54 protein-coding genes and 2 pseudogenes (1 of these 56 only partly in view) are annotated in these 56,157 nt (G+C 60.7%); 31 read left to right on the top strand and 25 right to left on the bottom strand.

Features of this window, described 5'->3' with window-relative positions; translation table 11 throughout:
• Both ACRESH_RS10310 and ACRESH_RS10315 read left to right on the top strand, forming a co-directional pair.
• Window positions 1-185: pseudogene (locus ACRESH_RS10310) on the top strand (IS110 family transposase); the annotation flags it as partial.
• Window positions 186-279: 94 nt separating this feature from the next.
• On the top strand, window positions 280-507 hold the full coding sequence (locus ACRESH_RS10315; RefSeq protein WP_038611853.1) for a hypothetical protein: 228 nt from the start codon (window positions 280-282) through the stop codon (window positions 505-507).
• Here ACRESH_RS10315 and ACRESH_RS10320 read toward each other — a convergent pair whose 3' ends face one another.
• The 3 genes from ACRESH_RS10320 to ACRESH_RS10330 form a co-directional block, all read right to left on the bottom strand.
• Window positions 508-1,158 carry an RES family NAD+ phosphorylase gene (locus ACRESH_RS10320; protein WP_431741890.1) on the bottom strand — a complete coding sequence of 217 codons (651 nt, stop codon included), beginning with the start codon at window positions 1,156-1,158 and terminating at the stop codon, window positions 508-510. It abuts the gene before it with no gap.
• Window positions 1,151-1,780 (bottom strand): hypothetical protein, encoded by a 630-nt coding sequence (locus ACRESH_RS10325; RefSeq protein WP_431741891.1) that lies wholly within the window; start codon window positions 1,778-1,780, stop codon window positions 1,151-1,153. The genes ACRESH_RS10320 and ACRESH_RS10325 overlap by 8 nt, the downstream gene beginning before the upstream one ends.
• 117 nt (window positions 1,781-1,897) lie before the next feature.
• The gene (locus tag ACRESH_RS10330; protein WP_431741892.1) at window positions 1,898-2,632 is read right to left on the bottom strand and encodes a transglutaminase-like cysteine peptidase; all 735 of its coding nucleotides are present in this window, start codon (window positions 2,630-2,632) and stop codon (window positions 1,898-1,900) included.
• A gap of 205 nt (window positions 2,633-2,837) precedes the next feature.
• Between ACRESH_RS10330 and ACRESH_RS10335 the strand changes: the two genes are divergently transcribed.
• Complete coding sequence (locus ACRESH_RS10335) at window positions 2,838-3,194, top strand: hypothetical protein (RefSeq protein ID WP_431741893.1); 357 nt, start codon at window positions 2,838-2,840, stop codon at window positions 3,192-3,194.
• 104 nt (window positions 3,195-3,298) lie between these two features.
• Here ACRESH_RS10335 and ACRESH_RS10340 read toward each other — a convergent pair whose 3' ends face one another.
• Complete coding sequence (locus ACRESH_RS10340) at window positions 3,299-3,904, bottom strand: RNA polymerase sigma factor (protein ID WP_431741894.1); 606 nt, start codon at window positions 3,902-3,904, stop codon at window positions 3,299-3,301.
• 745 nt (window positions 3,905-4,649) lie between these two features.
• On the opposite strand from ACRESH_RS10340, the gene ACRESH_RS10345 reads away from it, so the two are divergent.
• Window positions 4,650-6,173 (top strand): FAD-dependent monooxygenase, encoded by a 1,524-nt coding sequence (locus ACRESH_RS10345; RefSeq protein ID WP_431741895.1) that lies wholly within the window; start codon window positions 4,650-4,652, stop codon window positions 6,171-6,173.
• A 58-nt stretch (window positions 6,174-6,231) separates the two neighbouring features.
• Here ACRESH_RS10345 and ACRESH_RS10350 read toward each other — a convergent pair whose 3' ends face one another.
• Window positions 6,232-7,407, bottom strand: a complete 1,176-nt coding sequence (locus ACRESH_RS10350; protein WP_431741896.1) for a sugar transporter — start codon at window positions 7,405-7,407, stop codon at window positions 6,232-6,234.
• A gap of 259 nt (window positions 7,408-7,666) precedes the next feature.
• Between ACRESH_RS10350 and ACRESH_RS10355 the strand changes: the two genes are divergently transcribed.
• From ACRESH_RS10355 to ACRESH_RS10365, 3 genes are all read left to right on the top strand, one after another.
• A complete protein-coding gene (locus ACRESH_RS10355; protein ID WP_431741897.1) occupies window positions 7,667-7,891 on the top strand; it encodes a hypothetical protein in 225 nt (74 codons plus the stop codon).
• 120 nt (window positions 7,892-8,011) lie between these two features.
• Window positions 8,012-8,275, top strand: coding sequence for a PepSY domain-containing protein (locus ACRESH_RS10360; protein WP_431741898.1), 264 nt, complete (start codon window positions 8,012-8,014; stop codon window positions 8,273-8,275).
• Between the two features lies 1 nt (window position 8,276).
• Window positions 8,277-8,804, top strand: coding sequence for a cytochrome b/b6 domain-containing protein (locus tag ACRESH_RS10365; protein WP_431741899.1), 528 nt, complete (start codon window positions 8,277-8,279; stop codon window positions 8,802-8,804).
• 2 nt (window positions 8,805-8,806) lie between these two features.
• Here ACRESH_RS10365 and ACRESH_RS10370 read toward each other — a convergent pair whose 3' ends face one another.
• The 3 genes from ACRESH_RS10370 to ACRESH_RS10380 form a co-directional block, all read right to left on the bottom strand.
• Complete coding sequence (locus ACRESH_RS10370) at window positions 8,807-10,921, bottom strand: TonB-dependent receptor (protein ID WP_431741900.1); 2,115 nt, start codon at window positions 10,919-10,921, stop codon at window positions 8,807-8,809.
• A gap of 160 nt (window positions 10,922-11,081) precedes the next feature.
• Complete coding sequence (locus ACRESH_RS10375) at window positions 11,082-11,561, bottom strand: copper chaperone PCu(A)C (RefSeq protein ID WP_431741901.1); 480 nt, start codon at window positions 11,559-11,561, stop codon at window positions 11,082-11,084.
• On the bottom strand, window positions 11,561-12,172 hold the full coding sequence (locus tag ACRESH_RS10380) for an SCO family protein (RefSeq protein WP_431741902.1): 612 nt from the start codon (window positions 12,170-12,172) through the stop codon (window positions 11,561-11,563). Before ACRESH_RS10380 ends, ACRESH_RS10375 begins: the two co-directional genes overlap by 1 nt.
• A 269-nt stretch (window positions 12,173-12,441) precedes the next feature.
• Between ACRESH_RS10380 and ACRESH_RS10385 the strand changes: the two genes are divergently transcribed.
• Both ACRESH_RS10385 and ACRESH_RS10390 read left to right on the top strand, forming a co-directional pair.
• Window positions 12,442-13,128 carry a TetR/AcrR family transcriptional regulator gene (locus tag ACRESH_RS10385; RefSeq protein WP_431741903.1) on the top strand — a complete coding sequence of 229 codons (687 nt, stop codon included), beginning with the start codon at window positions 12,442-12,444 and terminating at the stop codon, window positions 13,126-13,128.
• Between the two features lie 93 nt (window positions 13,129-13,221).
• Window positions 13,222-14,001 carry a TSUP family transporter gene (locus ACRESH_RS10390; RefSeq protein WP_431741904.1) on the top strand — a complete coding sequence of 260 codons (780 nt, stop codon included), beginning with the start codon at window positions 13,222-13,224 and terminating at the stop codon, window positions 13,999-14,001.
• Here ACRESH_RS10390 and nudC read toward each other — a convergent pair.
• Both nudC and ACRESH_RS10400 read right to left on the bottom strand, forming a co-directional pair.
• Window positions 13,969-14,799 carry an NAD(+) diphosphatase gene (nudC, locus tag ACRESH_RS10395; protein WP_431741905.1) on the bottom strand — a complete coding sequence of 277 codons (831 nt, stop codon included), beginning with the start codon at window positions 14,797-14,799 and terminating at the stop codon, window positions 13,969-13,971. The genes ACRESH_RS10390 and nudC overlap by 33 nt on opposite strands.
• Window positions 14,800-14,832: 33 nt before the next feature.
• Window positions 14,833-15,645 carry a crotonase/enoyl-CoA hydratase family protein gene (locus ACRESH_RS10400; RefSeq protein ID WP_431741906.1) on the bottom strand — a complete coding sequence of 271 codons (813 nt, stop codon included), beginning with the start codon at window positions 15,643-15,645 and terminating at the stop codon, window positions 14,833-14,835.
• A 158-nt stretch (window positions 15,646-15,803) separates the two neighbouring features.
• Between ACRESH_RS10400 and nhaB the strand changes: the two genes are divergently transcribed.
• Window positions 15,804-17,306 (top strand): sodium/proton antiporter NhaB, encoded by a 1,503-nt coding sequence (gene nhaB, locus ACRESH_RS10405; protein ID WP_431741907.1) that lies wholly within the window; start codon window positions 15,804-15,806, stop codon window positions 17,304-17,306.
• A 26-nt stretch (window positions 17,307-17,332) separates the two neighbouring features.
• On the opposite strand, the gene zwf is transcribed toward nhaB, so the two are convergent.
• Both zwf and gnd read right to left on the bottom strand, forming a co-directional pair.
• Window positions 17,333-18,832, bottom strand: a complete 1,500-nt coding sequence (zwf, locus tag ACRESH_RS10410) for a glucose-6-phosphate dehydrogenase (RefSeq protein WP_431741908.1) — start codon at window positions 18,830-18,832, stop codon at window positions 17,333-17,335.
• Window positions 18,829-19,812 (bottom strand): phosphogluconate dehydrogenase (NAD(+)-dependent, decarboxylating), encoded by a 984-nt coding sequence (gene gnd, locus ACRESH_RS10415; protein ID WP_431741909.1) that lies wholly within the window; start codon window positions 19,810-19,812, stop codon window positions 18,829-18,831. The genes zwf and gnd overlap by 4 nt, the downstream gene beginning before the upstream one ends.
• Before the next feature lie 199 nt (window positions 19,813-20,011).
• Here gnd and ACRESH_RS10420 point away from each other — a divergent pair, with 199 nt between their 5' ends.
• A complete protein-coding gene (locus ACRESH_RS10420; protein WP_431741910.1) occupies window positions 20,012-20,179 on the top strand; it encodes a DUF6026 family protein in 168 nt (55 codons plus the stop codon).
• Window positions 20,180-20,277: 98 nt separating this feature from the next.
• Window positions 20,278-20,730: an SgcJ/EcaC family oxidoreductase gene (locus ACRESH_RS10425; RefSeq protein WP_431741911.1), complete on the top strand. Its 453-nt coding sequence runs from the start codon at window positions 20,278-20,280 to the stop codon at window positions 20,728-20,730.
• 7 nt (window positions 20,731-20,737) lie between these two features.
• Here ACRESH_RS10425 and ACRESH_RS10430 read toward each other — a convergent pair whose 3' ends face one another.
• Complete coding sequence (locus ACRESH_RS10430) at window positions 20,738-21,229, bottom strand: GNAT family N-acetyltransferase (RefSeq protein ID WP_431741912.1); 492 nt, start codon at window positions 21,227-21,229, stop codon at window positions 20,738-20,740.
• Window positions 21,230-21,644: 415 nt separating this feature from the next.
• Between ACRESH_RS10430 and glgA the strand changes: the two genes are divergently transcribed.
• The 7 genes from glgA (at window position 21,645) to ACRESH_RS10465 (ending at window position 32,951) form a co-directional block, all read left to right on the top strand.
• A complete protein-coding gene (gene glgA / locus ACRESH_RS10435) occupies window positions 21,645-23,204 on the top strand; it encodes a glycogen synthase GlgA (RefSeq protein ID WP_431741913.1) in 1,560 nt (519 codons plus the stop codon).
• A 170-nt stretch (window positions 23,205-23,374) separates the two neighbouring features.
• Window positions 23,375-25,444, top strand: a complete 2,070-nt coding sequence (malQ, locus tag ACRESH_RS10440; protein ID WP_431741914.1) for a 4-alpha-glucanotransferase — start codon at window positions 23,375-23,377, stop codon at window positions 25,442-25,444.
• Complete coding sequence (locus ACRESH_RS10445) at window positions 25,441-28,209, top strand: malto-oligosyltrehalose synthase (RefSeq protein WP_431741915.1); 2,769 nt, start codon at window positions 25,441-25,443, stop codon at window positions 28,207-28,209. The genes malQ and ACRESH_RS10445 overlap by 4 nt, the downstream gene beginning before the upstream one ends.
• Window positions 28,210-28,227: 18 nt before the next feature.
• Window positions 28,228-28,470: a DUF2934 domain-containing protein gene (locus ACRESH_RS10450; RefSeq protein ID WP_431741916.1), complete on the top strand. Its 243-nt coding sequence runs from the start codon at window positions 28,228-28,230 to the stop codon at window positions 28,468-28,470.
• Between the two features lie 76 nt (window positions 28,471-28,546).
• Window positions 28,547-30,697, top strand: coding sequence for a glycogen debranching protein GlgX (gene glgX, locus ACRESH_RS10455; RefSeq protein ID WP_431741917.1), 2,151 nt, complete (start codon window positions 28,547-28,549; stop codon window positions 30,695-30,697).
• 64 nt (window positions 30,698-30,761) lie between these two features.
• Window positions 30,762-31,556, top strand: a complete 795-nt coding sequence (locus tag ACRESH_RS10460) for an endonuclease/exonuclease/phosphatase family protein (RefSeq protein WP_431741918.1) — start codon at window positions 30,762-30,764, stop codon at window positions 31,554-31,556.
• 312 nt (window positions 31,557-31,868) lie between these two features.
• On the top strand, window positions 31,869-32,951 hold the full coding sequence (locus ACRESH_RS10465; RefSeq protein ID WP_431741919.1) for an autotransporter domain-containing protein: 1,083 nt from the start codon (window positions 31,869-31,871) through the stop codon (window positions 32,949-32,951).
• 230 nt (window positions 32,952-33,181) lie between these two features.
• On the opposite strand, the gene glgB is transcribed toward ACRESH_RS10465, so the two are convergent.
• The 3 genes and pseudogenes from glgB to ACRESH_RS10480 form a co-directional block, all read right to left on the bottom strand.
• Window positions 33,182-35,392 (bottom strand): 1,4-alpha-glucan branching protein GlgB, encoded by a 2,211-nt coding sequence (glgB, locus tag ACRESH_RS10470; protein ID WP_431741920.1) that lies wholly within the window; start codon window positions 35,390-35,392, stop codon window positions 33,182-33,184.
• Window positions 35,393-35,774 (bottom strand): annotated as a pseudogene (locus ACRESH_RS10475) (alpha-amylase); the annotation flags it as partial.
• A 99-nt stretch (window positions 35,775-35,873) separates the two neighbouring features.
• A complete protein-coding gene (locus ACRESH_RS10480) occupies window positions 35,874-37,565 on the bottom strand; it encodes an AMP-binding protein (protein ID WP_431741921.1) in 1,692 nt (563 codons plus the stop codon).
• Between the two features lie 234 nt (window positions 37,566-37,799).
• Between ACRESH_RS10480 and ACRESH_RS10485 the strand changes: the two genes are divergently transcribed.
• Genes ACRESH_RS10485 through ACRESH_RS10500 form a run of 4 tightly spaced genes read left to right on the top strand, consistent with a single transcriptional unit; the run spans window position 37,800 to window position 43,363 of the window.
• Window positions 37,800-38,963, top strand: a complete 1,164-nt coding sequence (locus ACRESH_RS10485) for an isovaleryl-CoA dehydrogenase (RefSeq protein ID WP_431741922.1) — start codon at window positions 37,800-37,802, stop codon at window positions 38,961-38,963.
• A gap of 19 nt (window positions 38,964-38,982) precedes the next feature.
• Complete coding sequence (locus ACRESH_RS10490) at window positions 38,983-40,590, top strand: carboxyl transferase domain-containing protein (RefSeq protein ID WP_431741923.1); 1,608 nt, start codon at window positions 38,983-38,985, stop codon at window positions 40,588-40,590.
• A gap of 2 nt (window positions 40,591-40,592) precedes the next feature.
• Entirely contained in the window at window positions 40,593-41,411 is an 819-nt protein-coding gene (locus ACRESH_RS10495; RefSeq protein WP_431741924.1) for a gamma-carboxygeranoyl-CoA hydratase, read from the top strand.
• Window positions 41,408-43,363, top strand: a complete 1,956-nt coding sequence (locus ACRESH_RS10500) for an acetyl/propionyl/methylcrotonyl-CoA carboxylase subunit alpha (protein WP_431741925.1) — start codon at window positions 41,408-41,410, stop codon at window positions 43,361-43,363. The genes ACRESH_RS10495 and ACRESH_RS10500 overlap by 4 nt, the downstream gene beginning before the upstream one ends.
• A 123-nt stretch (window positions 43,364-43,486) precedes the next feature.
• Here ACRESH_RS10500 and ACRESH_RS10505 read toward each other — a convergent pair whose 3' ends face one another.
• Window positions 43,487-44,146, bottom strand: coding sequence for a LexA family protein (locus tag ACRESH_RS10505; RefSeq protein ID WP_431741977.1), 660 nt, complete (start codon window positions 44,144-44,146; stop codon window positions 43,487-43,489).
• Window positions 44,147-44,277: 131 nt separating this feature from the next.
• Here ACRESH_RS10505 and ACRESH_RS10510 point away from each other — a divergent pair, with 131 nt between their 5' ends.
• The 3 genes from ACRESH_RS10510 (at window position 44,278) to ACRESH_RS10520 (ending at window position 46,766) form a co-directional block, all read left to right on the top strand.
• Complete coding sequence (locus ACRESH_RS10510) at window positions 44,278-44,610, top strand: DUF6124 family protein (protein ID WP_431741926.1); 333 nt, start codon at window positions 44,278-44,280, stop codon at window positions 44,608-44,610.
• A 446-nt stretch (window positions 44,611-45,056) separates the two neighbouring features.
• Entirely contained in the window at window positions 45,057-45,569 is a 513-nt protein-coding gene (locus ACRESH_RS10515; RefSeq protein WP_431741927.1) for a DUF4880 domain-containing protein, read from the top strand.
• Window positions 45,570-45,617: 48 nt separating this feature from the next.
• On the top strand, window positions 45,618-46,766 hold the full coding sequence (locus ACRESH_RS10520; RefSeq protein ID WP_431741928.1) for a M14 family metallopeptidase: 1,149 nt from the start codon (window positions 45,618-45,620) through the stop codon (window positions 46,764-46,766).
• 18 nt (window positions 46,767-46,784) lie between these two features.
• Here the strand turns inward: ACRESH_RS10520 and ACRESH_RS10525 are convergent, their stop codons facing one another.
• A complete protein-coding gene (locus tag ACRESH_RS10525) occupies window positions 46,785-47,282 on the bottom strand; it encodes a PaaI family thioesterase (protein WP_431741929.1) in 498 nt (165 codons plus the stop codon).
• Between the two features lie 217 nt (window positions 47,283-47,499).
• Here ACRESH_RS10525 and ACRESH_RS10530 point away from each other — a divergent pair, with 217 nt between their 5' ends.
• Entirely contained in the window at window positions 47,500-48,750 is a 1,251-nt protein-coding gene (locus tag ACRESH_RS10530; protein ID WP_431741930.1) for a 2-aminoadipate transaminase, read from the top strand.
• Between the two features lie 79 nt (window positions 48,751-48,829).
• Here the strand turns inward: ACRESH_RS10530 and ACRESH_RS10535 are convergent, their stop codons facing one another.
• From ACRESH_RS10535 to ACRESH_RS10555, 5 genes are all read right to left on the bottom strand, one after another.
• The gene (locus ACRESH_RS10535; RefSeq protein WP_431741931.1) at window positions 48,830-49,531 is read right to left on the bottom strand and encodes an anti-sigma factor; all 702 of its coding nucleotides are present in this window, start codon (window positions 49,529-49,531) and stop codon (window positions 48,830-48,832) included.
• The gene (locus tag ACRESH_RS10540; RefSeq protein WP_431741932.1) at window positions 49,528-50,064 is read right to left on the bottom strand and encodes a sigma-70 family RNA polymerase sigma factor; all 537 of its coding nucleotides are present in this window, start codon (window positions 50,062-50,064) and stop codon (window positions 49,528-49,530) included. Before ACRESH_RS10540 ends, ACRESH_RS10535 begins: the two co-directional genes overlap by 4 nt.
• 92 nt (window positions 50,065-50,156) lie before the next feature.
• The gene (locus tag ACRESH_RS10545) at window positions 50,157-50,639 is read right to left on the bottom strand and encodes a DUF3455 domain-containing protein (RefSeq protein ID WP_431741978.1); all 483 of its coding nucleotides are present in this window, start codon (window positions 50,637-50,639) and stop codon (window positions 50,157-50,159) included.
• Window positions 50,581-50,703 (bottom strand): hypothetical protein, encoded by a 123-nt coding sequence (locus tag ACRESH_RS10550; RefSeq protein ID WP_431741982.1) that lies wholly within the window; start codon window positions 50,701-50,703, stop codon window positions 50,581-50,583. Before ACRESH_RS10550 ends, ACRESH_RS10545 begins: the two co-directional genes overlap by 59 nt.
• Before the next feature lie 111 nt (window positions 50,704-50,814).
• On the bottom strand, window positions 50,815-51,102 hold the full coding sequence (locus tag ACRESH_RS10555) for a hypothetical protein (protein WP_038609908.1): 288 nt from the start codon (window positions 51,100-51,102) through the stop codon (window positions 50,815-50,817).
• Between the two features lie 154 nt (window positions 51,103-51,256).
• Between ACRESH_RS10555 and ACRESH_RS10560 the strand changes: the two genes are divergently transcribed.
• The 3 genes from ACRESH_RS10560 (at window position 51,257) to ACRESH_RS10570 (ending at window position 53,743) form a co-directional block, all read left to right on the top strand.
• On the top strand, window positions 51,257-51,688 hold the full coding sequence (locus ACRESH_RS10560; protein WP_431741933.1) for a hypothetical protein: 432 nt from the start codon (window positions 51,257-51,259) through the stop codon (window positions 51,686-51,688).
• Between the two features lie 98 nt (window positions 51,689-51,786).
• The gene (locus ACRESH_RS10565) at window positions 51,787-52,602 is read left to right on the top strand and encodes a carbon-nitrogen hydrolase family protein (protein WP_431741934.1); all 816 of its coding nucleotides are present in this window, start codon (window positions 51,787-51,789) and stop codon (window positions 52,600-52,602) included.
• Between the two features lie 37 nt (window positions 52,603-52,639).
• Window positions 52,640-53,743 (top strand): polyamine ABC transporter substrate-binding protein, encoded by a 1,104-nt coding sequence (locus tag ACRESH_RS10570; protein ID WP_431741935.1) that lies wholly within the window; start codon window positions 52,640-52,642, stop codon window positions 53,741-53,743.
• A 6-nt stretch (window positions 53,744-53,749) separates the two neighbouring features.
• On the opposite strand, the gene ACRESH_RS10575 is transcribed toward ACRESH_RS10570, so the two are convergent.
• Entirely contained in the window at window positions 53,750-54,328 is a 579-nt protein-coding gene (locus ACRESH_RS10575) for a DUF4174 domain-containing protein (protein ID WP_431741936.1), read from the bottom strand.
• Between the two features lie 221 nt (window positions 54,329-54,549).
• Between ACRESH_RS10575 and ACRESH_RS10580 the strand changes: the two genes are divergently transcribed.
• A complete protein-coding gene (locus ACRESH_RS10580; RefSeq protein WP_431741937.1) occupies window positions 54,550-55,050 on the top strand; it encodes a DUF1772 domain-containing protein in 501 nt (166 codons plus the stop codon).
• Window positions 55,051-55,066: 16 nt separating this feature from the next.
• Here ACRESH_RS10580 and ACRESH_RS10585 read toward each other — a convergent pair whose 3' ends face one another.
• Window positions 55,067-56,157, bottom strand: partial view of a DNA polymerase II gene (locus tag ACRESH_RS10585; RefSeq protein WP_431741938.1) — the end only. The gene runs 1,270 nt beyond the window's last position; only the last 1,091 of its 2,361 coding nucleotides appear in the window; its start codon lies off the right edge, out of view; it ends in the stop codon at window positions 55,067-55,069.

The raw sequence follows: 56,157 nt of genomic DNA on the forward strand, positions 1-56,157 counted from the left end.
ACACCAGCTGTGCAATCAAGGCTACAGCGCATCAACTTGCCCGACTGGTCTACACACTCCTCACAAAGAAACAGACCTATGTTGAACAGGGCCTTGATGCATTTGAAGCCAGAAGCCAAGACCGACAACTCCGGGCTTTGCTTCGCAAAGCCCGGAAACTGGGGTATCAGCTTGTGGCAGCCTAAGAGACTTAAGAATCAGTGGCTTATATTTTGTTTGATGAGAGCGGGCTTGCCCCGCAATAGGCCCCAACTCAATACACACACCTCGGAGACCCCCATGGGCCTGAAAAAATCCTCCGCTGAACTCAAGCGTGACCTGAAAAGCGTCGCTTCCAACCTGGAACGCACTGCCGGTGAGATCAGCAAACTGGCCGAGCGTATCGACGGTGTCGATGTCGTCGCCGTGCTGCACCTGATGAACCGTCTGTACAAGGATTCGGACAAGCTCCATGCCTACGCCGACGAGATCAAGAGCGGGCGTATCGTGCGGGCCAAGGCCGAGTGATCAGTTGCTGCGCCCGGCGACGATAAGCACGCCGATCTGTTCGGCCAGTTCCAGTACCTGCAAATAAGCCACACTGTCCTGCAACAAACTGCGGGATTCCCCCAGCCCTGCAAGCGAGTTCACTGCTACCCGGTCACCAAACAACATCAACGCCCGCGCACTGTCGTCCTGACGCGAGGTCCAGCACAGGCCCTGGACATCGGCGCACTGGCGATAAATGGCCTCGGCCCATTGGCGGGTCAGCGGGTACTGGTCCTTCTCGGTATCGATCAACAGCTTGCGCGGCACCCCCAACTTGCGCAGCGCCTTGCTGCCCAGATCCACCAACAGCAGGTCCTGGCTACAGTGCAGCAACGAGTGCTGCTGGCCTGCCAGCTTGCCTTTGTCGTAGGTCTTCAAACCCGCGGCAAAGGGCACGTCATGGAACACGGTTTCCATCGCCGCACAGTCGAAACTGATGCCGCCGTAGAGGGTCGGAACTGGTTGGCCATGGGCATCGCGGATCGGACTGAAGCGCGCATTGCCATTGAGCCCTGGGTTGAACTGGACAGCACCATAGCGCTCAAGGTGCACCCGATGAATTGGCGTGCCCGCAGCCCAGGTCAAGGTCGATAACTGCAGATGGCCCGGCGGCTGCGGGGTATCAGCCATGAGCAACGGCCTGCAGCTCGTCCTCGGCGGCGGTCAGCACCCGTTGCGGATCGCTGGCCAGCAGGTCCATTGGCCGCTTGCCTGCGAGAAAGCTATTGGCCGACATGAACCAGTAGGCCAGGCCCCAGCTGTCTTTGCCCTGGCCAAACAGCGCTAGCACCGGGGCCATGGCTTTCAGTGGCCGGTAGCCGCTGGCGGCGTCCAGGCCATAGGCCGGAAAATAATCCACACCATGGTGACGCAAGGCGAAGATCGCCCCTTCGCGCTTCCATTTGTTCGGCTGGGCGCTTGGATTGCTCAGACTGAACCCGGCCAGCCCGGCGATTTGCGCAGCGGTCAACCACTCGCCGCTCTCCAGCACCGCGGTGCGTGCCTGTGCCAGCATCGCCGCCTCCTTGAGCGCTGTGGGTGTCGGCGGCACCTTGGGTACCAGGGCTTCGACGATAGATTCCAGGGTCTGCTGATGCTGACGCCCGACCAGGTCCTTGACGAACTCGGCAATGCTGGCAAAGGTTTCGGCGATGGCATCAGCCTCGCGCGGGCTGGCGTGGGCCAGCGCCAGGGCCAGCACTTTTTCAGCCTGGCGCAGGTTCAGTTGCTTTTGATTCGGCGTGCGGCTCATGGAGCCTCCGCATGATTAAATTGGATATGATGATCCAATACTAATCCAGATAACCAGCAACCGCCATCCAGGCACGCCCGAGCCAATGGCCTGCGAGAAAACCCCGGGCCACCACTGTCAGTACTCCAATCTTACAGCCGAGATCAGAAGATTGGACTGCGTGCCAGCCACAACATAATTGGTTAAGTCCGACTCTTCACGCTTTGCTCTTCGCACGAGCGACAACCAGCTGGGCAACTGGCCAACACTGCCAACCAATTGTAAATCTGCGTGATTAAACTTATATAAGTTGAGTTCATCAAATGCAAATTCTGCTTTTAAATCATCACGTTGCACAAATGGACGAATTCCGTTTTCGAGATTATCCAACAGCAATGGCTGTGCTTCAGAGTCCTCCCAGTAGCCGAGTACCATATGCGCTTGTTTGTTTGATGACTGTGTAGCGTACACAAGACGCAAGCGACTCTCAGGAATCCCTAGTAACCGCAAAGTGAAGAATTTCGCCAATGCAAAATCCTCACAATCACCCATACCCTTTTCTAGCGTCTCCAAGGGTGATGCCCAATAGTCAGCTTGCTTCCATATATCAACATCTTCGCCATAACGAATCGTACGATTGAAGAACGCATTCACACGCTGTAGCTTTTCGTGATCAGTGAGATGAGCCGATCCGGTGACCAAAGAGCGCCAGTCGCTAACGCGTTGCATTCCCTTCTGGCTCTGCTGCATATTCTGAGAAAGCGGCGTGGCGATAGCGCTCCCCCACATGACGCCCCAACCGAGCACAAAAGCAGAAAAAATCTTCAATTGCTGCTTAATACTTTTCGAAATAAGGATATACAGTTTTATCAAGCAGTACCTCACTTAATAACAATTGGTTCCTACAGAGCGACCGGCTAAACCGATCAGCACCATAAGGCATAGGCATGCCAGCAGACAAGGTGCGTCCGTCGGACAACTGGAAAGGAGCCGTCAGTCCGAACACCTGTAACAAATCCTCCTTTTTTGCGTCTATGGATAGCAAGCCTCAAGCCCTGAGCATTCTGAGGAAACCACTATGAAACAGATATTTAAGATGTCGGTAGTCGTTGCGGCTGCCATTTTGAGTAGCGCTACCTCAGCGGCGAATAACGCTGAGAAGTCAAGCACCGCTCAAACCCGCGATGAATCGTCTCCATTGTTGCTCGCCGAAGGCGGTAGCGATCGATTGACCAACTTCCATCTACAGAATGTATTGGTCAGAAGTCAGGCCGATAAAAACACCGGAGAACGCTATGTGCAAATGATCAAAGAGCAGCCTACTGCCTCTGGCGTAAATTCAACGAGCGAAGCACTTCCACAGCCTGATAAAATGGAGCCAAAATTAACCTCTCCTATCATCAGAGACAGAGAAGAATACCGGAGCGCCCATTGAGCCCTTATGCAGATTGATATCGTGACATTTACCTATCGCACAGGGACGTGCCCTGATGCCTGGGTAAGATGATCCAGAACCTAACGCCTAAGTTTCGTAGCCATTCAGCATCTACCTTCCTCTTGAAAATGACTGAGCATGACTTGCATACGCTGACGCCCGCGGTGCAACAACACGCGCACATTCACCTCTGTCAAGCCTAAGGCATTGGCAATTTCTTTGTACTCAAGCCCTCCGAAATCACGCATTATAACCACACTTCTCTGAGCGCCCGGCAAGCGATACAGCTGCTTATGAATACAGGCATGCAGTTCAACTCCGGTCAACAACTCCTCTGGGCCCTCATGATGCCATTGTTTAGGATGCGACACCCAAGAGCCATCTTCGTCAAGCCAAGGAACAAGAGATGAGCGATGATCAGAACCCCACCAATCCAATGAAATCTCTCGTCCTTTTCTCCGGTTTATTGAATGGGCTTCGTTAATCGCAATTCTCGCCAACCACGTCCGAAACGTTGAGCGTCCCTCGAACATAGCTACTGCCGCGACCGCTTTCAGCCATGTTTCCTGAGCAACATCATCTGCAGAGTCTGGGCCAACCAAGGGCGTTGCGAGAGCAATAAGAAAAGCATGGTGAGTTTTGATTAAACTCTCCAATGCATGAACATCACCGTCGTGTAGCCGCTCTATTAGAGCTCGCTCATTGTCCATAAATTTTCTCCAAAGTGCTCCGACAGATTACGAACAAGACGCTAATATCCGAGCACCTCTGACACCTCTCCACACACAAAACCAAGACACAAGGAAAGAAATTACAAATAACAGAAACCACTATTCCGATCAGAAAGATAACAAATTTTGCCAATACCCTGTAACACTGGCTTTACACTAACCTAATCACAATAAATTTCGCCAAGCAAACACAACACGCCTTAATATTGGATCCTAGATCACATCCCACGTTACGCAAGCACCGTTAAGCCCTTCAAATTACACGCAAATGATTATCATTTTTAATACAACCTTGTTTAATCAACAACATGAACGCTTTTGTAATTATTGCGACCCGCAACTAATAACATTAGTCATCTGCACACAGACCACGGCAAGTGGAGCATGCCCCTTTCCCAAGCCCTGTTAAAAATCCAACATACAACTCAACTTTATTTGGAGCCAAGGGTATCCACTTAAAACACTGTCTTTACTATTTTTCTTTTCCAGTCATTCTTCAAAACATTAAAAACAAACTTTTTAGCACCTTGCCTGCAGAATTTTGTCTTTACCAAGCTGCGGCGAGTACTATGCTTTTCTGACCGATGGACACGAGCGCACTACAATGCCGAGCCTGGATTTTCTCGTCCATTCCCTGATCGTCGTGCTGATTCCCGGCAGCGGCGTGATCTTTGCCGGCCTGGGCCTGAACCTGGCGTTCGCCCAGCGCTGAGGAGCGTTTGCGATGAAGCGCTGTGAGGTATTGATCATTGGTGCCGGCCCTACCGGGCTGGTGCTGGCCTTGTGGCTGAGCAAGCTGGGCGTCAAGGTGCGCATCATCGACAGGACCGCCAGCCCTGGCACCACCTCCCGCGCCCTGGCGGTGCAGGCGCGGACCCTGGAGCTGTATCGTCAGCTGGACCTGACGGCGGCCATCCTTGAACACGGCCACCGGGTGCCGGCGGCCAACCTCTGGGTAAAAGGCCAAGCGGCAGCGCGCTTGCCCTTCAGCACTATCGGCGCCGAGTTTACGCCCTACCCCTTCCTGCACATCTTCCCTCAGGATGAGCATGAACAACTGCTGATCGAGCGCCTGCAGGCCTTTGGTGTCGAGGTAGAACGCGAGACTGAGCTGCTGGGATTCAACCAGGATGCCCAGGGAGTCAGTGCTCAACTGCGTCGCGCCGACGGCCTGGAAGAACACTGCGAAGCGAACTACCTGGCCGGTTGCGACGGCGCCCACTCCACCGTGCGCAAGGTGTTGGGCATTGGCTTTCCCGGGGGTACCTACCAGCAAGTCTTCTATGTCGCCGACGTCCAGGCTTCGGGCCCTGCACTCAACGGCGAACTGCATGTAGACCTGGACGACGCAGACTTCCTCGCGGTCTTTCCCCTGGCTGGCAGCGGCCGGGCGCGGCTGATCGGCACCGTACGCGACGAACGTGCCGAGCACCCTGAGCAGCTGCGCTTCGAAGACGTCAGCCAGCGGGCCATCGAACACCTCAAAGTGCAGGTGCAACAGGTCAATTGGTTTTCCACCTACCGCGTGCACCACCGGGTGGCGGGACATTTCAGCCACCGGCGTGGTTTCCTGCTGGGCGACGCCGCCCACGTCCACAGCCCTGCGGGTGGCCAGGGCATGAACACGGGCATTGGTGACGCCATCAACCTGGCCTGGAAACTTGCCAGCGTGTTGCGCGGTAAAGCCCAAGCCAGCCTGCTGGCCACCTACGAAATCGAACGCAGCGCCTTTGCCCAGCGCCTGGTGTCCACCACCGACCAGGTATTCAACTTCGTCACCGCCGATGGCCGCCTGGCCGCTCTGCTGCGCACCCGCCTGACACCGCGGTTGATCCCTCGGCTAGTGGCCTTCAAATCGGCCCGCGAATTTCTCTTTCGCACCGTCTCGCAGATCACCCTCAACTATCGTTATATGCCCCTGAGCACCGGTAACGCCGGCCAGCTCCAGGGGGGCGATCGCCTGCCCTGGGTGGCGGAAGGTGGGCGCGACAATTTCAGTGGTCTTAATCGAATGTGCTGGCAAGTACAGGTATACGGCGCAGTCAGCGCCAGCCTGGTGCAATGGTGCAGCCAGCGCGGCATACCAGTAGACGTATTCATCTGGAGCGAAGCCCATGAAGCTGCGGGCCTGATGCGCGATGCCGTCTACCTCATACGACCGGACAGCTACATTGCCTTGGCCTGGAGCAATGCCGGCGCAGAAGTACTGCAAACCTATTTTGAAGAGCGTGGCCTAAACCCAAGCTGACGCCGCAAAAAACAACAGCGAAGCGAACTGTGCGCTTGATCTTGATTCGTCCGCACAGTCAACCTGCCCGGGCGAACCTATACGTCGTCACCCCACACAACACCAACCCCACCAGCGCCAGCGCTCCACCGACCAGCCCGATATTGGCCAACCCCATGTGCACACTGACCAGACTACCGATCAAAGCCCCCGCCCCGATGCCAATGTTATAGATCCCGGAAAATATCGCCATCGCCACGTCCGTCGCATCAGACGCCAGCACCAACACCTTCGACTGCAACGCCAGGCTGAAACACATGATCGCAATCCCCCAGAAAACACTCAGGGTGCCGAGCCAGCCAAAGTCACCCGACAACGGCAGCAGCAGGAGCAGACAGATCGCCAGCACCGCAATCGCAGCCACCAGGAACCCGCTGGGGAAGCGCTCACTGTAGCGGCTGAACAGCACCGAGCCGAATACCCCGGCGCCGCCAAACAGCAACAGCAGCACAGTGGTGAGCTCGCCACCAATCTGCGCGACATTCAAGGAAAACGGCTCGATGTAACTGTAAGCCGTGAACTGCGCGGCAATCACCAGCGCCACCAACACATATACCGTCACCAGCGCCGGGCGCTTGAACAACACCGGCACACTGCGCAACGAGCCCGAATTCTGACTGGGCAACAACGGCAGCGACTTGACCAGACAGATCAAAGTCGCCAGCGCCACCCCGGCAATCACCAGAAAAGTAGTGCGCCAGCCCAGCGCCTCCCCCACCACCCGGCCCAACGGAATACCCATCACCATCGCCAGCGTCGTGCCGGTCGCCAACAGCCCCAGCGCCTTGGCCTGCTGCCCTGGCGGTGCCACCCGCACCGCCAAAGACGCGGTAACAGCCCAGAACACCGCGTGCGCCAAAGCAATCCCGATCCGACTGAGCAACAGCATGGCGAAACTCTGCGCCACCCCGGACAACAAATGGCTGACGATAAACAACACAAACACAACGATCAGCAACTTGCGCCGCTCGACATTGCGCGTCAGCAGCATCATCGGCAGCGAGGCCAGGGCCACTACCCAGGCGTAAATAGTCAGCATCAGGCCGACCTGGGCGGTGGGCATCTGGAAACTGGCGCCAATGTCACTGAGCAGGGCTACCGGCACAAACTCGGTAGTGTTGAAGATAAAAGCCGCCAAGGCCAAAGCAATCACACTGAGCCAGCTGCCGGCTCGCGCATCCACGGGTGTATTCATCGGTGGGGTGTTACTCCAGATCGATTGCAGACGCCGGGCGCGAAATTGCGCCCAGCATAATGCACCCACGCCCATCGGGCCTGAGTGGAAGCGTGTGCGCTGAGGAATTGGTTATAAGTATGCGGAGTATCGCTTGCTGGCAAGGATAGTACGTCAGGCTCCCGCCTGTCACAACCGCGCCGCTGACTGCTGGTCTGCCTGGCGAGGGCAGATTCCACGGGCACTGCTACACTGAATTCGCCGAAAGGAGGATTGCACCATGTCCGAAAAAGACATCACCACGCTACTGACCCTGATCGACCACCGGCAAGCCACGCTGGCCTCGGCCTGCAAGGAAATTGCCGACTGGATCGACCGCCAGGGCGACGTACCGGTCGCCGGCAGGATTCGCGCCAGCCTCAAGGCGGTGGAAGCCGACGAAGCACTGGTCAAGAAGACCCTGACCTCGCTGAGGGTCGAGCGCCCCCTGCCGCGTTTCCGCTGAACAGCGCCTGAATGCTCGAGCGGATTGGCGAAACATTCGCGAAGTCGCCATCTCTGGCATAAGCTCAATCTGGCTTCATGGCTGTGCTGCCGCGTGTACCCACGATCACGAGGACTCGTCATGCGTAATCTTCTGCTTGTTGCTCTGCTCGTCGCCAGCCCACTGGCGCTCGCCAAAACCGAATGTTCCAAGGCCGACAAGGTCCAGTGGCAGGATCCGGACAACTTCCAGCAAGACCTGAAAAATCAGGGCTACGAGATCAAGAAGTTCAAGATCACCGATGGCAATTGCTACGAGATCTATGGCTGGGACAAGGACAAACGCAAAGTCGAGATCTACTTCGATCCAGTCACAGGCAAGAAAGTGAAAGAAGAGATCGAGTGAAGTGAACGACACCTCCCTGCGCCTCTGGGACCCTTTGGTGCGGTTCTGCCATTGGTCGCTGGTGCTGGCCTTTGTCGGTGGTTACTTCTTTACCGAAGCAGGTGATGGTTGGCACCGCTGGCTGGGCTACTACGCCGTGGCCATTGTGCTGATCCGCACGGTTTGGGGTTTTCTCGGCACGCCAGCGGCGCGCTGGAAAGACTTCTGGCCGACCCCGGCAAGGCTGAAGTGGCACCTGCATACCTTGTTCAATGGCGAAAACTACCACCGCCTGGGCCATTCCCCGCTTGGTGCGCTGGTCATGGTACTGATGCTGGTGCTGATGATCGGTCTGGGCCTGAGCGGTTTTCTGCTGGAGGAAGTGGACTACTTCTGGGGCGAAGAGTTGCCGCGGGATATCCATGAGTACATGGCCGACACCTTGCTGGTGCTGGTCTGTGTACATATCGCCGCGGCCGGGCTCGAAAGCCTGCGCCTGAAGGAAAACCTGCCGTTGTCGATGATCACCGGCAGGCGACGCAAGCGTTAGCCTCAGAAGCGGTAGCTGGTGCTCAGCTCCAAGGTGCGTGGAGCGCCCGGGGTGATCAGGTCGACAGAGCCATGGGCCGAGGCGTAGTAGTCGCGGTCAAAGACGTTGCGCAAGCGCAGCGCCGCATCCCACTTCGGCTGGTTGTACAGCAAGGCTGCGTCCACCGTGGTGTAGGACGGCATCACTACCACGTTGTCCAGGGCGGTGTAACGCTCATCCACATAGTTGGCGCCCATGCCCACCCGCCAGGTCTCGGTCAGGGAGCGAACCAGCCACAGGTTGGCGCTGGTACGTGGGGTCAGGGTCGGCGTCTGGCCTTCGTTGGCCACACCATTGGTGCGGCTGTTGGACTTGGTGATTTCCGCATCCAGGAAGGCAAAGCCACCATACACCTGCCATTTGTCCGTCAACTGGCCACTGACCGTCGCTTCGAAACCGTCGGTACGCTGCTCACCCGCCAGCACCAGACTGGCCGGGTTGGCCGGGTCGGTGGTTTTCATGTTGGTGCGTTCCAGACGGAACAGAGCTGCGGTCACCGCCAGGCGGCTGTCGAGCAGATCCCACTTGGCACCGATCTCATAGTTGGTGGTTTCTTCCGGTTCCAGGCCCTGGTTGGCGCCACTCAAGGCGAACACTTCGGAAGACGGCTGGTAGGAACGGCTCACAGACACGTAGTAGGACTGAACCTGATCCGGCTGGAACACCAGGCCGACGCGTGGGCTCCAGGTGGTGTCGGTACGCGACAGATCGGCGCCGCTGAGGTCGTCGGCGTATTCCTGGTCGAAGACGTCGTAGCGCACCCCGACCAGGGCCTTCCACTGCGGTGCCAGCTCGATCAAGTCCTGAACGTAGAAACCGGCGGTGTCCTGGGTAGTGGTGCCCTTGGCGGTCTGACGGTTGGCCTGGAACGGCACATCCACCAGGGCATCACGGAATACCGGCACCCGGGCCACATTGCTCTGGCTGAACACCGATTGGTCCTTGACCTGGCGGCCCAATTCCACACCGTACAGCAGGTTATGGTTCATCCCGGCCAGCTGTGCCTGATGCTTGAGTTCGGTCTGGTTGAACCAGCCATCTTCGGTGCGCTGCACATTGCCGCGATTCAACTTGACCAGCAGTTCGCCATTGGCGGCGGTGACAAAGCGCGTGGGGCTGGAGTCGGCCAGGGTGTTATTGCGATCCAGATCGTAGTGGTAGTAACGGCTGGTGTTGCTCAGGGTGAAGTCGTCATTCAGACGATAATCAACGCCAGCAGTAAAGGAGAATACTTCGCTACGGACGTAGTCATCGTCCGGATCGGCAGCGCCGAAACGCTTGTCGCGGTCGACATCCACCGGGCGATCGCCCAGGGCTGGAATACCGAAATCGATCAGACGCTTGTCATACAGGTAAGTGGCGCCCACGGTCAGGTCGAGGTCGTCGGACAGCTTGAAGTAGGCGGTCGGCGCGATGGCCTTGCGGTCGATGTAGCCGTCATCGCGGAACGTGTCGCTGTCTTCCAGGGCCCCAGTAATACGAAACGCTTTGTCACCTTGCTGTTGGTCGGCCCAACCGGCATCAAACTGGGTACGGCGCTTGCCTTCGCTGTCGAAGCTCACTCCGACTTCGTGCACCGGGCTGAAGTTAGGCTTCTTGCTCACGCTGTTGATCAGACCGCCCGACGATCCACGCCCATAAAGCACCGCCGCCGGGCCCTTGATCACCTCCACCCGCTCGACGTTGGAAAGATCTCGGTAGTACAGCGCGTCGTCACGCACACCATCGACATACATATCGCCAATGGCGCTGAAACCACGAATGGTGACTTGGTCGCGCTGGCCATCGCCGTTGGACAGGCCGATGCCGGGCACGTTCTTGAGCACGTCTTCCATCGACTGCGCGCCCTGGTCCTTGATCACACTTTGCGGCACGACGTTGACCGTCTGCGGTATGTCGCGCAGCGGTGCGTCGATTTTCAGCGCGCTTTTGCTTTCGCTGGCCTTGTAGCTTTGTTCTTCGTAACTGCTGTTGACCGAGGTTGCCGGAATGGCCAGGGTTTCGGCCTGCAATGCTGGAGCAACCAGCACGCTCAGCACGGAAAGGGAGGCCGGGCGAATGCGCGAAAATGCCACCATGTGTTCCTTTTTTGTAAAGATTGTAAATAAGGAAGTAAATGGTAACGATTTGTATATGAGAAATAAATGCTAATACGACGCAATATTTTTACGCCGCACACAAAAAAACCAGGTTGCCGTCCTTGACAGCAGCCTGGCTTTAGTACTTGTCAGCAAGCGGTCAATGCATATGCGCGTGACCGTGCGTGGCTTCGGCATTCAGGGCACGTACCGGCGCCTTGAGCTCAAGGGTCTGCTTCTCGCCCTTGGCGTCTTCAATTACCAGGGTCAGGGGTACCTGCTCCCCTTCCTTGATCTGCTGCTTGAGCTTCATCAGCATCACGTGATAACCGTTGGGATCGAGGCTCACCGCCTTGCCAGCAGGCAAATCGATGCTGTGCACCTGCTTCATGCCCATGACGTCGTTGTCCATGGTCATCTGGTGCACCTGGACGATCTCGGCCACCGGTGATTGCACGTCCACCAGCTTGCTGTCGCTGCTGGCGGTGAGCACCATGAAGGCACCAGTGGATTGCTGGTGCGGCACGGTGGCGCGAACCCAGGCATCTGTGACCCTGGTGTCGGCCATGGCCGGCAGCGCCAGGCCGATCAGGGCCAGGGCGGCCAGGGTGCGTTTGAACGGTTGGGCTGGGTAACGCATCAACATACCTCCATGACCGTGAGCAGGTCTTGCGTACACTCTTTGGCGGTCAGTGAATGGGACAGTCCCAGGCGCAACTGGCCACGGGAATCGAAGACGTAACTGGTCGAAGTGTGCGAGATGGTGTAGGTATCGCCACTGGGTACCTTCTCGTAGAACACACCGAATTCCTTGGCGGCCGCGGCGGTCTCTTCGAGGGTCCCGGACAGCGCCACGAACGAGGGGTCGAAGGCCTTGACGTAGGCATCGAGCACCTCGGGGGTGTCGCGCTCAGGGTCCAGGCTGATGAACACCACTTGCAGGAAACCACCGTCGCGGCCCATCAGCTTCTTGATCTGCGCCGCGCGCGCCAGGGTGGTCGGACACACCGCCGGGCACTGGGTGAAGCCGAAGAACACCATCGGCATCGAACCCCAGAAGCTGGACAGAGTGCGTTCGTTGCCTTGGGGATCCTTGAGTTTGAAAGAGCGACCAAGGATCTGGTTGCTCATGTCCTTGCCGTATTTGAAGTCGAGCGCGCCACCGGAGCGGGGGTCGCAACCTGCCAGAACGCCGAGGCTTAGCAGGCTGATCCCGGCCATGACCTGGCGCCGGGTCAGTAAATCAGTCATGTAACCATCCTTTTGGGAAGGTGTTGCGCCTCGCGCACGAGGCCTGTCGAAAAAGCGCGACATTTTGTCATGGTGCTCTGCCAAGGTTCCAGCGCCTATCGCTGCGCACGTCTGTATCCCTTTATTTTCGGGGTGCGGCCCGTTGTCGCAGAATGTGACAAGAACCTCAACCCGACCGCTGAGCGCTTCCCGCTTACGGAAAGCTTACCCCTACCGCTATATATTTTTGTATATTGCGATATACATAACGAGGCCGGGCGAGACCGCAGATGGAAAACATGCCGTATCAGGACCCTGCGGGCACGCCAGGTGGCGCATCCTATGTCAGTGACAAACGGGTGGAGAAAACGCCCAATGAACCAGGGCGTCGCAATCGCGCCCTGATTTTACGCGTCGCAGCGAAAGCCTTTGCCCGCAAAGGCTTTGCCGCCACCACCCTGAGCGAAGTGGCCGAGCTCAGCGGTTTGCCTAAGGCCAACGTCAACTATTACGTCCACTCCAAGGAAAACCTCTACCAACAGGTACTCGACAGCGTCGCCCAGCGCTATCTGGACGCCTTTGCCCATCTGCGCCCGGCAAACGACCCGCTTGAGGCCATGGATCGCATGATCCGTGCCAAACTCAGGATCATCCGGACACGGCCCTGGGCGGCCAGGGTCTTTGTCGCCGAAATGATGCATGGCGCCCGGCACCTGCCCATCGCCCACTCCCAGCGCCTGCAGGATGAGATCCAGCAGGGTGTGGCTTGCCTGCAGCAGTGGATCGACAACCGCCAGCTGGCTGCAGTCGACGCCCGGCACCTGCTGATCAGCCTGTGGGCAACCACCCAGGCTTACGCCAACTTCGGCGCACACCTGAGCACTGACGCACACAAGGGCAAGACTCGCGATGCCGAGCTGGACAGCGCCGTGGCCAGCATCACCCGGCTGGTGCTGCACGGGGTATTACCCGGTTGAGCGCAGCATGCCCTGACAGACAGCCTTGATCTCCATTACCATATCGACCTTCGGGCGCAGCCCCTTCTGCGCCCAACCGATTAAGTCCATGCCATGCCTTTCGAACTTAGCGTAGATCTGACCACCCTCGCCATTCTCGCCGCCGTTGCCTTTGTTGCCGGATTCATCGATGCCATCGCCGGTGGCGGTGGCTTGTTGACCACCCCGGCGCTACTCACCGCCGGCATGCCGCCGCACCTGGTGCTGGGCACCAACAAGCTCAGTTCGACCTTTGGCTCGGCCACCGCCGGTTTCACCTACTACCGGCGCAAGCTGTTCCACCCGGCCCAGTGGCGCCACGCCTTGGCCGGCACCTTCGTCGGTGCCCTGATCGGCGCGGTGGTCGCGCATTACCTTCCGGCGGAGTGGCTGAACAAGATGCTGCCGGTGATCGTCTTCCTCTGCGGTGTCTACCTGCTGTTCGGCGGCACGCCCAAGGCGCCGCTGGATGCCGATGTGCCGGTGAAAAAGAAGTGGCAACTGCCCCAGGGCCTGACCCTGGGTTTCTATGATGGTGTGGCAGGCCCTGGTACCGGCGCGTTCTGGACCGTCAGCACCCTGCTGCTCTACCCCATCGACCTGGTCAAGGCCAGTGGGGTGGCCCGCAGCATGAACTTCGTCAGCAACGCCGCAGCCTTGTCGGTGTTCATCTTTTCCGGTCAGGTCGACTGGCTGGTAGGCCTGTCGATGGGTTCGGCGCTGATGGTCGGCGCCTTCTTCGGCGCGCGTACCGCCATCAGCGGCGGCAGCAAGTTCATCCGCCCGGTGTTCATCACCGTGGTCCTGGCGCTGACCGTGCGCCTAGCGTGGCAGCACTGGTTCGGCCAACCCTAAGCGCCGTGCCACATAGAGATCGATCAGGTAACGGGCAATCGAGCGCCCCGCTGGCAACGGCGGCAGCGCATCGACCCGGAACCACTGCGCGTCCTCGATCTCGTCCGCCTGCATGACGATCTCGCCAGCGGCATACTCGGCATGAAAGCCGAGCATCATCGAATGGGGGAACGGCCAGCACTGGCTACCGACGTACTGGATGTTCTTCACCTCGATCGCCACCTCTTCGCGCACCTCGCGCACCAGGCAGTCCTCGGCCGACTCCCCAGGCTCGGCAAAACCTGCCAGGGTGCTGTAGACCCCGGTGACAAAGCGCGGTGAACGGGCCAGGAGAATTTCGTCGCCGCGGGTGATGAGCACGATCATGCTCGGCGAAATGCGTGGGTAACTGCGCAGGTCACAGGGCTGGCAGTGCATTGCCCGCTCCAGGTGGATCTGGGTCATGGGTTGGCCACAGCTGCCACAAAACCGGTGCTCTCGGGCCCAGGTGGCGATCTGCGCGGCGTAGCCGAGGATCTTGTAGGTATCGAAGTCACCTTCGAGCATGAACTGGCGCAGCCCGCGCCAACTGCATCCGGCCACCGATTGCGCGCTCCTGAGTTCGAGCAGGTATACCGGCTGGCCATCTAAATGGCCAATACCGTGTTCGAACAGCACGTCCAGCTCCTGACGCTTGAGCCAGTCTCGCGGGAACAGCGCGCCGTTGTCATCGACCAGGAAACCCTCGCTGCAGCGGGCGACCGCCCAGCCGCCAGCGAGGTGAGTGTCCAGTACCGCGGTGGTCCAACGCACAGCCATGTTCCGGTTCCTTGCGCGGGTCCGCCGCTGCAATCAGTCGGCGAACTCAGGTTTCTGTTTGCTCATGTGGGCAGCCACGGCCACCCGCAGATCGGTGGATTGCAACATGGCGGCATTCCAGGTGGCAATGTACTCCAGGCCATCGTCGATACGGTGATCGCGCATATAGCTGAGCATTTCCTTGGTACCGGCCACGGCAATAGGTGATTTTCCCGCAATTTCGCCGGCAATGGCAAAGACTCCTTCGAGCAATGCCTCATAGTCGTCATAGAGCCGATTGACCAGGCCAATGCGCAGGGCTTCGTCAGCCTCGACCGTGCGCCCGGTATAGGCCAGCTCGCGCATGATGCCATCGCCGATGATCCGTGGCAGGCGTTGCAAGGTGCCGACATCGGCAGCCATGCCCATGTCGATTTCCTTGATCGAGAACTGTGCGTCTTTGCTGCAGTAGCGCATGTCGCAGGCCGAGACCAGGTCGATGGCGCCACCGATACAGTAGCCCTGGATCGCTGCCAGCACCGGCTTGCGGCAGTTGTCCACGGCATTGAAGGAGGCCTGCATGCGCAGGATGGTGCGGCGCAGCAGCCGGGCGTTGCGGCCCACGTCCTTGCCCAGCTCGTTGGCAACCGAGGCCAACAGCATCAGGTCGATGCCTGCAGAAAAGTGTTTGCCCGCCCCGCTGATGACCACCGCACGTACCGCGTCGGTGTCATCGATCCATTTGAAGATCTCGACGATTTCGCTCCAGAACGCCGCGTTCATCGCGTTGTACTTTTGCGCGCGGTTGATCTGGACGTGGGCGATGTTGTCGTTGAGTTCGACCTTGAATGCCTGGTACTCAGTCACGGTGCTCTCCTTGAAGGCGGCGAGGATAATCGCAGGACTATATCAAGGCACTCGCGTGGCCGAAGGCCGCGCTTGTGCCAAAACCGGGACTTTTACCTTGATCTGACCGCCTGTATCCGGCACCTTGCGCTCCTGTTGAATCATTAGGATACATTTTCATGTCCCGCTCGCTGGCCGGCGCCCTGGCCCATAACTTCCTCGGGCAGTCGCCCCGCTGGTACAAGGCCACCCTATGCCTGTTCCTGCTGCTCAACCCGGTGCTGCTGTTCACACTCGGGCCGGTGGTCACCGGCTGGGTGCTGGTGATCCAGTTCATTTTCACCCTGGGGATGGCCCTCAAATGCTATCCGCTGATGCCTGGCGGCCTGCTGGTGGCCGAAGCGTTGCTGCTGGGCATGAGCACGCCCCAGGCGCTGTATGACGAGCTGCAGCACAACTTCCCGGTGATCCTGTTGCTGATGTTCATGGTCGCTGGCATCTACTTCATGAAGGACCTGCTGCTGTTCCTGTTCTCGCGGATTCTCCTGGGTGTGCGCTCCAAGGCACTGTTGGCGTTGCTGTTCTGCTTTCTCTCGGCCTTCCTTTCGGCGTTTCTCGATGCCCTGACCGTTACCGCGGTAATCATCAGCGCAGCGGTCGGCTTCTACTCGGTTTACCACCGGGTCGCCTCGGGGGCCAACCCACGGGAAGAGTCGGACCTGGACAGCGATCAGCACATTGCCCATTTGCAACGCGAGGACCTGCAACAGTTTCGCGCCTTCCTGCGCAGCCTGCTGATGCATGGCGCCGTGGGTACCGCGCTGGGTGGCGTCTGCACCCTGGTTGGCGAGCCACAGAACCTGCTGATTGGCCATGAGATGGGCTGGCACTTCGGCGAATTCTTCCTCAAGGTTGCCCCGGTATCCCTGCCGGTGCTGGCCGCAGGCCTGGTGACCTGTGTGCTGCTGGAGAAACTGTGCTGGTTTGGCTACGGCACCTTGCTACCGGACAACGTGCGCCAGGTGCTGGCCACCTATGCCGCCGAAGACGATGCCCAGCGCACCGTGTACCAGCGTGCCGCCCTGTGGGTACAAGGCCTGGCAGCGCTGATCCTGATTATCGGCCTGGGCCTGCACATTGCTGAAGTGGGCCTGATCGGCCTGCTGGTGATCGTGCTGATCACCGCCTTTACCGGCATCACCGACGAGCACCGCCTGGGCCGCGCCTTCCAGGACGCCATGCCGTTCACCGCGCTACTGGTGGTGTTCTTTGCGGTGGTAGCGGTCATTCATGACCAGCAGCTGTTCACACCGCTGATCCAGTGGGTGCTGGCGCTGCCGGCTGATCAGCAACCCGGCATGCTGTTCATTGCCAATGGCTTGCTCTCGGCCATCAGCGACAACGTGTTCGTCGCCACTATCTACATCACCGAGGTCAAACAGGCGTTCCTCAACGGTCATATGAGCCGTGAGCACTTCGAGACCCTGGCGGTGGCGATCAACACCGGCACCAACCTGCCAAGCGTAGCCACACCCAATGGCCAGGCCGCCTTCCTGTTTCTGCTGACCTCGGCGATTGCGCCGTTGATTCGCCTGTCGTACGGGCGGATGGTGTGGATGGCGTTGCCGTACACCGCGGTGATGGGCGGATTGGGGTGGTGGGCGGTGACTTACTGGCTGTAAGGTCCTCCCGCGATGTGTTTTTGGCCTCAACCAATCGGATGCCATACCCGCCGATCCCGGGCCAGTAACTCATCGGCCGCCGCCGGGCCATCCTCACCTGCGGCATAGGGCTGCACTTCCCCGCCGTCCTTCCATGCCTCGAGAAACGGCTGCACTGCACGCCAGCCGTTCTCGATGTTATCGGCTCGCTGGAACAGCGTCTGATCCCCCGTCAGGCAGTCATAGATCAAGGTCTCGTAGCCCGTGGAAGGCTGCATCTTGAAGAAGTCCTTGTAGGCAAAACCCAGCTCGATGTTCTCCATCGCCAAGGCCGGCCCCGGACGCTTGGCTTGCAAGTCGAACCACATGCCTTCGTTCGGCTGGATCTGGATGCGCAGGTAGTTGGGCTGCAGCCGCTCAACCTCGGTATCCCGAAACTGCGCATAAGGCGCCGGCTTGAAACAGATGGCGATTTCCGTGTCGCGCACGCTCATGCGCTTGCCCGTGCGCAGGTAAAACGGCACACCGACCCAGCGCCAGTTATCAATCATGACCTTCAAGGCTACGTAGGTTTCGGTCTGGCTGTCCGGGTCGACCCGCGGCTCTTCGCGGTAGCCAGGCAGCTGCTTGCGCCCGTGCTTGCCTGCGGTGTATTGACCGCGCACCGAGTTTTTCAAGGCCATGGTCTTCGACCACGGACGAATGGCGCCGATCACCTTGGCTTTTTCACTGCGTACCGCATCGGCACCGAACGCCGCCGGAGGTTCCATGGCAACCATGGCCAGCAGCTGGAACAGGTGATTGGGCACCATATCGCGCAGGGCGCCGGTGCTGTCATAGAAGGCGCCGCGGCTTTCCACGCCGACAGTCTCGGCGGCAGTGATCTGTACGTGATCAATGTAGTGATTGTTCCAGAACGCTTCGAATATGCCGTTGGAAAAGCGACTGACGAGGATGTTCTGCACTGTCTCCTTGCCCAGATAGTGATCGATACGGTAGATCTGCTTTTCGCTCATGACCTTGAGCAGACAAGCGTTGAGCGCCTCGGCACTGGCAAGGTCTGCGCCGAAGGGTTTTTCCACCACCACCCGGCGAAAGCCGTCGCTTTCATCGAGCAACCCGGCTGCGCCCAGGCGTTGTACGACCTCGCTGAAAAAGCGTGGCGAGGTGGCCAGGTAGAACACCGCGTTGGCGCTGGGGTTCTTCTCGATGCGCCGGGCAATGGCCTGATAGGTGGCGTCGTCGAGGAAGTCGCCAGTCTGGTAGCCGATGTGTTTGGCCAAGCGGCTCCAGCGCTTTTCGTCCAGACAGTTGTCGCCCTGGCTGGCGTTGTCGCGCTCGCGCATGAAGGCTTCCAGGCGTTCGCCGAACTCAGCGTCGCTGGCGGCATTGTGGTCCACCCCAACGATACGCAAGTTTTTATCCAGCAGCCCGTCGCGGCTCAAGTTGTAGAGGGCCGGCATCAACAGGCGCTTGACCAGGTCGCCATTGGCGCCGAACAGAAACAGCGTGCAAGGCGGTGCAGCTTCGATCGGTATGTTGCTCATTCGGCTTTGTTCTCGACATGACCACCAAAGCCAAAGCGCATGGCCGAAAGCATCCGGTCAGCGTAGGTGCCCTGTTGCTGGCGTGAGCGAAAACGCGCGAACAAGGCACTGGACAACACCGGTACCGGTACCGCCTGCTCCACTGCGGCATCGATGGTCCAGCGCCCTTCGCCACTGTCTGCCACCGCGCCGCTGTAGTCACCGAGCTGCGGGTCGGCCACCAGAGCATCAGCGGTCAGGTCCAGTAGCCAGGAGGTGACCACGCTGCCGCGCCGCCAGACCTCGGCGATCTCGGCCACATCCAGATCAAAGCGCTGCTCGGCCGGCAAGGCCTCGCTACCCTTGCTCTTGAGGATGTCAAAGCCCTCGGCGTAAGCCTGCATCAAGCCGTATTCGATACCGTTATGAATCATCTTCACGTAGTGCCCTGCACCTGCCGGGCCTGCGTGGATATAACCCTGCTCGGCACGCCCGGCCGGCCCCTGGCGCCCACGGGTGCGGGGAATATTACCGACGCCGGGGGCAAGCGTGGCGAACAGTGGATCGAGGCGTTCGACAACGGCTTTCCCGCCGCCGATCATCATGCAGTAGCCGCGCTCCAGGCCCCAGACACCGCCCGAGGTACCGACATCGATATAGTGCAACTGACGTTTGCCCAGTTCGGTGGCACGGCGGATGTCGTCCTTGTAGAAGGTGTTGCCACCATCGATGATCACGTCATCGACATCCAGCAGATCAGCCAGTTGAGCAATGGTCTGCTCGGTCGGCTCGCCGGCCGGCAGCATCACCCAGACTGCGCGCGGTTTTTCCAGTTTGGCTACCAGGGCGCCCAGATCGTGCGCACCGCTGGCGCCCTCGCCCATCAGGGTCTGCACGAGCGTATGATCGCGATCATGCACCACCGTACGATGGCCACCGCGTATCAAGCGTCTTGCAATATTGCCGCCCATGCGGCCCAGCCCGACGATTCCCAGTTGCATGTGCCGATGCTCCCCTAACTGATGAAAACTGACCGTTCAGGCCTTGAAGGTTAGTCCAGCCTGCGTCTGCTTGGTTCATCGACGAACGGCAAGACAGCGGGAAACAAAAAAGTTCCCATGACTGGAAAAAGAACTCAGAATCCTCGCCCGATCGAGCGGCTACGCTTGTAACAACGACCAGCCCTTCGCGAGGTATGCAATGGCAACTCTTCTACCGAAAATGCCGCCCCAGACCCTCTACGTGACGGTTCACCGGGATGAGCTGCGACGCTTGCGCGAAGAGCGTGACCAGCTCCGGCAGCAAGTGGCGCAGTTGAGCCAGCAATTGCAGCAAGCCCAGGCGGGCGACAAAGTCACACCTGCCTGACCTTCCAAGGGAAGTTAGTCTCTATGCTGCCCACTGTGGCATTGCTGCACATTGAGGGCCCAGGCGCTGTGAGCGTCTTCTATCGAAAGGACTCTCCCGTGAAACACCCCACCCTGTTATTGCCCCTTGCCGTACTGGCCATCGTCTCATTCCCCGTACAGGCATCGAACTGTGTGCTGGTCAGCGAAGCCCAGGTCCTCGAGCTCTTCAGCCAGTGGAACAATAGCCTGCAAAGCGGTGAGCCGCAGCAAGTCGCAGCACTCTACAGCGATGACGCTATTCTGTTACCTACCCTGTCCAGTGAGCCACGCCTGAGCGCAACAAGCCGTATCGACTACTTCAAGGGATTCCTCAGCAAGCAACCTTCCGGTGCTCTTGATACCCACCATGTCACCCTGGGCTGCAACATGGCGAACTTATCGGGTCTTTACACCTTTACCTTGGCCCAAACCGGCGAACAGGTACCCGCGCGCTATTCATTTACCTACCGCCTGGAAGGTGGGCGCTGGCTGATCAACAGTCATCATTCGTCGCTGTTACCTGCCAGCTGACGCTAACTTAGAGCGCCTTGCTCCAGAACTGCATGGCGCCATAGGCCGGGTCGAAGCAGGCGTGCTCGAAACCGAATCCACGGTAGCTACCCTGGGCTGCCAGATTGCCTTCGAGCACTTCCAGCGTCAGTTTGCAGCAGCCGCGCTGGCGGGCGATGTCCTCGACCTTGGCCAGCATCTTGTGACTCAGGCCTTTACCGCGATGCGCGGGCACCACCGAGACGTCATGGATATTCACCAACGGTCGGCAGGCAAAGGTGGAAAATCCTTCGAAACAGTTCACCAGCCCCGCAGGCTGGCCATCGACAAAGGCCAGTACGCTGAAGGCATGGGGGCGCTTAGCCAACTCTTGCGGCAATTGCGCCAGCAGTTGCGGATCAAGCGGTTGACCGCCACCCATGGGGTCGCGGGCATAATGGTCGAGCACCAGGCCAATCGCCTCGGCATGCATCGGGTTGCGGTAACTGGCCTGCAGCACCAGGATCTGTTCGACGTCCATTGTCATCCCCAAATTCTAAAAAAGTACCGCCCGGCGAGCGCCGAGGCAGTCAGGCAATTGTACGGCATGCCCCTGAGCGAAAGTAAAGTGACCACAGGGTCACATTTTCGCGTTTTCTCTCCTACACTGCGTATTCGGCCACGAGATTGTCCAGAAAATACGACTGAAAAAGTCGAACTTTCTGAAATCGCAGTAGGCCAGCAAGTTAGGCGGCCATCGTTTCTGGACATCCAGGCGAGGCCCAACCACCCCATTTCGCTTCACCACGCCGTCGGCTGGATCGCCGCATCGCGCAGCGCTTGCGCGGATGGTTTACCGGCATGGACCGCAAGGTTGCTTCCACACACAGAGAGACGCCTTTAGCAGACATACAACAACGGGTGACCACACCCGCAACATAGGGACGGAGAGAAGTATGATCAGTGCCGCTGTCGAACCGCATGTAGAGCATTTCACCCCGGACAACCGTGCGTCAGTGACCACGGACTTCAGCACGACAGCCAAGGCACCCGGCGCCGGTTCCCGGCACAACCCGAACAAGCGCAAAGTCTTGTTCGTCACTTCGGAAATCGCCGACCTGGTCAAGACCGGCGGCCTGGGCGACGTTTCCGCCGCCCTGCCGCGGGCAATGCGCCATCTGCATGACGTACGGGTATTGATTCCCGGTTACCCGCAGGTACTGGAGAGCGAAAACCCCATTCACCTGGTCGGCGAACTGGGTGGTCATGCGGCACTGCCGCCCTGCAAGATCGGGCGCATGGACCTGGCCGACGGCCTGGTCATCTATGTGCTGATCTGCCCGGAGTTGTATCAACGCGAAGGCACACCCTATGGTGCCAACAACGGTCGTGACTGGCCGGACAATCACATTCGCTTCGCCCGCCTGGGTCTGGCAGCAGCGGAAATCGCCGCAGGCGAAGGCATGGTCCACTGGAAACCCGACCTGGTCCACGCCCATGACTGGCCGGCGGGCCTGGCACCCGCCTACATGCACTGGCGCGGCCTGCAAACCCCAACCCTGTTCACCATTCACAACCTGGCCTACCAAGGCGTGGTCAGCCGTGCCTGCTGTCCGGAACTGGCGATTCCCGCCCATGCCCTGCAACAGGACGGCATGGAGTTCTACGGCAAGCTTTCGTTCCTCAAGGCCGGCCTCGCCTATTCCAGCCATATCACCACGGTCAGCGCCACCTACGCCCGGGAAATCACCACCCCGGCCTTTGGCTGCGGTCTCGATGGTTTTCTCGGCAGCAAAGCCCAACAAGGCCTGCTCAGTGGCATTCCCAACGGCATCGACGAAAGCTGGGACTCGGCCAGCGACCCGCACCTGGCCCACCCCTTCAGCCTCAATGACTGGGACGGCAAGGCGCTCAACAGCCGTCAGGTGCGCGAACTGTTCGAGCTCGAACCCTCCAGTGGACCGCTGTTTGCCGTGGTCTCCCGGCTGGTCTACCAGAAAGGCCTGGACCTGACCCTGGGCGTGGCCGACTATATTGTCAGTCAAGGTGGCCAGATCGCTATCATCGGCCGCGGCGAACCGGAAGAAGAACAGGCCATGCGCGACCTGGCCCTGCGCCATCCCGGCCAGGTCGGCGTGCGCATCGGCTTCAACGAAACCGATGCCCGGCGCATGTTCGCCGGCAGCGATTTCCTGCTGATGCCGTCGCGCTACGAGCCCTGTGGCCTGAGCCAGATGTATGCGCAACGTTTCGGTTCCCTGCCGGTAGCGCGCAACACTGGCGGGCTGGCCGATACCATTGAGAATGGGGTCACCGGTTTTCTGTTCGACGAGTCCACGCTCGACAGCTACCGCGAGGCGCTCGCCCGGGCCTTCTATGTGTACCGCAAAAAGCACCTGCTGGGCGCCATGCGCTGCCTGGCCATGACCCAGCCGTTCAACTGGTGCCAGGCGGTGGAACCCTATGCCCGGTTGTATGAAGAACTGGTCGAGCGGACTCAGGTTGTGGGTCGCTGAGCACGAGGTGGCAAGGATGCTCTTGAGGTCAGCTATTGCGGGCAGTCGCTATCGCTATTGCATCGACGGCGAACGGCAGGTGTGCACAGCCGAACCTGTGGGCCACGATCAACTGGCCCCTTACTGCACCCTGGTCAGCCTGCTACCCTCTCATACGTCGGAGCGTGCCCATGACTGATGCACACCTGCAACAACTGGCGGAACTGGCGGGCATCGCTGTGGACTGGACCGATGCTAACGGCCGGGCACAACGCGTCAGTGATGCTGCCTTGCGCCAGATACTGGATGGGCTTGGCCATCCGGCAGACGACGACCAGCGCATTGCCGCCAGCCAGCAAGCCCTCAAGAGCGCCCATGATGCCCGGCACTTGCCGCCACTGTTTACCGTCGATGTGCAGCAGGCGCTGGACCTGTCTGGCTACTTTCCCGCTGCCAGCCCATGTCGGGTACAACAGGAAGATGGCACAGAGCAGCAGCTGCAACTGAACGCCCAAAGTGAGCTCCCGCCCGGTCTGCCGATTGGCTACCACCAGGTGGAGATCAGCGGACAGCGTTTCACCCTGGCCGTCGCTCCACTGCGATGCTTCAGCCTCAATGACGCCCTGGATACACCGACACCGCGCTGCTGGGGTATCAGTGCTCAACTGTATAGTTTGCGACGTGATGATGATGTCGGCTTCGGCGATTGCCTGGCCCTGGAACAGCTGGCCCGCAGCGCCGCCGAGCGTGGTGCCGATGCCCTGGCCATCAGCCCGTTGCACGCCATGTTCGCCAGCGATACTCGCCGCTACAGCCCCTATTCGCCGTCCAGCCGTTTGTTTCTCAACAGCCTGTATGCCAGTCCCTCGACCCTCCTGGGCGAACGCGTCGTGCGCATGGCCATCGAAACCCTGGGCTTGCAGGACAAACTGCAGCAACTCGAACAACTGCCCTTGATCGACTGGCCCGAGGCTGCAGCAGCCCGCTATCAATTGCTGCACTGCCTCTATGAAGACTTCATCGACGGCGATCATCCATTACGCGTCGATTTCGACAGCTACTGTGAGCAGGCCGGTAATGCCCTGGAGCAACACTGCCGCTTTGAAGCGCTCCTGAACGAAGCCTGGGCCCGCGGACTGAGCCAGGACTGGCGGCAATGGCCGGCTGCCTGGCACGACCCGCACAGCCCCGAGGTGGCAGTCTTTGCCGAGCAACATCGCCAGCAGATCCAGTTTCATGCCTTCTGCCAATGGCTGATCGAACGCAGCCTGCAACGCGCCCAGGACGCCGCCCGCAGCAACGGCATGGGCATTGGCCTGATCGCCGACCTGGCGATTGGTTCCGACGGTGCCGGCAGCCAGGCCTGGAGCCGTCAGGATGAACTGCTGGCTGGGCTCAACGTCGGCGCTCCACCCGATTTACTCAACCGCTCGGGGCAGAACTGGGGCATCTGTGCCTTCTCGCCCGAAGGCTTGCGGCGCAATGGCTACCGCGCCTTCATCGAAATGCTGCGGGCCAATTTCGCCCACGCTGGCGGCCTGCGCATCGACCATGTCATGGGCTTGCAGCGCCTGTGGCTGATTCCTCAGGGAGCGCATGCCTGCGAAGGCGCCTACCTGAACTACCCGCTGGACGATCTGCTGCGCCTGCTGTGCCTGGAGTCAGTGCGTCATCAGGCCATTGTTCTGGGGGAAGACCTGGGCACCGTGCCTGAAGGCCTGCGAGAAAAACTGGCTCAGCGGGCCATTCTGGGCATGCGCGTGCTGCAGTTCGAGCAACACCGGCCCGGCCATTTCAAAGCCATCCTCGATTGGCCCGGTGATGCTCTGGCCACCCCCAGCACCCACGATCTGCCGACCTTGGCCGGTTGGCTACAGGCCCGCGACATCGATTGGAACCAGCGCCTTTCGCTGATCGACGCCATCACCGAACGGCACTGGCGCGACACCCGCCAGCTGGAGCAGCTGGGCCTGCTGCACATCCTGGAACGCAATTACGGCGTGCAAGCCGACAGTGAGAGCGTGATCGACGCTTGCATCCGTTACCTGGGACATACCCGCGCGCCCCTGGTGCTGGTGCCTCTGGAAGACCTGCTGGGCGTCGACGAACAGCCTAACCTGCCCGGCACCATCGACAGTCATCCCAACTGGCGCCGACGCTTCACCCTGCCAGCCTCCGCGCTGCTGGATGATGCCGATGCCACAAGGCGTCTGGAGCTACTGGCCCAAGCCCGAGAGCAGGCCTGGGAGCGCGACCGTTGAAAGCCTTGAATGCCACCCTGCGCCTGCAGTTTCATGCCGGCTTCACTCTGGACGACGCACTACCACTGGTGCCCTACTTCGCGCGCCTGGGCGTCAGCCATCTGTACGCCTCACCACTGCTTAGTGCGCGTCCTGGTTCGCGGCATGGCTATGACGTGCTCGATCCGACCCGGGTCAACCCGGAGCTGGGCGGCGAGGCAGCGCTGATCAGGCTGGTGGCGGCGTTGCGTCTGCATGGTATGGGCCTGATCCTCGACATCGTCGCCACCCACATGGCGGTTGGCAGTGACAACCCCTGGTGGCAGGACCTGCTGACCTGGGGCCGCCGCAGCCGTTATAGCGGTTTTTTCGACATCCAGTGGCACTCCTGCGATCCCTTGCTCGAAGGCCAGTTGCTGCTGCCCTTCCTCGCCAGTGATTACGGAGCCGCATTGCTCGCCGGCGACATCCCGCTGTGTTTCCAGGCGTGCGACGGCAGTTTCCACATCCGCCACCATGAGCAGCGTTTTCCCATCAGCCCGAGCGATTACGGACAGATCCTGTGCCTGAGCGAAAACACTGCGGTGCAAGCCCTAGGCATGCGCTTTGCCGCCTTGCGCAGCGCCACTCAGGCGGCCGACAAGGCGATCCTGTTACAACAGGAACTGATGGCGCTGGCCGGCCAGGCTTCGATCGACAGCCTGCTCGATGCCTTCGACGGACGCACACCGTCAGGATTCCAGCGCCTGCACGACCTGCTCGAACACCAGGCCTATCGCCTGGCCAGCTGGCGTACCGCTGCCGATGACATTAATTGGCGGCGCTTTTTCGATATCAACGAACTGGCCGGCCTGCGGGTCGAGCGCAGCGAGGTGTTCGAAGCCACCCATCAGAAGATCTTCGAGCTGATCCGCGCTGGCCTGGTCGACGGCTTGCGCATCGACCATATCGATGGCCTGGCTGATCCTCGTGGTTACTGCCGCAAGCTGCGGCGGCGCGTTGATGCCCTGCTGGCAGCGCGTCCCCTGAACACGGCGCTGGAACACCTGCCGATCTACGTCGAGAAAATTCTCGGCAGCAACGAGCAGTTGCACCGTGACTGGGGTGTAGATGGCACCACGGGCTATGAGTTCATGAACCAGGTCAGCCTGTTGCAACATGACCCGGGCGGCGAAAGTACCCTCAACGAAGCCTGGAGCCTCCTGAGCGAGCGCCCGGCTTTTGCCGAAGAAGTACGCCTGGCCCGCCAACAGGTGCTCATTACCAGCCTGGCCGGAGATTTCGAATCGGTAGCTCAGGCTCTGTTGCAAGTGGCCCGCGACGACTTGATGAGCCGTGACCTGACCCTGGGCGCAATTCGTCGGGCACTGCAGGCGCTGGTTGAGCATTACCCGGTGTACCGAACCTATCTGCATGCCTGCGGCCGTACCGCCGACGATGCCCCGTTCTTCCAGCAGGCCCTGGCCGCGGCCCAACAAAGCCTGGGCGAAGGCGACTGGCCGGTGCTCGACGCCCTGCAGCGTTGGCTCGGCGGACAACCCTGGCGCAGCCTGCCCCCTGGCCGGCCACGCAAGCACCTGCGCCATGCCTGCATCCGCTTCCAGCAACTGACTGCGCCGACAGCCGCCAAAGCGGTCGAAGACACAGCCTTCTACCGCTCGGCCTTGCTGCTCTCGCGCAATGACGTTGGCTTCGACGCCGAGCGCTTCAGTGCACCGCTCGAGGCCTTTCATCAGGCCTGCGTGCAGCGTCTGCAACAGTTCCCGCACAACCTGCTGTGTACCGCCACCCACGATCACAAGCGTGGCGAAGACAGCCGCGCGCGCCTGGCGGTGTTAAGTGAACGTAGCGGCTGGTTGGTCAGCCGGGTCGAGCACTGGCGTGAACTTGCCGCACCGCTACGCAGTGCGCTCGCCGACGGCATGGCACCGGGGCCGGGTGATGAATGGCTGCTGTACCAGACCTTGTTGGGCAGTTGGCCATTGGACTTGGACGAAGGTGATCCGCTGGCGCTGCAGGCCTATGCCGAACGATTACAACAATGGCAACGCAAGGCCCTGCGTGAAGCCAAGCTGCGCAGCAGCTGGAGCGCGCCGAACGAGGCCTACGAGCAGGCGTGCCTGGCATTCATCGAAGGCCTGCTGCAAGACCCACAAAACCAGCAACTGCGCCATTCCCTGGCCCAGGCAGCGCAGTCCATTGCCTGCGCCGGTGCCCTGAACAGCCTGGGCCAGTGCCTGCTGCGCATGACAGTCCCGGGTGTGCCCGACCTGTACCAGGGCAATGAGTTCTGGGACTTGAGCCTGGTCGATCCGGACAACCGTCGCGCCGTAGATTTTGCCGTGCGCCGCCAGGGACTGGACGCTAGCACCACCACGGCGCAGCTGCTCCAGGATTGGCGCAGTGGCCGAATCAAGCAGGCGCTGATCAGCCAGGTGCTGGAACGCCGCCAGCAGTACCCCGAGCTATTTGCCCAGGGTCACTACCTGCCGCTGCGGGTGCAGGGCAGACATGCCGGGCAGGTGTTGGCCTTCGCCCGGGTCGGTGACGCCGCGCGAGCGATTGTGATCGTGCCTCGCCTGGCCTGTGGCTTGCTTGGTGATACCTCGATTCCCTTGATCCTGGCGCAGAACTGGGACGACACCCGGTTGCTGTTGCCGTTTGCCCTGTCACCTGCCAATTGCTCGGGACTTTTTGCCAGCAGCGTAGTCACAGCCTCTAAGGAGCTGTTACTCAGCGCTGCACTCAAGGAGTTTCCGATCAACCTGTTGATTGATCATGCCTAAGCCCTCAGGAGCGTCGAGATGAGTATCGAAGAAAAGCGTATCCGCGAATTCGCCTACCAGATCTGGGAATCGGAAGGTAAACCCGAGGGCCAGGAGTCCCGTCACTGGGAAATGGCGCGCAAACTCACCGAAGCCGAAGCCCTGGCGCCCAGAGCCACACCGCGCAAGGCCAAAGCCAAACCTGCGGCGCCGGTAGAGCCGCAAAGCAAACCGGCAGCGGCGAAAAAGCCGCGGGCGAGCAAAAAGCCGCCCATTGCATGATCCGTTACATCCCTTGTAGGCGCTGGTATTGCCAGCGCCCACAGGTCTGTCACCCTCTACAAGGAGTCCTATGTACATGCCGAAGAGCGCCGCCGAACCCGTCGTCGAACCCTCGCGCATCCGCGAAGGCCTGCCTTTTCCGCTGGGTGCCACCTGGGACGGTTTGGGGGTCAACTTCGCACTGTTCTCAGCCCACGCCACCAAGGTCGAGCTCTGCCTGTTCGACACCAGCGGCGAGGTTGAACTCGAACGCATCGAACTACCGGAATACACCGACGAAATCTTCCACGGCTACCTGCCCGACGCCCATCCCGGACAGATCTACGGCTACCGGGTGCATGGTCCTTATGAGCCGCAGAACGGCCACCGTTTCAACCCCAACAAACTGCTGATCGATCCTTACGCCAAACAAATGCTGGGCAGCCTGAAGTGGTCTGAAGCCCTGTTCGGCTACACCATTGGCCACCCCGATGGCGACCTCAGCTTCGATGAACGCGACAGCGCCCCGTTCGTACCCAAATGCAAGGTCATCGACCCGGCTTACACCTGGGGCCGCGACCAGCGTGTCGGTGTGCCCTGGGACCGCACCATCCTCTATGAAGCCCATGTACGCGGTATCAGCATGACCCATCCGGCGGTGCCGGAGAGTAACCGCGGCACCTTTGCCGGGCTTATGTGCGACGAACTGCTCAACCACATCAAACAACTGGGTGTGTCATCCATCGAACTGCTGCCGATTCATGCCTTCCTCAACGATCAGCATCTGTTGCAAAAGGGCCTGAACAACTACTGGGGCTACAACAGCATCGCCTTCTTCGCGCCTCATCCACGCTACTTGGCCAACGGCAAGATCACCGAGTTCAAGGAGATGGTCGCGCACCTGCACGATGCTGGCCTGGAGGTGATCCTCGATGTCGTCTATAACCACACCGCCGAGGGCAACGAGCTGGGCCCGACCCTGTCCATGCGTGGTATCGACAACGCCTCCTACTATCGACTGAGGCCTGATGACAAGCGTCTCTACATCAATGATTCGGGCACTGGCAACACCCTGGACCTGAGCCATCCCTGTGTGCTGCAACTGGTCACTGACTCGCTGCGTTACTGGGCCGGCGAGATGCATGTCGACGGCTTTCGCTTCGACCTGGCGACCATCCTTGGCCGTTACCACGAAGGCTTCGACGAGCGTCACAGCTTCCTCGTAGCCTGTCGCCAGGACCCGTTGCTCAGCCAGGTAAAACTGATTGCCGAGCCCTGGGACTGCGGCCCTGGGGGCTATCAGGTGGGCAATTTCGCCCCCGGCTGGGCCGAGTGGAATGACCGCTTTCGCGACACCGTGCGGGCTTTCTGGAAAGGCGACGAAGGCCAGCTGGCCGACTTCGCTGCGCGCATGACCGCCTCGGGCGAGCTGTTCAACCGCCGCGGCCGTCGACCCTACGCCTCGGTGAACTTCATCATCGCCCACGACGGTTTCACCCTGCGCGACCTGGTCTCGTACAACGATAAGCACAACGAAGACAACGACGAAAACAACGAGGACGGCAGCAACAACAATATTTCCTGGAACCACGGTGTTGAAGGTGCCACCGATGATCCCGAGATCAAGGCCCTGCGCCTGCGCCAGATGCGCAACTTCTTCGCCACCCTGCTGCTGGCTCAGGGTACGCCGATGATCGTTGCCGGTGACGAGTTCAGCCGTACCCAGCACGGCAACAACAATGCCTACTGCCAAGACAGTGAGATCGGCTGGGTCAATTGGCAGCTTGATGATGAGGGGGCGGCCTTGCTCAAGTTCGTCAAGCGCCTGACCAAACTGCGCCTGGCCTACCCGGTGCTGCGCCGCTCACGCTTTCTGGTCGGTGACTACAATGAGGCCATCAGGGTCAAGGACGTCACCTGGCTGGCGCCAGACGCCAGCGAGATGACTGTCGAGCAATGGCAAGACCGTCAGGGCCGCTGCCTGGGCATGCTGATGGATGGTCGCGCCCAGACCAGCGGCATCCAGCGCCCGGGCGCAGATGCCACCTTGTTACTGATCGTCAATGCGCATCACGACGACGTAACCTTCACCCTGCCACAGGTACCTGAAGGCGAAAACTGGAACTGCCTGATCGATACCGATCGCCCCCAGTTGCGCAAGGGCGAACGGCATGAGTTCGAAAGCCCGCTCGAGGTGTCGGGGCGCTCGCTGGTGCTGTTGGAGTTGCAACTCGCAGACGACAGTTGAACAGCGGGAACTGACGGCCCCAGGGCCAGTCCCATGGAATAGGCCTAGTTGACCAGGAGCAACCGTGAAACTCGAACCGGACCCCACTCTCCTTGCCGCCAGCCAAGAGGCGCCGGCAGTGCGGCGACTAAAGGTACTGACCGTCAACACCCACAAGGGCTTCACCGCTTTCAACCGCCGCTTTATCCTGCCCGAATTGCGCGAGGCGGTGCGTAGCACCCAGGCCGACATCGTCTTTCTCCAGGAAGTGCTTGGCAGCCACGACCGCCATGCCGCCCGCCACGCCGGTTGGCCGCAAAGCTCGCAGTACGAGTTCCTCGCCGACAATATGTGGACCGACTTCGCCTATGGCCGCAATGCCGTGTATCCCGATGGCCACCATGGCAATGCACTGTTGTCCAAGTACCCGATCATCGAACACCGCAACCTGGACGTCTCGATCACCGGCCCTGAACGGCGCGGTCTGCTCCATTGCGTACTGGATGTGCCCGGCCAGCATCACGTGCACGCCGTCTGCGTACACCTGTCATTGTTGGAAAGCCATCGGCAAAAGCAACTGCTGTTGCTGCGCCGGTTGCTCGACTCGCTGCCCGCCGACGCACCAGTGATCATCGCCGGCGACTTCAATGACTGGAAACTGCACGGCAACCGCACCTTGGGCTTGCACCGGGGCCTGCATGAAGCGTTCGAGCGCCATCACGGCCTACTGGCCCGGACTTATCCTGCACGCTTGCCCTTGTTACGCCTGGACCGTATCTACCTGCGCAACGCCAACAGCCATGCGCCGCGGATACTAGGCAACAAGCCCTGGAGTCATCTATCCGATCATTTGCCACTGGCTGTTGAAGTCCAGCTTTAGCAATGATTCGGCATAGCCGTGATGGCGGAAAGAGCCATCACGACTATGCAATGCAAATAATTGTTTAATTTCAGTAGATTGCCCAATCAAATAGCGTGACAACAGTTATCTCACGCTTTCTTGACGCCCGCCCGCTCCTCTCCTTAGCTTCATGTATGCACCATTGTATGACTCCATTCCGAGCCTCTAGCTCGCGCCTTTCGGCGCGCGGTAGAGACCGGTTTTGCTGGTTTGGGTCGCCCTCTGGTTTTGCCTTACAGCCCGTGACATCAGGCCAGGAACCTTTGGCTGTTACAACAGAGGAGATCCGCCATGAAAAAAACTCTGAACCTTACAGGCTTTGAGTATATTTTCTACGCGGTTTCCACGTCGCTGCTACTGGCAACCCCGTTGGAAACCCATGCGTTGGGCCTGGAGGATAACGACCCGTTCAACACCTTTGTGCAAGCGCAGGTGCAGACCCTGCCGACGTTGTCGCTTACGCCGGTCAGTGCCAGTGGCCTGGGCCTGAACACCCTGAGCGCGTTCTCTGAGCGCCTGGCTGAGCGCAATGCGCCGACAGCCACTGACACCATCGCCAGCCAGTGGGCGCCGTTCTTTCCGGTACCGATAAAAAACGGTGCACCGGCGCCCTCGCGTCTGGAACGGAGCAACCAGAGCCTGCAGATCAGCCCGGACCTGTTCATCCGTGAAACCAGCGGCGGCAATACTCACCGTGCCGGTTTCTTTGTGGGGCACAGCAATCTGCAAAGTGGCTTCAATGGCATGCACAAACCCCAGGTTGGCGATAAAAAATCCAACGTCAGCCTGGAAGGTGAAAGCCTGGGTATGTACTGGAGCATGAGCCACGAGCAGGGCTGGCACGTGGATGCGGTGGCCATGGGCACCCGTTTCGACGTCAACGGCCGCAGCGGAAACGGCCAACGTCTGGATGGCGGCGGCCATGCGCTGACCTTGTCGGTCGAAGGCGGCTTCCCCATCACCCTGGGTGCCAACTGGACGATTGAACCGCAAGCGCAATTGATCAACCAACAGTACTTCCCAGGCAGCCAGACCCAGACCGACACTCAGCAAGCCTTCGACCAACAGCCAAACTGGACCGGACGGGTCGGCGCCAAATTGTCTGCGCGCTACACCGTGCATGGCATGCCCGTCGAGCCCTTTCTGCGTACCAACGTCTGGTACGACTTTTCCAATGAAGATACCGTCAGCCTGGACCAAGTCGACAAGATCAGCAGCGCACGCAACTCCACCACGGTTGAAGTCGGCTTGGGGTTAGTAGCACGGGTTACCCCCAAGGTGGCATTGTTCGTCAGCGCCGACTACAGCAACGATATGGATGACAATGACCTGAACGGGATGATTGGCAATCTGGGGGTCAGGGTCAGGTGGTAAATGCACGGTAGCCAATAGTAAGAGTGGAATCGTTCAAGGCGGCGATAGTGCAGGATCTTTGTGCCATTACGCCGCCAGAACCACTCGCTGCTCAGAACTTGACCTCTCCCCTGCTGCGCTGCGAAACGCGGGGATTCGCTGAGCCCTGCTCCCACTGGTCAATCGCCAGCCGCTTGAGGGTTTCCCATGAACCATAGAATCTCCCACAGCGACAGAGCAATACAGGCCGCTCACCGCGGCCGCAAAATCAACACCCCCAACGGCGGCAGATTCAATCCCAACGACAACGGCTGCCCATGACTGGCCAACGCCTCGCTCAGCACCTCCCCGAGGTTGCCATAGTTGGACCCGGCATACCCCTCGGCATCGCTGTTGAGCACCTCGACCCAGCGCTCACCAAACGGCACACCAATGCGATACCCCTCCCGCGGCACCGGGGTGAAGTTGGCCACTACCAGCAACGGTTCGCCACTGGCACTCCAGCGCAACCAGGCATACACACTGTTGTGCGCGTCATCACCGATCAACCACTGGAAGCCTTGGGGCAGACAGTCCTGTTCGTGCAAGGCGCGCTCATCGCGATAGAGCCGGTTGAGATCACCCACCAGCCGCTGAATCCCCAGGTGCTCTGGATACTTGAGCAAGTACCAGTCCAGTTCACTGTCGTGGTTCCACTCACGCCACTGGCCGAACTCGCAGCCCATGAATAGCAACTTCTTGCCCGGATGGGCCCACATGAAGGTCAGGTAAGCACGCAGGTTGGCAAACTTCTGCCAACGATCCCCCGGCATTTTGTCGATCAGCGAATGCTTGCCATGCACCACTTCATCATGGGAAATCGGCAGGATGAAATGCTCGGAGTACGCATAGATCAAGCCGAAGCTCATTTCGTTGTGGTGGTAGGTGCGATGGATCGGGTCATTCTGGATGTAGTGCAGGGTGTCGTGCATCCAGCCCATGTTCCACTTATAGGCAAAACCAAGTCCGCCCTGTTGGGTTGGCTGGCTGACGCCAGGCCAGGCCGTGGACTCTTCAGCGATCATCAGCGCGCCCGGAGCTTCGAGGGCGACAACGTCGTTGAGGTGGCGCAGAAAGTCGATGGCTTCCAGGTTCTCCCGCCCCCCATGACGGTTCGGCACCCATTCGCCCGCCTTGCGCGAGTAGTCACGGTATAGCATCGAGGCCACAGCATCGACCCGTAGGCCGTCGATATGAAAGTGTTTGAGCCAGTGCAACGCCGAAGCCAGCATGAAGCCATGCACTTCAGTACGCCCGAGGTTGTAGATCAGCGTGTCCCAGTCCTGATGAAAGCCCTCAAGCGGGTTCTCGTACTCATATAACGCCGTGCCGTCGAAACGCGCCAGGCCATGGCTGTCGGTGGGAAAATGCGCGGGTACCCAGTCAAGGATTACGCCGATGTGTGCCTGGTGGCAGGCATCGACGAAGGCGGCGAAGTCTTCAGCCGAGCCATAGCGCGCCGTAGGTGCGAAAAGCGACAGCGGTTGATAGCCCCAGGAACCTCCGAAGGGGTGCTCCATGATCGGCATCAGCTCGATATGGGTGAAGCCCAACTGCTGGATGTAAGGCACCAGGCGTTCGGCCAGTTCGCGCCAGTTATAAAAGCGCGCGACTTCCCCGGTGTCGTCCAGCTCGCATTGCCAGGACCCGGCATGCAGTTCGTAGATCGACAACGGTGCCGTAGTGGCCTGACGCTCCCCACGCAACTGCATCCAGTGCTGATCCTGCCAGTCATGCGCCAGCGGGCCGGCCACCTTTGACGCGGTACTCGGTGGCAGCTCGGTGGCCCGCGCCAGGGGATCGGCTTTGAGCGGCAGGATGCCTTCGCGACCAAGCACTTCGTACTTGTAAGCTTCACCGGCCCGCAGGCGCGGTACAAACAGCTCCCAGACACCTGATGCATGACGCAGGCGCATGGGATGACGACGTCCGTCCCAGTTGTTGAAATCACCGACCACCGACACCCGCCGAGCGTTGGGCGCCCACACCGAAAAACGCACGCCGTCGATGCTCTCGACCTGCACCGGCTGCGCGCCCATGCTGGCGGAAAGATCACGGTGATTGCCCTCGGCAAACAGGTACAGGTCCATGTCACCCAGCAACGGCCCGAAGCTGTAAGGGTCTTCAGTGATCTGCTCACCACTGGCCCACTGGATCCGCAGCACGTAAGGTTGCTGCTCGACCAGATGGACAATGAACAGGCCCGGCACTGACTGCTGCTCCAACTCCCCCAGCAGCCGCCCGTCGTCACGGGCCAGGGCTTGCACACTCAGGGCATTGGGCAAATAGGCGCGGACAAACTGGCCACCGGCACCATCAGGGTGTGGACCAAGCACAGCGAACGGATCAGCATGTTCGGCCCTGACCAGCGCCTCGACATCACGTTGATCCAGCCCGCCTTCCTCGCGCTTGCGTTGTTTCATTCAGGTTTCTCCCCAGGTACTTGTCAGGCCATGCAGGCCATGCAAAGGCACGGCCAGCCAACTTGGGCGGTTTTCGGCTTCATACAGAATTTCGTAGGCCGCCTTTTCCAGGCTGAACAGTTCCAGTGCCGCACGCTCGCCGTCGGCATGTTCCCAGGCATGGGGCATGGCCGCAGTGGCCAACCCATAGGCCTCGACAAAGGCATGCCGGGCCTGGTGCAGATAACGCCTGGCGACTCGCTGACGGGCCTGGCGGGCACTGTCCGAGAGGTCGACACTGGAGGCACTGCGCAGCACCATGGCAGCAGCATAGTCGAAGGATCGCAGGACGCCGCTGTCATCCTTGCAGGAGACTATGCTGGGCACGGCGCTCGTCCAGTGGCGGTCGATGCACGTGTCCTTATCGGCGAGCCAGCGGCCTCTTGTTAGAAGAGCCGCCGATGAAAGCGAAAGCATAGCCAGCATCGCGGGGCAAACCCGCTCACACTGTGGGCTTGACCCGCGATGAAGCCAGCTCTTCGATACTGATCTCACGCATCCTGAACTTCTGCACCTTGCCAGTCACCGTCATCGGAAACTCATCGACAAAGCGGAAGTGGCGCGGGGTCTTGAAGTGGGCAATACGGCTCTTGCACCACTGCTGCAGTTCGGCCTCGCTGGCGCTGTGGCCGGGATGGAACTTGATCCAGGCGACAATCTCCTCGCCATAGCGCTCATCAGGAATACCGATCACCTGCACATCGGCCACTGCCGGGTGAGTGAAGAAGAACTCCTCCAGCTCGCGCGGATAGATGTTCTCACCGCCACGAATGATCATGTCTTTGTTGCGCCCGGCGATGCACACGTAACCCGCCTCATCCATGGTCGCCAGATCACCGGTGTGCATCCAGCCGGCCGGGTCGACGGACTCGTGGGTGGCCTCAGGGTTGCCCCAATAGCCGAGCATCACACTGTAGCCGCGGGTACACAGTTCGCCCATCTGCCCGCGTGGGACGATACAGCCCTGCTCGTCGACGATCTTGCTCTCCAACTGCGGCTGAGTGCGCCCCACCGTGGTGACACGCAGTTCCAGATCGTCTTCAGGCCCGGTTTGCAGGGACACCGGGCTGGTTTCGGTCATGCCATAGGCAATCTGCACCTCGCTCATGTGCATCTGGTCGATTGCCCGGCGCATCACCTCGATCGGGCAGGTGGCGCCGGCCATGATCCCGGTGCGCAAGCTCGAAAGGTCAAAGTCGCCACGTTGGGGATGGTCGAGCATGGCGATGAACATGGTCGGCACGCCATAGAGTGCGGTGGCCTGTTCTTCAGCGACCGTGCCCAGGGTGAGCAAGGGGTCGAAGGCATCATTGGGGTAGATCATGGTGCTGCCATGGGTCACGCAGCCCAGGTTCCCCATGACCATGCCGAAGCAGTGGTACAACGGCACCGGGATCACCATGCGGTCCTGCTCGCTCAGGCCCAGGCTTTCGCCGACCATGTAGCCGTTGTTGAGGATGTTGTAATGACTGAGGGTCGCGCCCTTGGGGAAGCCGGTGGTGCCGGAGGTGTACTGGATGTTCACCGGCTGGTCGAACTGCAGGCTCTGCTGGCGGGCCTGGTAGTCAGCCGGTGTGGTCTGCTCTACCAGCGTCGTCAACTGTGCCCAGGGCAGGAAGCCCGCGGGTGGCGTGGCATCCAGACTGATCAACCCGCGCAGGTCCGGCAGCCGTTCACTGTTCAATTGCCCAGGTTGCTGGTCGCCCAATGCAGGCAGCAGTTCAGCGAGCATGCCGTGGTAATCAGAGGTTTTGAACGCCCCGGCGCAGATCAGCCACTGGCAACCTGACTGTTTGAGCACATACTCAAGCTCGCTGGTGCGATAGGCCGGGTTGATGTTGACCAGGATCACGCCGATCTTGGCGCTGGCGAACTGGGCAATGCACCACTGTGCGCAGTTGGGTGCCCAGATGCCCAAACGATCACCGCTCTTCAGGCCCAGGGCCATCAGCGCCCGGGCGTGGCGGTCCACGCTGTCAGCCAGTTGTTGCCAGCTGTAGCGCAGCTGCTGGTGGCGCACCACCAGGGCTTCGCGCTCGGCGAAGCGTGACACCGTTTTGTCGAACGCCTGGCCAATGGTCATGGCCAGCAAGGGCTTGTCCTGGCGCCCCTGGGTATAGCTCGGTTGATTCATGGCGATCCCTTGTTGTGGTTGTTCTGGGAGCTGATTCAAACGGGTCTAACTGTGGCGCATATTTACGTTAACGTAAAGGTCATGGCGAGATTGACAGTAGCACGGCTCAGGTTTACGTTAACGTAAAGGTGATCACTGATCGCGGGGCAAGCCCGCTCCCACAGTGTATGCAGTGCCTGTGTGAGCGGGCTTGCCCGCGATGAACTCCAACAATAAACAACAGAAGGTGCCCGCATGCATTATCCGACCCTGAACTTCGCCCTGGGCGAAACCATCGACATGCTGCGCGACCAGGTGCAGTCCTTCGTTGCTGCAGAGCTGGCGCCACGCGCCGCGCAGATCGACCAGGACAACCTGTTCCCCGCCGATATGTGGCGCAAGTTTGGTGACATGGGCCTGCTTGGCATCACCGTCAGTGAAGAATACGGCGGCGCCGGCCTGGGCTACCTGGCCCATGTGGTAGCCATGGAAGAGATCAGCCGCGGCTCGGCCTCGGTCGCCCTCTCCTACGGCGCCCACTCCAACCTCTGCGTCAACCAGATCAACCGCAACGGCAACGCCGAGCAGAAAGCCAAATACCTGCCCAAGCTGATCAGCGGCGAACACATCGGCGCCCTGGCCATGAGCGAGCCCAACGCCGGTTCCGACGTAGTGTCGATGAAGCTGCGCGCCGAACAACGCGGAGACCATTACGTCCTCAACGGCAGCAAGACCTGGATCACCAACGGCCCCGACGCCAACACCTATGTGATCTACGCCAAGACCGACCTGGACAAAGGCCCCCACGGCATCACCGCTTTTATCGTCGAGCGTGACTGGAAAGGCTTCAGCCGCAGCAACAAGTTCGACAAGCTGGGCATGCGTGGCTCAAACACCTGCGAACTGTTCTTCGACAACGTCGAAGTACCCAAGGAGAACATCCTCGGCGTGCTCAATGGTGGCGTGAAGGTGCTGATGAGCGGCCTGGACTACGAGCGCGTAGTGCTCTCCGGCGGCCCGACCGGGATCATGCAGGCCTGCATGGACCTGGTAGTGCCCTACATTCATGACCGCAAGCAGTTCGGGCAAAGCATCGGTGAGTTCCAGCTGATCCAGGGCAAGATCGCCGATATGTACACCCAGCTCAACGCCAGCCGCGCCTACCTGTATGCCGTGGCCCAGGCCTGCGATCGCGCCGAGACCACCCGCAAGGACGCCGCAGGGGTGATCCTCTACACCGCCGAACGTGCGACCCAGATGGCTCTCGAAGCTATCCAGATCCTCGGTGGCAACGGCTATATCAATGAGTTCCCGGCCGGTCGCCTGCTGCGCGACGCCAAGCTTTACGAAATCGGCGCCGGCACCAGCGAAATTCGCCGGATGCTGATCGGGCGCGAACTGTTCAACGAAACCCGCTGAGCACAAGGACAACGCGCCCATGGCTACCCTGCACACCCAGATCAACCCGCGTTCGGCCGAGTTCGCCGCCAACAGCGCGGCCATGCTCGAACAGGTCCAGGCCCTGCGTACCTTGTTGGCCAAGGTCCATCAGGGCGGCGGCCACAAGGCCCAGGAGCGGCACACCTCGCGGGGCAAGTTGCTGCCGCGCGAGCGCATCGACCGCCTGCTCGACCCCGGCTCGCCGTTCCTGGAAATTGGCCAACTGGCTGCTCATGAGGTTTACGGCGAAGACGTCCCGGCCGCTGGCGTGATCGCCGGTATCGGCCGGGTCGAAGGCGTCGAATGCATGATCGTGGCCAACGACGCCACGGTCAAAGGCGGCTCCTACTACCCGCTGACGGTGAAAAAACACTTGCGCGCCCAGGCCATCGCCCTGCAGAACCGCCTGCCCTGCCTGTACCTGGTGGACTCCGGCGGCGCCAACCTGCCGCGTCAGGATGAGGTGTTCCCGGACCGCGAGCACTTTGGGCGGATTTTCTTCAACCAGGCCAATATGAGCGCCTTAGGCATCCCGCAGATCGCTGTGGTCATGGGCTCGTGTACGGCGGGCGGCGCGTATGTGCCGGCCATGGCCGACGAGGCGATCATGGTCCGTCAGCAGGCGACCATTTTTCTCGCAGGGCCGCCGCTGGTCAAAGCGGCCACCGGTGAAGTGGTCAGCGCTGAAGACCTCGGTGGCGCCGATGTGCATTGCAAGACCAGTGGCGTTGCCGACCACTATGCCGACAACGACGAGCATGCCTTGGCCATCGCCCGGCGCTGCGTGGCCAACCTCAACTGGCACAAGCTGGGCAAACTTACCCAGCAAGCACCGATTGCGCCGCTGTACGACGCTCAGGAGCTGTACGGCGTGGTACCGGCCGACGCCAAGCAGCCGTTCGATGTGCGTGAAGTGATTGCCCGCCTGGTGGACGGCTCGGTGTTCGACGAGTTCAAGGCACTGTTCGGCACTACCCTGGTGTGTGGCTTTGCCCACCTGCACGGCTATCCGGTGGCGATCCTGGCCAACAACGGCATTCTGTTCGCCGAGGCTGCGCAAAAAGGCGCGCACTTCATTGAGCTGGCCTGCCAGCGTGGCATTCCGCTGTTGTTCCTGCAGAACATCACAGGCTTCATGGTCGGCCAGAAATACGAAGCCGGCGGTATCGCCAAGCATGGTGCCAAGCTGGTGACCGCGGTGGCCTGCGCCCAGGTGCCAAAATTCACCGTGATCATCGGCGGCAGTTTCGGTGCTGGCAACTACGGCATGTGCGGTCGCGCCTACGACCCGCGTTTCCTGTGGATGTGGCCGAACGCACGCATCGGCGTGATGGGCGCCGAACAGGCCGCCGGCGTGCTGGCCCAGGTCAAGCGCGAACAGAGCGAGCGCAGTGGCCATCCGTTCAGCGCCGAGGACGAAGCCCGGCTCAAGCAGCCGATCCTCGACCAGTACGAACACCAGGGCCACCCCTACTACTCCAGCGCCCGCTTGTGGGACGACGGCGTCATTGACCCGGCGCAAACCCGCGAGATTCTTGGCCTGGCACTGTCCGCAGCCCTCAACGCAGCGATCGAACAAAGCCGTTTCGGCATTTTCCGGATGTGACCATGAGCGACTTCACTACCCTTGAACTGATCAAGGACCCCCGTGGTTTCGCCACCCTGTGGCTGAGCCGGGAAGACAAGAACAATGCCTTCAACGCGCAGATGATCCGCGAGCTGATCCTGGCCATCGACCAGATCGCAGCCGATGCCAGCCTGCGCTTCGTCCTGCTGCGCGGCCGTGGCCGGCACTTCAGTGCCGGTGCCGACCTTGCCTGGATGCAGCAGTCGGCGGCGCTGGACTACAACACCAACCTCGACGATGCCCGCGAGTTGGCAGAGCTGATGTACAACCTGGCCAAGCTCAAGGTCCCGACCTTGGCAGTGGTCCAGGGCGCGGCCTTCGGCGGTGCGCTGGGCCTGATCAGCTGCTGCGACATAGCCATCGGCACGACTGAAGCGCAGCTGTGCCTGTCGGAAGTGCGTATCGGCCTGGCGCCTGCGGTGATCAGCCCTTTCGTGGTGCAGGCCATGGGCGAGCGTGCCGCGCGCCGCTATGCCCTGACCGCCGAGCGCTTCAGCGGTGAGCGCGCCCGCGAACTGGGCCTGCTGGCCGAAGCCTATCCTGCTGCCGAGCTTGAACAGGCGGTCGAACAGTGGGTCGACAACCTGCTGCTCAATAGCCCGCTAGCCATGCGTGCCAGCAAGGAGTTGCTGCGCGAAGTCGGTCACGGTGAACTGACCCCGGCCCTGCGCCGCTACTGCGAAAACGCCATCGCCCGTATCCGCGTCAGCCCCGAAGGCCAGGAAGGCTTGCGCGCCTTTCTGGAAAAACGCAGCCCGGCCTGGCAGGCCGAACCGTCGACCAAGGAACCGCGCCCATGACCCATACGCCGTTGACCACCCTGCTGGTCGCCAACCGTGGCGAAATCGCCTGCCGGGTCATGCGCACCGCCAAGGCCCTGGGGCTGACGACTGTTGCGGTGCACAGTGCCATCGACCGCGATGCCCGCCACAGCCGCGAAGCCGATATCCGCGTTGACCTCGGTGGCGCCAAGGCCGCCGACAGCTACCTGGACATCGACAAGCTGCTGGCCGCAGCCAAGGCCAGTGGCGCCCAGGCGATCCATCCCGGCTATGGCTTTCTTTCCGAGAACGCAGGCTTTGCCCGCGCCATCGAACAGGCCGGACTGATCTTCCTCGGCCCACCGGCCAGCGCCATCGACGCCATGGGCAGCAAATCGGCGGCCAAGGCCCTGATGGAACAGGCCGGTGTACCACTGGTGCCGGGCTATCACGGCGAAGCCCAGGACCTGGAAACCTTCCGCGCCGCTGCCGAGAAAATCGGCTATCCGGTACTGCTCAAGGCCGCCGCCGGCGGTGGTGGCAAGGGCATGAAAGTGGTCGAGAGCGAAAGCCAGCTCGGCGAATCCCTGGCATCGGCCCAGCGTGAAGCGCAGTCCTCGTTCGGCGATGCGCGCATGCTGGTGGAAAAATACGTACTCAAGCCACGTCACGTCGAGATCCAGGTGTTCGCCGACCAGCACGGCAACTGCCTGTACCTCAACGAGCGCGACTGCTCGATTCAGCGCCGCCACCAGAAAGTCGTCGAAGAAGCCCCTGCCCCGGGCTTGACCAATGCCCAGCGCCAAGCCATGGGCGAGGCTGCGGTCAAGGCCGCGCAGGCCATCGGCTATGTCGGTGCGGGCACCGTGGAGTTTCTGCTCGATGCGCGTGGCGAGTTCTTCTTCATGGAGATGAACACCCGCCTGCAGGTCGAGCACCCGGTCACCGAGGCCATCACTGGTCTCGACCTGGTCGCCTGGCAGATCCGTGTGGCGTGTGGCGAGCCGTTGCCGATCACCCAGGATCAGGTGCCGCTCAACGGCCATGCCATCGAAGTACGACTGTATGCCGAAGACCCGGCCAACGATTTCCTCCCGGCCACCGGACACCTGGCGCTGTACCGCGAGTCGGCGTCAGGCGAAGGACGCCGGGTTGACAGCGGGGTCAGTGAGGGCGACAGCATCTCGCCGTTCTACGACCCGATGCTGGGCAAGCTGATTGCCTGGGGGCAGACCCGCGAACAGGCGCGCCTGCGCTTGCTGGCGATGCTCGACGAGTTTGCCATTGGCGGCTTGAAGACCAATATCGCCTTCCTGCGGCGCATCCTGGCCCACCCGGCCTTTGCCAGTGCCGAGCTGGATACCGGCTTCATCCCGCGCTATCAGGAACAGCTACTGCCAACGCCACAGCCACTACCGGCACTGTTCTGGGAAGCGGCGGGCGAGGCATACATCCAGAGCCAGCCACTGGCACCGCGCCTTGATGATCGTCATTCGCCCTGGGCGGCCAACAGCGGTTTCCGTGCCGGGGTGCCGGCGCAAGTCAGCCTGCACCTGAACTGCAATGGCCAGAACCAGGCGCTGAGCCTCACCCACGCCAGCGCGCCGGCGCTGAAACTCGAAGGTGAGCAGTTGCTGATCGAACACGATGGTGTGCGCCGTCGGCACCTGGCGATCCGCCGCGGCGACACCCTGTACCTGCAATGGGACGCTGAGTTGCACGCGGTAACCCGCTTCGACCCGATTGCCGAGGCCGATGCCAGCCACAGCCACCAGGGCGGCCTCAGCGCGCCCATGAACGGCAGTATCGTGCGGGTGTTGGTGGAGGTCGGCCAGGTGGTAGAAGCCGGTGCTCAGCTAGTGGTACTGGAAGCCATGAAAATGGAACACAGCATTCGCGCGCCCCAGGGCGGGACGGTCAAGGCGCTGTTTTGCCAGGAAGGCGAAATGGTCAGTGAAGGGGCCGTGCTGGTAGAGCTGGAAGAGGCCTGAGAACGCAAGGCTGCTTTGTAGGAGCGGATTCATCCGCGAAGGATTGTGTAGCAGCCCCATCTTTGGGGCCGCGCTGCGACCCTTCGCGGATGAATCCGCGCCTACAGATTAACGCCAAAGCACTCAGAACTTCACCAACGCCTGCACCACCACGCCGAGCACTTCAGTCTGCTCAGTAAACAGAGCCTTTGGATAGGTCGGGTTAAGCGGCTTCAGATAACGCTGACCACCCTCCTCGATCAACTGGCGGAATACCGTTGCCGTGCTGTCGGCTGAGCGTGCGATCAGCAACTTGCCTGGTTCGGCGGCTACCTCGGTGTCGACCAGGATCAACATGCCTTGCGGCACACTCAAGCCCACAGGCGCGGTCATTGCTTCGCCCTCGACGCGCAACCAGAACCCTCGTCCCTGCGCCGCATAGTCGCTTGATTGGCGTTCGCAGGTTTCAGGCACCTGTGCTTCGTCCAGGCAATCCCAGTCCAGAATCGGATAACGAAAATACAATTCGTGTCGTTGGCCGTCGGCGCCTGTCACGGCGGTGGGGAATCCGATTGCTTCATAAGCACCGCTATTTTCCCGCAGTTGATGGGGATACACCATCTGCAGCGGTGGGAATCCCACCTCGACCAGAATCTGGTTGAGTACCCGCAGTTTCGGCTCACGTCCCCCGCGCAGCCAATGGCCCACGGCGCCTTGAGTGACGCCGATGCGCTCGGCAAGTTTTTCCTGCGTGAGCTTCAGTTCACGCATCCTGGCTTTAACCAGATCAGTCCAATTATCCATCGCTGGCACGATACGGACTGCCCTTCGGCGCTCAATACACAAATTGTAGTATTTAAAGATTAGAATAAACTACAAATCGTATTAGTATTTGATATGACCTTTTACAGCTCACTCACAAGGCAGGCCGCCGAATGAAACAGACACCTTCTAACAAGGACCTCACCCTGGACAACGAATCCCTGAGCAGCAGCGATGCCGCCCGCCGCGCCCTGGATTTCTACTTGAACCCCACGCCGCCTGCCGATTCGGCACACGCCTGCTGGCTGGTGCCTCGCGAGGGCCTGAGTGAAGCCCAGGCCACCGAGCATGCGACCCAGTTACTGCGCTGCGCGGCAGCCACGGCGCACGAATCGGCCAATGGTTTACAGGGGATGCACCGGGATCTGGCGCTGACGGTGGTGCACATGATCAACATGGCCAGGACAGTGCTCGAACACCTGCCGAGTACTCAGCAGAGATACTGAACAAGCACGGGGAGATAAACGTGGGGGCTATCGATAACGGCGCTAGAGCCGTTCATTGAATGAGGGAGTGCATTCGGTAAAAGTATTTTACGGAATGGCAGAAAATTCATTTGACTTGCAAATGATAACGATTATTATTGCTCGCAACTGGTCGCGAGACCGGTTGGATAAACTGAAAGCCCTTAGGTCGGACTCTCAGATTATCTCCTCATCAGGCTAATCACGGTTTTTGACCCGGCTTTTTGCCGGGTCTTTTTTTTGGCTCTTCAGGCTAATGAAGGCGGGTGTTGCTTGAATGGCCGCGATGATAGCAAATGAATGTCGCATGGTGAAGCATGTAACAACGCTTTGCAGAATTAGCACTTGAGAATCAATCTCGTTAATACTAAGCTAGTGCTCGCGTCACGGAGGACGCCCCCTCCCCTCATTCAGCAAGGAGCTTGTACATGACCCGTCTGTTGCTGCCCCTTGAGCATCACCCCCACTCCCAGGACCTCGCTGACGATACGCTGCTGCAGCAACTGAAAAAGCTGCCACGCCGCGTCCAGCAGGTGTTCCTCCTCAGCCGCCTCGACCAGCTGAGCTTTGCCGCCATTGCCGAGCGCCTGGACCTGCCTGCATTTACTGTGGAACGCCACATGAACCAGGCCCTGCAGAGCGTACGCCCGGAGCGTGACGCGGTGGCGAGCGTGGCCAGCCAATGGTACGTGCGCCTGCAAAGCCCGCAGGTCACTGCCAGCGAGCGTATTGATTTTCGCCGCTGGCTGGACGCCGCCCCCGAGCACCGCGAAGCCTTCCACGCCACCGAACTGCGTTGGCGCACCCTGCTGGCCCCGGCCCAGCAACTCGGCCATGACGACTGGTATCGCCAGCCCCGTGCGGTGTTGTCCGTAGGGGGTTGCTCGGTGGCCGTCGGCCTTGCCTTGGCGGCATTGGCAGCGATTGGTTTCTGGTCCTGATCCAGGCGTGTAGAGTGGACGTCACAACAACTCTACTGGAGCCTGGTGATGACTCTGACGCTGCCCCCTCTGCATATCGACTGCGATTTCGACTCCGGCAACATCCTGATCAACGATGCCAGTGACCCGCGGCGGACGCGTTTGGCGATTCGCCCTGACACCCGCAGTGATCATTTCCAGTGGTTTCACTTCAAGGCCAGTGGCCTGACCCCAGGCCAAGTGCACACCTTTGTCCTGGAAAACGCCGGTCAATCTTCCTACAACGAGGCCTGGACGGGCTACCAAGCAGTAGCATCCTACGATCAGCAGAGCTGGTTCCGTGTGCCCACCCGGTTTGACGGCAAAGCGCTGAGCTTCGAGCTCAAAGCCGAGCAGCCACAGGCCTGGTTCGCCTATTTCGAGCCTTACCCCCGCGCCCGTCACAATCAACTGATCGAGCGCGCCATCAGCCTGCCTGGCGTCGAACTGCTGGCCACTGGTCGCAGCGTCGAAGGGCGAGACATCCCTTTGCTGCGCGCAGGCAACGGCGCCAGCGGCAAGCGCAAAATCTGGATCATCGCTCAACAGCACCCTGGCGAACACATGGCCGAGTGGTTCATGGAGGGTGTAATCGACCGCCTGCAACACAACGATCCGACCGTGCAGGCGCTGCTGCAGCAGGCTGACCTGTACCTGATTGCCAACATGAATCCGGACGGCGCGCTACACGGCCACCTGCGCACCAATGCCGCAGGCCAGGACCTCAACCGTGCCTGGCAAAGCGCAAGCACCGACAAGAGCCCGGAAGTGTTGTTCGCTCAGGTGCAGATGAAGCAGCATGGCGTCGATATGTTCCTCGACGTGCATGGCGATGAGGCAATCCCCCAGGTCTTCACCGCCGGCTGCGAAGGCAACCCCGGCTTCAATGCACGCATCGAGAAACTTGAAAAAACCTTCCGCGACAACCTGTGCAAGCGCACTGTCGATTTCCAGCAGGTACACGGCTACCCACGCTCGGCCCCGGGCCAGGCCAACCTGACCCTGGGCGCCAACAGCGTCGGTCAGACCTATGATTGCCTGTCCCTGACCCTGGAGATGCCGTTCAAGGACCACGACGACGCGCCCAATCCGCAAACCGGCTGGAACGGCCAGCGCTCAAGGGATCTGGCCAGCGCCGTGCTGGATGTACTTGGACAGATGGTCAACAGCCTGCGCTGAGGACTGCCAACTGCTGCATCAGACCTGACCGTGGGCCTTGTGCTTGAGCTTCTCGGTGTCGACTCGCACGAACAGCGAGTCGGCGGTCACTGTCAGCACATCGTCGGCCCAGACTTCGCAGATCACCCGGCTCTTGCGCCCTACCTCGCCTTCGACCCGGGCCTTGAGCAGCAGCTCGACGCCCATGGGGGTGGGTTTGAGGTAGGTCAGGTTGAGTTGCCCGGTGACGCAGTCGATACGCGGCTGACTGCCCGGCTCACGCCCTTCGGCACGGTAGTGGTAGGCCATGGCGGTCCAGTTGGAGTGGCAGTCAACCAGCATGGCCAGCAGGCCGCCGTAAACCAGCCCAGGCCAGCCGAGAAAAGTGCTGTCGGGCGAATGCCGGCAGACCAGATGAATACCGTCCGCGTCCCAATGGCTTTTCAGGTGCAGGCCGCTTGGGTGGGAACAGCCGCAGCCATAGCAGACGCCCTCGGGAGCGGCCAGTTCCTGAACGGATAACAGAGGGTTGTTCATAAGCTTCCTGGTGGTCTGTTTTGGAGGGAAAGCGTTGCCGATAGTAGCGCTGCTCAACGCAAAAGCCCATGAACAGGTCATGGGCTTTGCTCAGCGAACGGGTGCGCCTGCGGGAATTTCCGGAATTTCAGGAATGACTGCAATCTTTAAATTCGTTTGCACTCACGTCGTCTGTCTCGCTTAGATACCGGCATAACTTGCCAGAGGCGGCGTGCATATGAGCCACGAACCTATCAGTCAGTCCATTTCCGTAGTTCACCCAATAACACTGTCCCACGGCAAAAATGCTGAGGTCTGGGATACCCATGGCAAACGCTATATTGATTTTGTCGGCGGTATTGGCGTATTGAATCTGGGCCATTGCAACCCGGGCATTGTCGCCGCCATCCAGCAACAAGCTACGCGCCTGACTCACTACGCCTTCAATGCTGCCAGGCACGAGCCCTACATCGACTTGATGGGGCGCCTGGCCGACTTCGTACCGGTTTCCTACCCATTGAGCGGAATGCTCACCAACAGTGGTGCGGAAGCGGCTGAAAACGCCCTGAAAATCGCCCGTGGCGCCACCGGCAGGACAGCAATTATCGCCTTTGACGGCGGCTTTCACGGACGGACCCTGGCCACCCTTAACCTCAACGGCAAGGTCGCGCCCTACAAACAACGGGTTGGCGTGTTGCCGGGGCCGGTCTACCACCTGCCCTTCCCCAGCGTCGACACCGGGGTCAGCACTGAACAGGCCTTGCAGGCCCTGGAACGCCTGTTCAGTGTCGAGATCGATGTCAATGAAGTGGCCGCAGTGATCTTCGAACCGGTCCAGGGCGAAGGCGGTTTCCTGGCCATGGAGCCGGCCTTTGCCCAGGCGCTGCGCGGCTTTTGCGATGCTCATGGGATTCTGATGATTGCCGACGAAATCCAGTCCGGCTTCGGTCGTACCGGTCAGCGCTTTGCCTTCCCGCGCCTGGGGATCGAGCCGGACCTGATACTGCTGGCCAAGAGCATCGCCGGTGGCATGCCATTGGGCGCGGTGGTCGGGCGTAAGCAACTGCTCGACAACCTGCCCAAAGGTGGCCTGGGCGGCACCTACTCGGGCAATCCCATGGCCTGCGCTGCCGCCCTGGCGACCCTGGAGCAGATGACCGATGCCAACCTCGCCACCTGGGGTGAGCGTCAGGAAAGCGCGATCGTCAGCCGCTATCAGCACTGGCAGATAGACAAACTTTCGCCGTACCTGGGGCGCCTGACCGGTACCGGTGCGATGCGCGGGATCGAACTGGCCGACGCCAGCGGCACACCGGCCACGGCACAACTGGCGCAATTGCTCGAAGCGGCCAGAGCGGCCGGACTGCTGTTGATGCCCAGCGGCAAGGCGCGGCACATAATCCGCCTGCTCGCCCCGCTAACCACCCCGCCCGAGGTGCTGAACGAGGGGCTGGATATTTTCGAGCGTTGCCTGGCGGCAATTCGCTGAAGCACTGTGGTACCCGGCAAGGCCTTGTGCCTGGCCGGGCTGCTTTGGCCTAGGTTTTGTACGAGAAGTGCCTGGGGATTCAGATTACCTTCACCGCCCGGCCAATGAACTGGATCGGCCCACTAGGCTTGCCGGTTGCTGATCCATTGCGCCCTTCCAGGGTCAACTCGAACAGTTGATTGGGCTCCAGGGGCGGCAGGCGATCCAACGGCACCTGCAACGTCTGCCCCGGCTGCACCAATCCCAGCGACACCGGGGCTTGCCATTGCTCGCCCTTGGTCCAGAATTGCAACGATTTATCCGGCGGCACTTCGACCGTCCCCAAGGGAATCAACTGGATCGTCTGCCGGTCGCTGGCCTGGATCACCCAGCCGGGCGCCTTGTCCTGGGGCGCCACCAGCACCACCAGGTAGCTTGGCGTACTCACCGCAGGCCCACGCGCCACCAGCACCGCCAGCACCAGGCTGGCGGCCACCGCCACAGCCGTCAGCCCGCGCCATAGCGCCAGGTGGTTCCACCAGCTAACCTGTTCAACCGCCTGAAGGCTTTCGACGCTGTGCTCGATTCGCGACCACAAGGTCACTGGCGGCGCCTGGGCCGAAGCAAGTTCGGTCAAGGGCGACAGGCGCTGTTCCCAGGCATCGACCGCCGCACGCAATTCGGCGTCATGACTCAGGCGATGCTCAATCTCGGTACGCAGTCCCGCAGCCAGGGTGCCGAGCACATATTCGGCAGCCAGCATGTCCAGTTCATCCTGGGCTTCGTTGTCCGGGTCGCTCATCCCATGCACTCCCGCAATGCAACCAGACTGCGCTTGATCCAGGCTTTCACCGTGCCCAGTGGCACTTCCAGGCGCCGGGCGATCTGGGCATGGGAAAAACCGTCGACATAGGCATGCAGAATACAGGCCCGCCGTTGCAGCGGCAGCTGCTCCAGGCACAGGTGAATACGCGCAGCCTGCACCGCGTCTTCACCTGCAGGCTGCTCGCTGGCGACCCACTCCAGCACGCTATCGTCGTGTACTTCGCGCCGATGTTGACGCAGGTAATTGAGGGCCAAGTGCCGGGTCACGCTGAACATCCAGCCGCGACCACTGCCCCGGGCCGGGTCGAAGCCTCCAGCACCGGTCCAGATGCGTACGAAGGCATCATGCAGCAGATCTTCGGCCAGGGCCGGCTCGCGCACCAGGCGCAGTAACACGCCATACAATCGCGCGCCTTCGCGCAGATAGAGCTGGTGCAGCGCCTGGCGCTCGCCACGTATGCAAGCGGCCAGGTGTGCTTCATAGTCGAAGGGTTGCTCAGGTAAGGACACAGGATCGGCCGTCAGCAGGTGGTCATTGCCTCGCAAGAGTGCGTAGCGCTTACCCGTAGCAGCGTAGTCGAAATTGACCAAGTCCGATGACGCTACTGGGCTGCCCAGAAGATGTAGTCGGCCTGGTACTTGACCACCTCGCGCTGGCCTTTGTTCGCCGCACTGCAGGCACTGCTCGGGGCAACGCCCCCCTTGAGGGCTACGCGCTGGATGTAGGTGACGCCGGTCATCGCCCCCTGGCCTTGGGCGGGATTGGCCTTGACCAGTTGATACGGCAGGTTGCCGGGACTCGAAGGTGCCACGGCCAATTGCGTGCCGGTGACTGTTGATCCGTCCTTGGCCTGCCAGGTGGCGGGCGGCCCGAAGTAGCTGCCGATGGCCTTGCCACTGCGGTCACTGAGCATCGCCCTGGGGCCGACGAACACCCATTCGGTCTGGCCAGGCATATCGGCTTTGTCGCGACACTCGTAGGTGATCTCACCCACGCCGACGGTTTCCAGGACGACTTTGTGGCCGTCAGGCACCTTGATACTGTCGGGCAGCGTCATGGCCGCCTGGGCTGTCGGCAGCGACAGCAGACAGCAGACAGGCAGTGGCAATAGCGGCAAAGGCAAGGGAGAAGCAATTTTGAGTGTTCATCAGCAGTGCTCCATAACGGTAATCGGCTGGGCAGCACCAGGTGCTGCTGCCCTTACTACCCGCCAGGACGGCGAACGGATGCAGTGCGATGAAAAAATAATTATACGGGCGTTACAGGCCCAGTTCCTGCGGCGTGAGCATGTCGCATTCGAAGGCGATCCAGCCACCTTCCAGCTCAGCGTGGCCATTGACGATCGGGCCGTAGTAGCTCAGGCCGTTGTCCAGGGTCACGCAGATATGCGTCGCCTTGTCGGGTGCCGCCAGGGTGCCGACAAAATGCACTTTCTTCAGGGTTTCGGTGACTGCCTCCAGACCGACCCGAATCGCGACGTTCTCCACCGCTTCGACGTCATCGTGCAGGTCGTCGCTGACGGTCACGGTGGCTGTGTAGTTGTACATGGTCAAACTCCAACGACGGATAGATCGGCGTCTGCTGACGCACGCGGGCGCCTAGGGTAATGGAGTGTCACGGAAAAATCCCCTCTCTTCGACATCCGGCAGCGGCAAAGGCTGGTATTGTGCGCCCCCGCCAAGACTATTCAGGGAAAACACATTGACCGCTGAACAACACCTGACCTCGGACCTGTTCGAAGTTGACAAGCGCCTGGGCCTCAAGCCCGTGGTGGATTTCAACACCTACCTGGAAAAGGCCTTCGGCGACGGTCCCTGCCGTTGCAGCCGCTGCCTGGCCGGTGCCGGCGATGAATCGGGCTACGCACATGCACACAGCTTCGAACTGGCTGGCCAGAAGCTGCATCGGCGCTTTGCCAGTACCTCGGGCAGTGATGTGCTGATGGTACTGAAAAAGGCCTGGCTGTCGTACACCAAGGCTGAGTTGTCGCCGCTGGGCCCGCTTGACCTGGATACCCTGCGCACCTTTGTCGAGCCTCAGTTGCACAAGCGCCTGGTGCCGTTGCTGCTGGCCAGTGGGCTGGTCAGGGAGGTTGATGGGCAGTTGCTGTTGCAGGCCCAGGCTGGGGATTGATAGCGACTCCATACCCACTGAGGGTTACTCCATCGCAGTGATGTGCGGCCCGTAACGGGCCGCGCATACTCGGTTCCTGCTCTGGACAAGGAACCGCGATGAAGATCGAACTGATACAGATTGATGGCCGCGACGGCGATACCGCCTACAACCTGCAATGCACGCTGGAAGCCATTGCCAGTTGCAAGGCCGACACCGACCTGCTGGTGTTTCCGGAAACCCAACTGATGGGCTTTGCCAGCGCCGAGCAGTTGCCTCTGGTCGCCGAACCCCTGCATGGCCCTACCCTGCAAGCCGTGCAGCATGCAGTGCGCGAACGCGACGTGGCAGTGGTGATCGGTCTTGCCGAGCAGGCCGACGGCGTTTACTACAACACCTCGGTGCTGCTGACCCCCGAAGGCATCGCCCTGTCCTACCGCAAGACCCACTTGTGGCCGTCAGAACGTGGCCTGTTCCAGGCGGGTGATCGCTACGCCACCGCTTGCTGGAAAGGCCTGCGCATCGGCCTGTTGATCTGTTACGACATCGAACTGCCAGAGAGCAGCCGTGCCTTGGGCCAGTTGGGCGTCGACCTGATCATCGTCAGCAACGGCAACATGGACCCCTACGGCCCGGTGCACCGTACCGCGATCACCGCCCGCGCCCAGGAAAACCAGGCCTTTGCCCTGATGGTTAACCGGGTAGGCCCGGGCGACGACGGGCTGGTGTTCGCCGGCGCCAGCGCCGTGGTCGATCCCTTCGGCCGCGTGCTGTTCGAAGCCGGTCGCCAACCGTGCCGCCAGCAGGTCGAGCTGGACCTTAGACAGCTGCAGCGCTCCCGCCGCGACTACGACTACCTCAAGGACCGCCGCCTGCTGCTGCCAGGTACACGGATCGAGCACCCCGACGGGCGCCGCGAGCTATTGATTCCCTAGCGCCACCCCATAACAACAAGAACCCTGGAGTGCCCCCATGAAGCCGATCCGCTGTTTACCCCTGGCCTTGGCCGCGCTGCTGTGCGCAACAGGCATTCAGGCGGGAGAATCCTCCACGCCCAGCGTGCACATCTATAATTGGTACGACTACATCGCGCCGAACACCACCAAGGAATTCCAGCAGGCCTCGGGCATCGCCCCGGTGTATGACGTGTTCGACAACAGCGACGTGATGCAGAGCAAGCTGATGGCCGGGCGCAGCGGCTATGACGTGGTGTTCGCCAGCGGTGACTTGCTGCCCAACCTGATCAAGGCCGGGGTTCTGGCCGAACTTGACCGCAGCCAACTGCCCAACTTTACCCATCTTGACCCACAGATGCTCGCCAAGCTGCAGAGCAACGATCCCGGCAACCGCTATGCGGCTCCGTATATGTGGGGCACCACCGGCATCGGCTATGACCAGGACAAGGTCAAAGCCTTGCTCGGCGAGCAGGCCCCGGTGGACTCCTGGGCACTGATCTTCGAGGAAGCGAACCTGGCCAAGCTGAGCGAATGCGGGGTGGCCATGCTCGACGCCCCCAACGAGATCATCCCCATCGCCCTGCACTACCTGGGCCTGCCCTACAACAGCAAGAACCCGGACGACTACCGCAAGGCCGAGGCGCTGCTACTCAAGCTGCGCCCGCACATTCGCTACTTCGACTCGTCGCGGTTCATCTCGGACCTGGCCAACGGCAATGTCTGCGTGGTGCTGGGCTGGTCCGGCGGCGTATTCGAGGCCAAGCTCAGCGCGGAAAATGCCAGCAACGGCCGCCAGCTGCGCTACAGCATCCCGCGCGAAGGTGCGCCGATGTGGCTGGAAAACATGGTGCTGCTCAAGCAAGCGCCCAATCCGCAGCAGGGCCTGGCGTTCATCAACTACATGCTCAAGCCCGAGGTCATCGCCGCCTCGACCAACTACCTGGGCTACCCGAATGCCAACAAGGACGCAACCGACCTGGTCGATAGGAAAATCCGCGACAACCCCACGGTGTACCCGTCCCAGACGGTGCTCGACACCCTGTTCCCCCTCGAACCGTTGCCGCTGAAGCTTGAACGGGTGCGTACCCGGGTGTGGAGCAAGGTCAAGACTGGCAACTGATCAGCCTCAGTCTTCCAGTGGCTTGGGCGGTGGCAGCGGTTTGGCGGGTTTAGCCGGTTTGGCCGGTTTAACCGGCTTGCCGTCTTCAGCCGAGGTGGTGGCGGCCTGTTTCTGCTCTGCCACGGTCGGTGCGACGATGGCTTTTTCTTCGGCCGGTAATGCGTCTACTGCGTCGAAGATCGCCTTGGGTTCGACGGTGCCAGTGTGTGCTATCCGATGCTGTGCGCCATCCTTGCCCACCAGTACCACTTGGGTAACCACAGTGTCGGCAGCGCTGAACTTGAACTGACGGATCAGGGCCATGGTCGTCTGCTGGTCGAGGTCCTTGCCTTCGCGTTTGCCCATCATGCCTGCAATGCTGTACAGCACCAGGTTGCGCTCCTGGAACGCGGCCTTGGTGGCCGGATCTTCCAGGGCCTTGTTCAGGCCGCGAAGCGTCGGGTCTGCAGGACTTGGTGCAATGACAATCAAGGGGCGGGCCTTGTACAGCTCTTGCTCCAGCGGCTTGGGATCATCGTTAGCAGCGAAGACAGGGCCGGCAACAATGGCCAACAAGGTGGCAAGGGTCAGTGACCGTACGAGCATGCGCATCTCCTTCAAACTCCATGCATCAAAGACTACAGATCGCGACGAAAGATCCGAGGTGCGAGCCTAAACTACAGGACGAAATCCGTGGACAGCTCAAAGGTAACTTCCGATTTCCATGTAAGTCCTTGAGCGTGTCTAGAACAGGCTGACATCTGAATCTGAGGATAGCTGATGGCTGTCAGCCACGCCTGCCACTCCCGCTGCTGAAGGACCGGACCATGAGTGTTGTCGATGCCTTGCTGTTGTTGCTGATCCTGGCCACGGCCCTGGGCTGTGGCCTGATGGGAGGGCTGTTCTTCGCCTTCTCCAACTTCGTCATGAAAGCGCTGGAACGTATCCCGGAACACAGTGCCGTAGCGGCCATGCAGTCGATCAACCAGGTGGTGCTTAACCGCTTGTTCCTGGCTTTGTTCCTGGGCACGGCGCTGACCAGCGTTGCCTTGCTGATCTGGGCTTACCAGCGTTGGCCACTGCCGGGCAGCTTGTGCATGGCCATGGGTAGCGGCCTGTACCTGGCGGGCAACATCGTCGTGACGATGCTGTTCAACGTGCCGAAAAACCAGACCCTGGCCCGCCTCGACCCGGCCAGCGCCGAGGCGGCGGCGGTCTGGCACCGCTATGTGCCGGGCTGGAATCGCTGGAACCATGTGCGCACAGTCACCGCTCTTGCTGCGGCGGCGTGGTTGATGTTGGCGTTGGGTTTGATTCGCGGAGTGTAAGAGCGGGCCATTGCTGCTAGAACAAGCCCATCTGCCGATCGATCAACGCGGTAAAATCATCCTGCACGAACGGCAGGATCGCATCCGCCACCGGCTGCAGTTGCCGGGTCAGGTAATGGTCGTAGTCGATGGCTGACTGCCGGGTCTCCAACGGCTCGGGCCCGTTCAGCGTGATCACATAGCTGATCCAGCCACCATTCTGGTATTGCCGCGGGCGCCCCTGTCGCTCATTGAACTCGTCAGCCATGCGTGCCGCGCGCACATGCGGCGGCACATTACGCTGGTAGTCGGCCAGTGGTCGACGCAGGCGCTTGCGGTAGATCAGCAGCTCATCCAGCTCCCCGGCCAGGGTCTGGCGCACATACTCACGCAAGTACTGCTGGTAGGGCTGGCGGCGGAAGATGCGCTCATACAGTTCCTGCTGGAACTGCCGAGCCAGCGGCGACCAGTCGGTGCGCACGCTTTCCAGTCCTTTGTAGACCATCTCTTCGTGCCCTTCGCCGCGCTGAACCAGGCCAGCATAGCGTTTCTTGCTGCCCTCTTCGGCACCACGGATGGTCGGCATCAGGAAGCGTTTGTAGTGGGTCTCGTATTGCAGTTCCAGAGCACTGTCCAGATCATAGGTGTCACGCAAATGCTCGCGCCACCACTGGTTGACCTGCTGCACCAGACGCTGGCCGATCACGTCAGCATCGGCCTCGCTGTGGGCGCTCTTGAGCCAGACGAAGGTGGAGTCGGTGTCACCATAGATCACCGCATAGCCTTGGGCCTCGATCAGCTCGCGGGTGCGGCGCATGATCTCGTGGCCGCGCATAGTGATCGACGACGCCAGACGCGGATCGAAGAACCGGCAACCGCTGGAGCCGAGTACACCGTAAAAGGCGTTCATGATGATCTTCAAGGCCTGGGACAAGGCTGCGTTTTTCTCGCGTTTGGCCGTCTCGCGCCCCTGCCAGACCCGCTCGACAATCGACGGCAGGCAGTGGTGGCTGCGGGAAAAGCGGGCACCGCGAAAGCCCGGCACCGAGGTGGCGTCCTCCGGCTCGCGCAAGCCCTCGACCAGCCCCAGCGGATCGATCAGAAAGGTACGGATGATCGAGGGATACA

The organism is Pseudomonas sp., assembly GCF_050739775.1.
In the GTDB taxonomy this organism is placed as follows: domain Bacteria; phylum Pseudomonadota; class Gammaproteobacteria; order Pseudomonadales; family Pseudomonadaceae; genus Aquipseudomonas.

What these genes read in the sequence shown, in the direction of transcription:
- ACRESH_RS10575 (WP_431741936.1), bottom strand. Translation starts at nt 54,328, where the DNA reads ATGCTCGTACGGTCACTGACCCTTGCCACCTTGTTGGCCATTGTTGCC.
- ACRESH_RS10555 (WP_038609908.1), bottom strand. Translation starts at nt 51,102, where the DNA reads ATGTACAACTACACAGCCACCGTGACCGTCAGCGACGACCTGCACGAT.
- ACRESH_RS10465 (WP_431741919.1), top strand. Translation starts at nt 31,869, where the DNA reads ATGAAAAAAACTCTGAACCTTACAGGCTTTGAGTATATTTTCTACGCG.
- nudC (WP_431741905.1), bottom strand. Translation starts at nt 14,799, where the DNA reads ATGGCTGTGCGTTGGACCACCGCGGTACTGGACACTCACCTCGCTGGC.
- ACRESH_RS10550 (WP_431741982.1), bottom strand. Translation starts at nt 50,703, where the DNA reads ATGAACACTCAAAATTGCTTCTCCCTTGCCTTTGCCGCTATTGCCACT.
- ACRESH_RS10495 (WP_431741924.1), top strand. Translation starts at nt 40,593, where the DNA reads ATGAGCGACTTCACTACCCTTGAACTGATCAAGGACCCCCGTGGTTTC.
- ACRESH_RS10510 (WP_431741926.1), top strand. Translation starts at nt 44,278, where the DNA reads ATGAAACAGACACCTTCTAACAAGGACCTCACCCTGGACAACGAATCC.
- ACRESH_RS10565 (WP_431741934.1), top strand. Translation starts at nt 51,787, where the DNA reads ATGAAGATCGAACTGATACAGATTGATGGCCGCGACGGCGATACCGCC.
- ACRESH_RS10350 (WP_431741896.1), bottom strand. Translation starts at nt 7,407, where the DNA reads ATGAATACACCCGTGGATGCGCGAGCCGGCAGCTGGCTCAGTGTGATT.
- ACRESH_RS10505 (WP_431741977.1), bottom strand. Translation starts at nt 44,146, where the DNA reads ATGGATAATTGGACTGATCTGGTTAAAGCCAGGATGCGTGAACTGAAG.
- ACRESH_RS10520 (WP_431741928.1), top strand. Translation starts at nt 45,618, where the DNA reads ATGACTCTGACGCTGCCCCCTCTGCATATCGACTGCGATTTCGACTCC.
- ACRESH_RS10450 (WP_431741916.1), top strand. Translation starts at nt 28,228, where the DNA reads ATGAGTATCGAAGAAAAGCGTATCCGCGAATTCGCCTACCAGATCTGG.
- glgB (WP_431741920.1), bottom strand. Translation starts at nt 35,392, where the DNA reads ATGAAACAACGCAAGCGCGAGGAAGGCGGGCTGGATCAACGTGATGTC.
- glgX (WP_431741917.1), top strand. Translation starts at nt 28,547, where the DNA reads ATGCCGAAGAGCGCCGCCGAACCCGTCGTCGAACCCTCGCGCATCCGC.
- ACRESH_RS10355 (WP_431741897.1), top strand. Translation starts at nt 7,667, where the DNA reads ATGTCCGAAAAAGACATCACCACGCTACTGACCCTGATCGACCACCGG.
- ACRESH_RS10390 (WP_431741904.1), top strand. Translation starts at nt 13,222, where the DNA reads ATGCCTTTCGAACTTAGCGTAGATCTGACCACCCTCGCCATTCTCGCC.
- ACRESH_RS10380 (WP_431741902.1), bottom strand. Translation starts at nt 12,172, where the DNA reads ATGACTGATTTACTGACCCGGCGCCAGGTCATGGCCGGGATCAGCCTG.
- ACRESH_RS10340 (WP_431741894.1), bottom strand. Translation starts at nt 3,904, where the DNA reads ATGGACAATGAGCGAGCTCTAATAGAGCGGCTACACGACGGTGATGTT.
- ACRESH_RS10485 (WP_431741922.1), top strand. Translation starts at nt 37,800, where the DNA reads ATGCATTATCCGACCCTGAACTTCGCCCTGGGCGAAACCATCGACATG.
- ACRESH_RS10325 (WP_431741891.1), bottom strand. Translation starts at nt 1,780, where the DNA reads ATGAGCCGCACGCCGAATCAAAAGCAACTGAACCTGCGCCAGGCTGAA.
- glgA (WP_431741913.1), top strand. Translation starts at nt 21,645, where the DNA reads ATGATCAGTGCCGCTGTCGAACCGCATGTAGAGCATTTCACCCCGGAC.
- ACRESH_RS10360 (WP_431741898.1), top strand. Translation starts at nt 8,012, where the DNA reads ATGCGTAATCTTCTGCTTGTTGCTCTGCTCGTCGCCAGCCCACTGGCG.
- ACRESH_RS10515 (WP_431741927.1), top strand. Translation starts at nt 45,057, where the DNA reads ATGACCCGTCTGTTGCTGCCCCTTGAGCATCACCCCCACTCCCAGGAC.
- ACRESH_RS10535 (WP_431741931.1), bottom strand. Translation starts at nt 49,531, where the DNA reads ATGAGCGACCCGGACAACGAAGCCCAGGATGAACTGGACATGCTGGCT.
- zwf (WP_431741908.1), bottom strand. Translation starts at nt 18,832, where the DNA reads ATGAGCAACATACCGATCGAAGCTGCACCGCCTTGCACGCTGTTTCTG.
- gnd (WP_431741909.1), bottom strand. Translation starts at nt 19,812, where the DNA reads ATGCAACTGGGAATCGTCGGGCTGGGCCGCATGGGCGGCAATATTGCA.
- ACRESH_RS10530 (WP_431741930.1), top strand. Translation starts at nt 47,500, where the DNA reads ATGAGCCACGAACCTATCAGTCAGTCCATTTCCGTAGTTCACCCAATA.
- ACRESH_RS10480 (WP_431741921.1), bottom strand. Translation starts at nt 37,565, where the DNA reads ATGAATCAACCGAGCTATACCCAGGGGCGCCAGGACAAGCCCTTGCTG.
- ACRESH_RS10580 (WP_431741937.1), top strand. Translation starts at nt 54,550, where the DNA reads ATGAGTGTTGTCGATGCCTTGCTGTTGTTGCTGATCCTGGCCACGGCC.
- ACRESH_RS10370 (WP_431741900.1), bottom strand. Translation starts at nt 10,921, where the DNA reads ATGGTGGCATTTTCGCGCATTCGCCCGGCCTCCCTTTCCGTGCTGAGC.
- malQ (WP_431741914.1), top strand. Translation starts at nt 23,375, where the DNA reads ATGACTGATGCACACCTGCAACAACTGGCGGAACTGGCGGGCATCGCT.
- ACRESH_RS10335 (WP_431741893.1), top strand. Translation starts at nt 2,838, where the DNA reads ATGAAACAGATATTTAAGATGTCGGTAGTCGTTGCGGCTGCCATTTTG.
- ACRESH_RS10385 (WP_431741903.1), top strand. Translation starts at nt 12,442, where the DNA reads ATGGAAAACATGCCGTATCAGGACCCTGCGGGCACGCCAGGTGGCGCA.
- ACRESH_RS10500 (WP_431741925.1), top strand. Translation starts at nt 41,408, where the DNA reads ATGACCCATACGCCGTTGACCACCCTGCTGGTCGCCAACCGTGGCGAA.
- ACRESH_RS10490 (WP_431741923.1), top strand. Translation starts at nt 38,983, where the DNA reads ATGGCTACCCTGCACACCCAGATCAACCCGCGTTCGGCCGAGTTCGCC.
- ACRESH_RS10430 (WP_431741912.1), bottom strand. Translation starts at nt 21,229, where the DNA reads ATGGACGTCGAACAGATCCTGGTGCTGCAGGCCAGTTACCGCAACCCG.
- ACRESH_RS10525 (WP_431741929.1), bottom strand. Translation starts at nt 47,282, where the DNA reads ATGAACAACCCTCTGTTATCCGTTCAGGAACTGGCCGCTCCCGAGGGC.
- ACRESH_RS10320 (WP_431741890.1), bottom strand. Translation starts at nt 1,158, where the DNA reads ATGGCTGATACCCCGCAGCCGCCGGGCCATCTGCAGTTATCGACCTTG.
- ACRESH_RS10345 (WP_431741895.1), top strand. Translation starts at nt 4,650, where the DNA reads ATGAAGCGCTGTGAGGTATTGATCATTGGTGCCGGCCCTACCGGGCTG.
- nhaB (WP_431741907.1), top strand. Translation starts at nt 15,804, where the DNA reads ATGTCCCGCTCGCTGGCCGGCGCCCTGGCCCATAACTTCCTCGGGCAG.
- ACRESH_RS10570 (WP_431741935.1), top strand. Translation starts at nt 52,640, where the DNA reads ATGAAGCCGATCCGCTGTTTACCCCTGGCCTTGGCCGCGCTGCTGTGC.
- ACRESH_RS10315 (WP_038611853.1), top strand. Translation starts at nt 280, where the DNA reads ATGGGCCTGAAAAAATCCTCCGCTGAACTCAAGCGTGACCTGAAAAGC.
- ACRESH_RS10420 (WP_431741910.1), top strand. Translation starts at nt 20,012, where the DNA reads ATGGCAACTCTTCTACCGAAAATGCCGCCCCAGACCCTCTACGTGACG.
- ACRESH_RS10375 (WP_431741901.1), bottom strand. Translation starts at nt 11,561, where the DNA reads ATGCGTTACCCAGCCCAACCGTTCAAACGCACCCTGGCCGCCCTGGCC.